We start from the raw sequence: 57,671 nt of genomic DNA, 5'->3' as shown, positions 1-57,671 counted from the left end.
CATTTCTGAGGAAGGACAAATTTCGTCTTCAGTTCCGGACATTAGCAAAATGGGAGCCTTGATATTTTCAACTTTTATAAGTGATTTCTGTTCGGATGTTTTATCCTGCAACATAGCTTCAAATGCTTTTCTTATCTGTCCTTTCATCATAAAAGGAACGGCCTCTTCATTCACAGGAACAAAAGGAAGTTCCCCACCTTCATAAGTCCAGCTGGATGTTGAGAAATGATCTGTATTTCCCGGAAAAACAGCATGGCTTGGAGAAAGACCAATAATGCACGAAACATCAGAATAATAACTTCCTAGCAGAAGGGCAAGATCAGCACCTCTCGATCCACCAATAATAGCTATTTTAGAGACTGGAAGCATATTCTTCACCTTGCTTATCATAGTATAAACATTCTGAATTTCAATTTTATTAAGCTGTTTAGGAGAATGTCGGGACCCAAAATAGGCCAGTGCCAGAAAAGCATATCCCCTATCTAAAAGTTGATTTCTTACGTTTTGCCAGCGTTTTGATGCCCATGCATTTCCTCCTTCTGAACCTCCAAGCCCAACCACAAGGCCGCGGATATTTTTTGAAGGCTTATATAAAATAGCATCGGTATTTTTTGATTGGATCGTATCCTGGGCTTTCAATTGTGAATATGAGAAAGCCATGAGAAAGAAAATTTTAAAAAGTAGTTTCATTGTTTTTTTTTACAAAAATATCCCGGACATTCTGAATTATTTTTGCTCTAGATCAAAAACTACTTTCCAGCTCTTAATCTGCTGAGTGTGGATTGAGTAATTCCCAAATAGGATGCAACCATACCTAGTGGGATTCTGTGATAAACTCCTTTATAGGTTGTAAGAAAATGTTCATATTTTTCTTTAGCAGTAGTAAATCTTTGAGAGGTAATTCTCTCCATCAGGTGTCCAAACACACTTCCCATGGATAATCTTGCATACCGTTCCATTTCAGGAAAATGGTCAAATAAATAGCCCAGATCATTTATTTTCAGGCAAAAGGTGTGAGTTTTTTCGAGGCAATCAATATAATAAATATCTTTTGTGCGCTCTATAAAGCTTTTAGGAGAATTGATCCATTCATTTTCACAGGAAAAATACTCGCTGATCTCCATTCCATCTTTAAGGTAATAGGTTCTGGTCAAACCATTCAGAATAAAATGACTTTCTGTACAGATCTTATCAGCATCCTGTAGCAGATCACCTTTCTCGAAAGTCTTATAGGAAATTCTCTCCAAAAGTTCTTTCTTAAAGGCATCACTTACTTTAATATATTGACTGAAATGATTGAGAATACTATCAAATTCGGAATCCATGTTTTTCTCTTTTCATGTGGCTACACAACTGATGACATGATCATGGACATGTAATAATTAGCACAATGCAATGAATTGATCAGCAATAATTCTTTATTGGAAAGCGTATCAAAGGCTGGAGATGTAGTGATCTGATATTCATAATTCATTGTACTCCATCTCAGATCCGGCTTCATCACTAAAAACTCAATTCCTTCCTCATCAGCTAATACAAACGATTCTTTAAAAATACCTCTATGCTTAAAAACATAGCTTTTCTTTAAACTATTAAAGTAGGTCTGCACAACAATTTCGCCATTCCAGTTCATTCGAAATTTTAGCAAAACTCTTTCGTGATCTTTTACTTCAATGGTTGTTCCCCAAAAACCTTTCGGCTCAATCTGGTATGTTAGATTATCCACAATTTCTACTTCAGCATTAAACTTAAACCAACTTTTGTAGACAAGTCTACCAATTAACTGATCACCTCTTGTTATCTCAAAAGATAAAGAATTGCTTGATTTTGCGTGATATTCTGCCATGGTTACTTTTTAATTTGGTGAAATTTCCAACTGTTCTTTCTTAATATTATTAACAGCTTGAATTTTAACGCTCTAATTTATAAATAAATCAGCAGATATTATTTATTTTTAAAATGATCTCATAAAAACTTGATAGAATTAATATTTAATCACATCGATTTTATTCACTCAACAATAATATTTTCAAATATTGTTATTTTGTTTTAAGTGGTCAAAAATCAATTTATCAACGTCTGAGATCTTGTCTTTGTCAGAATATGTAAGCCATCTTATTTCTTCAATTTCAGAACTTGCTTTTAACTCTCCTAGATAGTTACCCGAATAACAAGTCATTCTTACTTTTACTCCCTCGGGATGCCCGTGTGCCTGTGCCTCAAAAGTTCCAATATAATTCAATGAATTATGATCAATTGTAACACTTAGTTCTTCATAAATTTCTCGAATTAGTGCTTGTTCATCTGTTTCTCCAGCTTCTCTTTTACCACCTGGAATATAATACTTCTCCTTTCCATAACTTTTCGTAGAGAGAATTGATTTGTCTTTTATTTCTATCCAGGCAAGTTTGTCAATTGTTTTCATTTTTAATAATAATTTTTAAGATTACTCTCTTTGCTAGATTCTTCTCACATTATCTGGAATGCACTTCTGTAGAGCAGCACAATTATTCTTCCAGTTTTGTTCTAAAATATCCATTCCCATAAATCAATATTTTTTTCGGGGGAAAATCCTCACTTTCCATTATAAAGTCTATTTTACCATATATGCTATCTCCTACTTTATAATAAAATTTGTCTACAGTTACATCTTGTTTTAATATTTTATATTTTGGTTCTTTAATGTTATCCGGAACTACATCAGTAAAAGAATATGGCTTCAATTTAAATCTTCCCAATACATAATCTATAGCATAGCCACCACCACTAAATCCTGAACTAAATCCAATTCTAATTCTGGTTTTTCCCTGCCACTTTATTGCTCTGCAATTATTGAAATTAGCCATTTCTAACTCTTCCTTTGTCTCAGGTCTTTTATCTGCATAAAATATAACGCTTGAACTTTTCTTTCCTGGGATTGAATCATTAATCTCGGTTCCATTAATAATTTCCTTTTGCATATCCATTACCCGAAATATCTTTTCGCTTCGAATGTTCGAATCAACTGTCGCTGGAGTAAGCTTTGAATAAACAGTAATATAGAAATAAAGAATTATCCCTAATAAAATAAGAAAAACAAACAGTAAAAAATATTTTAAAAATTTCATTTTTATAAAAGTGTTTGAAAATAGTTTTTAGTTACCTCCTTTATGAATGTATTTCCAACTTTTTGCTTCTGTCTAAATTATGCAAATAATTCAATTTTCATTAAAAAACCTCGCAAGTTTCCTTACGAGGTTTTGAAGTATATTTATTCTTTAAGAATTACATCGCATCCATTTTAAAAGTCATGCTTTCGATTACTTTCAAAATAGCTTCCACAGTATCCATTGAAGTTAAACATGGTACTCCATTTTCAACACTCATTCTTCTGATCTGGAAACCATCTCTTTCAACTTGTTTTCCTTTCGTCATAGTGTTTACTACATACTGTACTTTTCCTTTTTGGATCAGGTCGATAAGGTTGACACTTTCTTCTCCGATTTTGTATCCTATTTTACAAGGAATTCCTTTTTCTTCAAAGAATTTAGCTGTTCCCTCTGTTGCCCAGATTCTGAATCCAACTTCATGGAATCTTGCAGCCAGATCAGCAGCTTCTTCTTTATGCTTATCGGCTACTGTGAAAAGGATAGATCCGTGCATCGGAACTTTTCTTCCTGCAGCAATCAGTCCTTTATAAAGAGCTTTCTCTAAAGTGGTATCTTTCCCCATAACCTCTCCTGTTGATTTCATTTCTGGTCCCAGAGAGATATCTACTTTTGTTAGTTTTGAGAAAGAGAACACAGGAACTTTTACAAATACTCCTTCTTTGTTTGGAACCAGTCCGTTTTGATATCCTAGATCTTTCAGCTTTTGACCTAAAATAGCTTTTGTTGCAAGGTTAGCCATCGGTACATCTGTAATTTTTGAAAGGAAAGGAACCGTTCTTGATGAACGTGGATTCACTTCGATTACAAATACATTTCCTTCGAAAAGAACATATTGGATATTCATTAGTCCGATCACATTCAGGCCTTTTGCCAGTCTTTGTGTATAATCAACCAATGTATCAATTTCTTTTTGAGAAACATTCTGCGGTGGATACACTGCGATAGAGTCTCCGGAGTGAACCCCTGCTCTTTCGATGTGTTCCATAATTCCCGGGATAACTACCGTTTCTCCGTCGCAGATAGCATCTACTTCCACTTCTTTTCCGGTGATGTAGCGGTCAACCAATACCGGGTGTTCCGGGCTCGCATCTACCGCAAATTCCATATAGTGTGCTAATTCTGCTTCTGTGTATACAATTTCCATTGCTCTCCCTCCTAATACGTAGCTAGGACGTACTAAAACAGGATAACCAATTTCGTTGGCAATTTTTATCGCTTCTTCTTTTGATGTTGAAGTTTTTCCTAAAGGTTGAGGAATTCCCATTTCCTGAAGTGCTTTTTCAAACTTATCTCTGTTTTCCGCTCGGTCAAGATCTTCTAATGAAGTTCCTAAAATCTTCACTCCATGGCTTGCTAATTTATCAGCAAGGTTGATAGCAGTCTGTCCTCCAAACTGTACCACTACTCCTGTTGGTTTTTCCAGCTCGATGATGTTCATTACATCTTCTTCTGTTAAAGGCTCAAAGTAAAGCTTATCTGAGATCGAGAAGTCTGTAGATACAGTCTCCGGGTTATTGTTGATAATAATCGCTTCATAACCCATTTCTTTGATCGCCCAAACTGAGTGTACTGTTGCATAATCAAATTCAACTCCCTGTCCGATTCTGATAGGTCCTGAACCCAGAACGATGATCTTTTCTTTATCAGTAACTACACTTTCATTTTCCTCTTCATAAGTTCCATAGAAATATGGAGTTTCACTTTCGAATTCTGCAGCACAGGTATCTACCATTTTGTATACCGGCATCACTCCGTTTTCTTTTCTGAAATTGAAAACCTCACGTTGTGTTACCTCCCAAAGGTGAGCGATATTTAGGTCTGCAAATCCTAGTTTTTTAGCTTGGATAAGAATTTCTTTATCGAATTTATTATTTGCGATTACTTTTTCGAAATCAATTAGTTTTTTGATTTTCCAGATAAAGAATTTATCAATCTTACTCCATTCTACGATTTGCTCCCAGTCATATCCTCTTCTTAAAGCATCTCCAATGATAAATAATCTTTCATCATCACAAACTCTGATTCTTCTTTCGATTTCCTCTTCTGTAAGCGCTTCAGCCTGCTTTTTCTTTAATCCTAAATGTCTGATCCCTGTTTCTAAAGAGCGGATAGCCTTTTGTAAAGACTCTTCGAAGTTTCTTCCAATTGCCATTACCTCTCCGGTTGCTTTCATTTGTGTAGAAAGTCTTCTGTCCGCTGTTTCGAATTTATCGAATGGGAATCTTGGGAATTTCGTTACCACATAATCCAAAGCAGGTTCGAAACATGCGTATGTTTTTCCTGTAACCGGATTCATGATCTCATCCAGTGTAAGTCCTACTGCGATTTTAGCAGCAATCTTAGCAATAGGATACCCTGTTGCCTTACTTGCTAAAGCTGATGATCTGGAAACTCTTGGGTTTACCTCGATGATATAGTAATCGAATGAGTGTGGATCCAAAGCTAACTGTACGTTACATCCTCCTTCAATTCCTAATGCTCTGATGATTTTCAGCGATGCATTTCTCAATAGCTGGTATTCTCTGTCTGAAAGCGTCTGCGAAGGAGCGACCACGATAGAATCCCCGGTATGAACTCCTACCGGATCTATATTTTCCATGTTACAAACCACAATTGCATTGTCGTTTGCATCACGCATTACTTCGTATTCGATCTCTTTGAAACCTGCAATCGATTTTTCGATAAGACACTGAGTAACCGGGCTGTATTTCAATCCTAATTCAGCGATCTCTTTCAATTCAATTTCATTGGAAGCGATCCCACCTCCCGTACCACCCATGGTAAAGGCAGGACGAACAATTACAGGATATCCGATCTCTTCTGCAAAATTAAGCGCTCCTTCAACTGTATTTACAATATCAGATTCCGGAACCGGCTCATTCAATTCTCTCATCAACTCACGGAATAAGTCTCTGTCTTCCGCTCTGTTGATCGCTGATAACTTCGTTCCAAGCACCTCAACTTTACACTCTTCAAGAATCCCTGATTTCTCAAGTTCTACCGCCATATTCAATCCAGTCTGACCTCCTAGTGTAGGAAGTAAAGCATCCGGACGTTCTTTTCTGATGATATGACTTACAAACTGAAGTGATATCGGCTCGATATACACTTTATCAGCGATCTCAACATCCGTCATAATCGTCGCAGGATTTGAGTTGATCAAAATTACCTTGTAGCCTTCCTCTCTCAAAGACAAACAAGCCTGCGTTCCTGCGTAATCAAATTCTGCTGCCTGTCCAATGATAATAGGACCAGAACCGATTACTAAAATTGTTTTTATATCTGTACGTTTTGCCATTTTCTTTTTAATACTTTTAAAATGTAACAATTTATCAGTTTAACAGTGTAACAATATTTATTCACCATTCTCCTTTGATAAACTAGTACTTAAAATTTTATAAATAATTTTTCCAATTTCTACAATCTGTGTTTCCAAATTCTCATTAAAGGGATAATTTTTGGAGTGTTTACACAGGTATAACCAATATTTTGTTTCTTCAAGTTCCTTAGCTGCGATCTTTATTTTATTCACAAAATCCTTTTTACTGTATGGATTCTGAGCTTCAAATGAATTGGCACCTATACTTGTTCCAGATCTTAATAGTTGTTTAGCAATAACAAATTTCTTATGACTCTCCAATAATTCACAAAATTCAATAACGTCTAAGGAAAACTGTACTGTTTTTTCTATTAAAGAATTGTTTTCGAAATTGATCATTTGATTATTGTTAAACTGTTACATTTTTAAATTGGTACATTAATTCAATGAACTCATCAAACAAGTAGTTTGCATCTTCAGGACCTGGGCTTGCTTCCGGGTGATACTGAACGGAGAAGCAAGGGTGGATTTTGTGTCTCAATCCTTCGTTGGTTCTGTCGTTTAGGGCGATGTGAGTTTCGATAAGATCGGTTCCTTTAAGGCTTTCCTGATCTACCGCATAACCGTGGTTTTGAGAAGTGATTGAAACTTTGTTTTTCTCTAAATCTAAAACCGGGTGGTTTCCTCCTCTATGTCCGAACTTCAATTTGAATGTTTTTGCTCCACAAGCTAATCCTATTAATTGGTGTCCTAAGCATATTCCAAAGATGGGAACTTTTCCTAAAAGACCTTGGATCATTTCTAAAGCCTTAGGGTTGTCTTCAGGGTCACCAGGACCATTTGAAAGCATGATTCCGTCCGGATTCATTAATAGAATCTCCTCAGCTGTTGTATCATGTGACACTACTATGATGTCGCAGTTTCTTTGAGAAAGTTCTCTGATGATCCCTAATTTAGAACCGAAATCCACAAGTACTACTTTAAAGCCTCTTCCTGGGTTGGCGTAAGGTGTTTTTGTAGAAACCGTCTCAACCTGATTGGTAGGGAAAGTCGTTGATTTTAATTCAGCTACAGTTGTATTTTCATCTGCATCTGCATTCACAATCTTACCTTTCACAACTCCGGAGTTACGAAGAATTCTTGTCAGTCTTCTTGTGTCAATTCCTGAAATTCCTGAAAGATTTTTCTTTTTGAATAATTCATCTAAAGTAATCTGAGTACGGAAATTGGATGGCAGATCGCAAATTTCTTTTACGATAAGACCTTTAATAGCCGGCTCAATACTTTCATAATCATCACGGTTGATTCCATAATTTCCGATCAGCGGATAAGTCATACATACAATCTGACCACAATAAGATGGGTCGGAAATCAATTCCTGATATCCCGTCATTCCGGTATTGAAAACTACTTCCCCTGCTGTTTCCAATTCTGCTCCGAAACCTTCTCCGTAAAAAACCTCTCCGGATTCTAATATTAATTTCTTTTTCATTTTTATTTTTGTTGTATTGTGTATTCATGTGTTAACGTACTAACGATTTTCATGAATACCTTTTACATTAATACTTTTTACAATAATTATTTAAATTTAAATCCTTTTTCTTCCAATGCATTTTTCAGTATCGCCATTCTTGCGAAAACTCCGTTTTGCATTTGCTTGAATATTCTTGAGCGTTCGCACTCTACAAGATCAGTATCTATCTCCACTCCTCTATTGATAGGTGCCGGATGCATAATGATGGCTCCTTTTTTCATCGCCTGCTCTCTTTCTTTCGTCAAACCATATTTTCTATGGTAATCTGAAGCAGAGAAACTCATTTTAGCATCGTGTCTTTCATGCTGAATTCTCAGTAGCATTAAAACATCTACATCATTGATCAGTTGGTCTACTGACTGGTAAGTTCCATTAATTAATGCTCCTTCATCAAACCAATCTTCAGGACCTGAGAAATAAACTTTAGCTCCCAGCCTTCTTAATGCTTCTGCATTTGAGTTAGCTACTCTGCTGTGTTTTACATCTCCTACGATTCCAACTTTTAATCCTTCAAATTTTCCAAATTCCTGATAGATCGTCATCAGATCCAGCATACATTGTGACGGGTGATTTCCTTTTCCGTCTCCTCCATTGATCACCGGAATAGTAATATTTTTTAATTCTTCAAAGAACCCATCTTTTTTATCTCTAATTACGACTAAGTTCACTCCTATACTTTCAATAGTTTTTACGGTATCGTATAAACTTTCTCCTTTATTTACTGAGCTATGTGAAGCATCAAAAGGAACGACCTGTAAACCCAATTTTCTTTCCGCTACATCGAAGCTTGTTTTTGTTCTTGTACTGTCTTCAAAAAACAGATTTGAACAAAAAACTTCGCCTTCAATTTTCGCAGTTTTTCCATTAGCAAAAGCCAGTGCTTCTGTCAGTATACTGTTGATTTTCTCGGTACTTAGTTCTGTAATCGTAAACATAATATCTTAATTTTTGTACATAAAAAAAGCGAAGACAAAATCTTCGCTTAATAACAATAAATATCGTAAAGGGCGCTTTCGCCCGGTAAATCTAATGATATAAATACTCTTTTATTCATTAGGTGCAAAGATATAACAATTAACCGAATTGACAAAACTAAAGTTCTAAAAAAATTAAAAAACTTCAATCACACCTTATTCTCATTTTTTCTTAATATTTTTGTTAAAATTCAAATTGCTCATATGGACGCCAAAGACAAAATGATTCTCAGTATTATTCAGGAAGACTCTACTTTATCTGTAAAGGAAATCTCTGAGAAGATTGGTCTTACCTTCACTCCGACCTATGAACGAATCAAGCAATTGGAGAAACAGGGAGTCATTGAAAAATATGTGGGTCTCTTAAATCGTGAAAAATTAGGACTCAATATTGTTGTTTACTGCAACGTTCGTCTCAAAGAACAATCTAAAAAAGTACTGGAAACCTTTGAAAAGAATATTGGTAAATATGATGAAGTTCAGGAAATCATAAGCCTTTCCGGCGAATATGATTATATGCTGAAGATCATTGCCAAAGATATCAACTCTTATAACGACTTCGCAGTGAGCGTGATCTCAAACATCCCTAATATTGGACAATACCATAGTTCCATCGTCTTACACGAGGTGAAAAAATCAACCAAGTTTAAGATTGACCTTGATTAGTTTTTTGGGCAAAAAGGCATAATGGCGAAAAAGCGAAATCGCAAACTGCTAATTTGTCAAACTGCTAAATTCCACACTTGTCATTTCGACGAAGGAGAAATCTTTTCTCATCTCTAGATTAGGGCAAAATAGCATAATGGCCTAATAGCAAATTAGCTATTTTACGATTTAGCGATTCAGCAATTTTGCCTTTTCGCCTTTTTGCCAGATCAGAAATCCAATATACTGCTGTCATTTCAACAAACGAGAAATCTATCTACCCTAATATTTTACTCTTCAATTTATTAAACTGATAACTTACTTTATCCAGACAAAGATTCCCTATGCTGCCCTGATGGGTCTGACTTAGATTTCCAATTTCGAACTCAAACTCATCATTCTCTATTTCTCTTCCTACTTTGATATAAGCATCACGGAAAGAACTTCCTTTTTTAATCTCTTCATTAATTTTCTCTACACTGAAAAGGTATTTATATTTTCCTTCTTCCAAAATACCGTTTCTTACCTTAATATTAGGCACAGTATAATTTAAGATCTCAAGACATTCCTTTAAAGAATCAATACCTGGAAAAAGAATTTCTTTAGTCAGTTGCACATCTCTGTGATAGCCGGAAGGAAGATTGTTGGTCAACAAAATAAGTTCATTCGGTAAAGCTTGAATTCTGTTACATCTCGCTCGTACCAACTCGAAAATATCTGGATTCTTCTTATGAGGCATGATACTGCTTCCCGTTGTAAATTCCTTTGGAAAGCTTATAAAATCAAAATTCTGACTCAAATATAAACATACATCATAAGCGAATTTCCCAAGGGTTCCTGCTAAAGTAGCCATTGCCATCGCCAGCATTTTTTCAGATTTACCTCGAGTCATCTGAGCATACACTGCATTATAATTCATTGTTTGAAACCCAAGATTATAGGTCGTACTTTCACGATCGATCGGAAAGGAAGAACCATATCCGGCTGCAGATCCCAAAGGATTTTTATTAATGATATTTTTGACTGAAAACAGCATTTCGACATCATCCAATAATGCTTCTGCATATGCTCCAAACCACAATCCGAAAGATGATGGCATTGCAATCTGCAAATGGGTATATCCTGGAAGCAATACATTTTTATGCTGCTCTGCCAATCCTATCAACAATTGGAAAAATTCATCGGTAAGACTTGCAATTTCACGGATCTCATCCAGCAGATATAATTTAATATCCAGTAAAACCTGATCATTTCTTGATCTCGCTGTGTGAATCTTTTTTCCGGTATCTCCTAGTTTTTCAATAAGGATCGCTTCAATCTGAGAATGGATATCTTCGGCTTCTTTATCAATTTCAAAGCTTCCATTTTCAATATCTTCTAATATCATCGACAAAACAGAAGTCATCTGTACTGATTCTTCATTGGAAATAATTCCAACCTCTGCAAGCATTTTACAGTGCGCCATTGAACCTTTAACATCATATTTCGCTAATCGCTCATCGAAATCAAGGTCCTTGCCTACTGTAAACTGATTGACTAATATATTGGTGGCAAGATCATCTTTCTGCCATATCTTTTTCATAATTGTTTATTTAAAATATTATTGTGTAATTCGATTTTGGATAAGGTTCGTACTATTTTGTTTTGTCCTCAGCATGATATCTCCTACTTGTTGAAAAAACTATAACATCTTCCACATTCAATCAAGTTTTTCATTTTTAATTTTCTTTTTGCATAAATCTTATTAAAAACTGCTACTTCATTATTACCATGCTGGGTCAAAACATTTTTGATTAGGCTGGAAGCTTTGAAGCTCGATGCTGAAAGTTAATAACAAACCTCTACAACTTCGTTCTTCCATCTTCTATCTTCCCTTCTTATAAAACCTTTTCCAGAATCCGGATATAAATATCTATACCCTCTTTTATTTCATTGATCTCTATAAATTCATCCGCCGTGTGAGAGCGCCTACTGTCCCCTGGACCCATTTTAACAGATGTACAGGGAATGATTGCCTGATCTGAAGACGTTGGAGATCCATACGTTGTCCTTCCCATTGCTATACCAGCCTGTACGAAAGGATGATCCAATTCTATTTTTGAAGAATTCAGCCTGAAAGACCTTGCCGTAAGGTTTGATTTCATCTGTGACTGAATAATTTCAAAAGCTTCCTCATTCGTATATTCATCCGTAACCCTTACATCCAAAGTGAAATTGCATGCCTCCGGAACTACATTATGCTGAACTCCGGCGTGAATCCCTGATAGTGTAATTTTAACTTCTCCCAAATAGTCTGAAACCTTTGGGAATTTAAAATTTGTAATATGCTGAAGATCCTGCATACATTTTATAATAGCATTATCATCATTAGGATGAGCAGCATGAGAAGGAGTTCCCTTCATTTCTCCATCAATGACTAAAAGTCCTTTTTCTGCAATGGCAAGATTCATCTGCGTAGGCTCTCCTACAATAGCCAATTCTACATTGGGTAACTGTGAAAATAAAGCTTCAATTCCATCAAACCCTGAAATCTCCTCCTCTGCTGTCAGGGCGATAATTAAATTATATTTTAAATCTTCTCTTTCATAAAAATGTAAAAAAGTCTGTGCTAAAGAAACCAATGAAGCTCCTGCATCATTACTCCCTAATCCATACAACTTCCCATCTTTTTCAATAGCCACAAATGGATCCAAAGTATAGGCCTTATTAGGCTTTACCGTATCATGATGGGTATTCAGTAAAACAGAAGGTTTAGCTTCATCGAAATGTTTATTTACAGCCCAGATATTATTTTTAAACCGTTTTGCAGGAATTTGGTGCTTTTTGAAAAAACTTTCAATTTCTACAGAGGTATTATATTCATCTTTACTGAATGATGGAATTTCAATCAGTTTTTTTAACAATTCAATTGCGTTATTGAATAGTTCTTCCTGGCTATAAACGGATTTCAGTTCCTGCATGATGATTTTCTATATGGTTTTTCAGTTGGGTCTCTTTAATCAAGAATACCTTATTTACATTATTATTAATAGCTCCGAATGCATTTTCAAGCTTGGGTAAAATACCTTTATGCAACTTTCCAGCTTCATTTAAAGATGAAAAATCTTCCTGAGATACACTTTTAATAACTGAATCAGGATCATTTACATCTTCCAACACCCCTTCTTTATCAAAACAGTACAATAGCTCTACATCATATTTCTCTGATAAAGCCTGCGCGATCACTGATGCGATCGTATCTGCATTGGTATTGAATAGATTTCCTTTTTTATCGTGGGTAATCGCAGAAAATACAGGAACCAGTTCGAGTTTAATTAATTTTGATATCAACTTATTATTGACACTTTTCTTCTCGATATCTCCCACAAATCCGAAATCAATTTCTGCGTGTTCTCTTTTTTTAGCTTTAATTAAGTTCGCATCAGCCCCGGAAAATCCGATAGCCTTACACTTCTTCTGTTGAAGTTTCGCTACGATATTTTTGTTAATTCCACCTGCATAAACCATCGCCACAATATCCAGGGTATCCTTATCTGTGATTCTTCTTCCGTTAATTAATTTTTGCTCAATTCCCAATTTATCAGCTAGTGTCGTTGCCAATTTCCCTCCTCCATGCACAAGAATCTTCTTTTCTTTAATTTCAGAAAACTGCTCCAAAAAATGACTTAACAATTCTTCATCATCAATTAAAGCACCTCCTATTTTTATAACAAAAAGTTTCTCTTTCATGGCCAATTATTTATCCGAATTGATTTCATCTAAAATTTCACTAAACACAGCCTGCGCAGAGAAAATACGGTTTTTAGCCTGCTGATAAATAATAGAATTTTCACTATCCATTACTTCATCACTTAATTCCACATTACGACGAACCGGAAGACAGTGCATTACTTTTCCATTATTTGTTTTGGCTAATTTCTCACCAGTCAGCATCCAATTGTCCTGTACTTCTGGCATCGTAGCATACTCATCAAAAGATGACCAGTTTTTTACATAAATAAAATCAGCATCTTTTAACGCTTCATCCTGGTTATGAATAACCGGTGTATCTTTTGTAAAGTTGATATCTAAATCGTATCCTTCCGGATTCGTGATCACAAAATCTACATCCATTTCCTGCATCCATTCTGTAAAAGAATTTCCTACAGCTTGAGCAATGGGCTTGATATGTGGCGCCCAGGTTAGAACAACCTTTGGTTTTCTTTCTTCTTTCCAGTTTTCCGTGATGGTAATACAGTCCGCCAAACTCTGTAATGGGTGACGTGTTGCCGACTCTAAGGAAATAACCGGAACTTTTGCATGTTTCTCAAACTGGCTCAAAATACTTTCATTAACATCATCTTCTTTACTTTTCATCCCAGCAAAGCAACGAACTGCAATGATATCACAATATTGATTTAGCACCTCTATCGCATCTTTAATATGCTCTACCGTATCACCGTTCATTACAGCACCATCGGCAAATTCCAGATTCCATGCTTCTTGAGCTGCATTCAGCGTTAAAACATTTAACCCTAAATTTTGGGCTGCAATCTGACTGCTTAAACGTGTTCTTAAACTTGAATTCAAAAATACAAGTCCTATAGTTTTTCCCTTTCCTTTTTCATTTTCCCCAAGGGGATTCTCTTTTATATATAAAGCTTTTTTTATGATTTCCTGTAAGCTTTCAATATCACTTACAGCGGTAAAATTTTTCATTTGATTAATTTATTTGATGGTCTATTGACTCCTATTTTTATTTCTCAACCACAAAAGGCACAAAAGTTCTATTTAAACACTTTAGAACATTTAAGTGCTCATATTAAGCACTCAGTTGTAACTTAAAATCACTAAAGTGTTAAAAACTTTTGTGACTTTTGTGGTTTAAACATCCTAACTAAGACACTAACATAATTGTTTAGATTCCTACGGAATGACAATCCTTATGTTATAGCCTAAATTTGTGTTTACTGTAGTTTAGCAATTTTGCCTTTTTACAATTTTACGATTCTGCAATTTTGCCTTTTTGCCCTTTCGCCTTTTCGCCTTTTCGCAATTTTACAGTTTCACTCTCTCACAGCTTCCCCAACACTTCCCTCAAAGCACTGATGAAAAGATCAGTCTCCACTTTCCTGATATTAAGTGCCGGAAGAATCCTCAGCACCGCTTTATCATTAGAATTTCCTGTAAAAATATAATGATCGTATAGCAGACTCTTCCTCACCTCAGCACAATCCCTATCCAGCTCTATTCCAATCATCAACCCCTTCCTTCGGATAGATTTAATATGTGGAAAATCTTTAATTTCACTTTCGATATAATTCCCCATGCTCTCAGCATTTTCTATAAGATTTTCATCTTTCATTACATCCAAAACAGCAATTGCAGCAGCACATGCTAAATGATTTCCACCAAAAGTAGTTCCCAGCAAACCATTGCTTGCCTCAAATTTAGGATGGATTAAAACTCCACCAACCGGAAAGCCATTTCCCATTCCTTTTGCTGTTGTAATGATATCCGGCTGAATGCCAAATTCCTGATGTGCAAAGAAATAACCAGATCTCCCATATCCTGATTGCACTTCATCCAAAATCAAAACGGCATCATACTGATCGCACAATTCTTTTATTTTAGATAAAAACCCTGTTGTAGGAATCATAATTCCGCCTACACCCTGAATTCCTTCAATAATAACAGAAGAAATGGCATCTCCCTGAGTTTTAAAAACTTCTTCTAATTGTTCAATATTGTTCCATTCCGATTTAATGAATCGTTCAGAATAGTTAACAGGTGCTACAATCTTTGGATTATCTGTTACTGAAACAGCAGCAGAAGTTCTTCCGTGGAATGATCCTGAAAAATAAAGCACTTTGCTTTTCCCATTATGGAAAGAAGCAAGTTTTAAAGCATTCTCATTAGCTTCTGCTCCTGAGTTACACAGGAAAAGATTATAATCCTCATATCCTGATAATACTCCTAATTTCTCCGCAAGCTCAGTTTGCAGCTCATTTTGTACAGAATTAGAATAGAAAGATATTTTCTCCAGCTGTTCTTTAAGCTTCGTTTGATAATGGGGATGATTATGACCAATAGAGATCACAGCATGTCCCCCATAAAAGTCAAGATATTTTTCTCCCTTATCATCCCAAAGAAATGATCCCTGAGCTTTTACAGGATTTATATTGAATAATTGATATACGTTGAATAAATTCATGTTTTTAAAGTTGAAAGTTGATAATTGAAAGTTGAAAATTTTTGGTTACGAGTTTCGGGTTACGAGATCTAGGTTCACATTTTAAATTCGGTTAAGAAATGGAGATTGTTAATTTTAACTGCCACAAAAGCGATTTCGCGATTCTGCAGTTTTGCGATTTTGCTATTCTGCAATTTCACATTCCCCCTAAAATCCCACTGCCTTCAAATTCAGTCCCAAATTCTCTTCCCATCCCATCGCTATGTTCATATTCTGAACCGCCTGCCCGGAAGCTCCTTTTAATAAATTGTCAATCGCTGAATGAATAACAACTACATTTTCATTCTTTTCTATATGAATCACACAGCGATTCGTATTGACAACCTGTTTTAAATCAATCGCTTTTTCACTGACCTTTACAAAAGGTGCCTCTTCATAAAATTCCCTATACAATTGTTCAATATCTGAAAGCTCTAAATCTGATTTAACTGTTGAGCTGGTAAAAATCCCTCTGGTAAAATCTCCACGCCATGGAACAAAATTCAAGCTAACTTCTTTTTCATTAAAAGAATTCAATTGTTGTAAAACTTCATCCACATGCTGATGTGTTAAAGTTTTATAAGCTGAAATATTATCATTACGCCAGGTAAAATGTGTCGTAGCTTGTAATGACTGTCCCGCTCCTGTCGATCCTGTGATTCCTGTAGTGTAAACCTCATTAAGCAATCCTCTTTCCGCCAATGGAAGTAAAGCCAGCTGAATAGCTGTTGCAAAACATCCTGGATTCGCAATACTTTTAGCTCCTGAAAGATTTTTTTTATTGATTTCCGGAAGTCCATAAATAAAATTTCTATTATTAAACTCCCCATTTAAACGAAAATCATTTCCAAGATCAATAATCAGCACATCATCTCCAACCGCATTTTGGCTCAGCCAATTCTGACTTTCTTTATGAGGAAGGCATAGAAAAAGAATATCCACCTCTACGGGCTTATCAGTCAACACCATTTCACAAACCGTCGCTAAATCCGGGTAGAGATCTGAAATCCTGATACCCGAATTAGAACGACTATATAAAAAACTCAATTCGATATTGGGATGAAAAGCTAACAAACGCACCAATTCACTACCGGTATATCCGTTAGCCCCTACAATTCCTACCTTCTTCATATCTTCACTCCATTAATCTGATGATAAATATTCAGCGAATTGCTTACGATTTTAGTGTATCCTTTTACATCATCTCCACTCCATGCTCTGTTGGCTTCTCCATAACTTCCGAATTTATCATACATAAGATCATGTTCGGATTCAATACCATTTAAAACAAACCGGTATGGATAAAGTGTTACAAAAACTTTTCCTGTTACCGTTTCTTGGGAATCAGATAAGAAAGATTCTATATTTCTCATCACCGGATCCAAAAATAATGCTTCATGAAGCCAGTTTCCATACCAATCGGATAACTGAGACTTCATCATTTGTTGGTATTTAGATAAAGTATGTTTTTCTAATAAATGATGCGCCTTTATAATAACAGATGCAGCAGCAGCTTCAAATCCTACTCTTCCTTTGATCCCAACGATTGTATCTCCCACATGAATATCACGACCTATACCATATGCAGAAGCCAATTGTTCAATCTTTTGAATAGCATAAACAGAATGTTCAAAATATTCCCCATTCACTGCTACGACTTCTCCATTCTTAAATTCTATCTCCAATTCCGAAGGTTGACTTTCTTTAATTTGAGAAGGAAAAGCTTCTTCAGGCAAATAATTTCTTGATGTCAATGTTTCTTTCCCTCCAACAGAAGTTCCCCACAATCCTTTATTAACAGAGTACTGAGCTTTATGAAATTCCATATCATAACCATGGCTTTTCAAAAATTCTATTTCTTCCTCTCTTGAAAGCGCCATATCCCGGATGGGCGTAATGATTTCAACATTCGGAGCCATTACCTGAAAGATCAGATCAAAACGAACCTGGTCATTACCCGCTCCTGTACTTCCATGAGCAATAGCATCAGCCTCTATTTCCAAAGCACATTTGGCAATTTCCTGCGCCTGAATTGTACGTTCAGCACTTACGGAAAGTGGATAGGTATTATTTTTTAATACATTTCCGAAGATCAGATATTTTACACATGAATTATAATAATCTTCCTGAGCGTCAATACACCTGTACTCTTTCACCCCAAGATTCAGGGCCTTCTTTTCCAGTTCTTTTTCTTCATTCTTAGAAAAACCTCCTGTATTTACAGTTACTGCATACACATCATACCCTAGTGTTTCACTAAGATATTTGGCACAGTAAGAGGTATCCAAACCACCACTAAACGCTAAGATTACTTTCTTTTTCATCTGTCTTCTTTTTCGTATTGTTACTTACTAAATGTAGTTCACCAGCAGCAATTTGTTCTGAGGACAAAAAGCTTTCCTGGTTTACTTCATTCTTATATTCTTTTTCAGGTTGATTATTCTCAACCTTATTAATAGTATTGTTTTGAGGAACAAAAAGCATCGCTGTACATAAACAGTTCTTACGTTCCTTCTTCATCAAAATTTCGTAATTCACACAATTCTTACAACCATTCCAAAATTCTTCATCCTGTGTCAATTCAGAATAGATAACCGGTTTATAACCTAAATCACTATTGATTTTCATAACCGCCAACCCTGTTGTCAATCCAAATACTTTTGCCGTAGGATATTTATCCCTCGACAATTGGAAAACTTTATTTTTTATTAATGTAGCAACACCTCCGTTCCTATATTTCGGTGAAACAATAAGTCCCGAATTAGCCACAAACTGACCATGTGACCAGGTTTCTATATAACAGAATCCTACCCATTCCCCGTTTTCAGTAGCAACCACAGCATTGCCATCTGAAATCTTTTTACTTAAATATTCTATGGAACGTTTTGCGATCCCCGTTCCTCTCCGCTGTGCAGAATCATACATTTCCTGCTGTATTTCACTCACATACACTAAATGTTCGCATGAGGAAATTTCTATTTCCATTTATTTATCTGAATTTTTTGGCAAATTTAAAGCATAATAACTTTAATAACCAAATAAAAAAGATATTTTTTTTGTTTAAATAGATATTACAAGATAATATATCTTATTTGAAATATATAATTTTGCTAAATTGTTATATATTTGCTAAAATACTATATATGGAAAACAAATGTCCTAAATGCAACAGTACAAATCTTGTAAAAAGTGGAGTCATTAATGAAAAACAAAGGTTCCACTGCAAAGACTGCAATTATTATTTTACCGTAAAAAAAATAGGGAAACAAATTGATGATTACTACGTCACTAAAGCACTTCAACTCTATCTTGAAGGCCTAAGTTTCCGTGAAATAGAAAGAATTATCGGCGTATCTCATGTAACGATCAGTTCATGGATTAAAAAGTATAACATTACCAGACCCCCACACTCCGAATTCCATCCAGTATATAAGATCTTAAAACAAACCGAACTCATTGAATACATGTCTAATGAAGACAATATCAAAAACTCAGGGCTTATTATCACCCAATTTGCAGATAAATATATGTTGATTAAGTGGGAGAGGTTTAAGAAGTAGATGGGCGAAAAGGCTTTTATTGGTTGTAAAATTGCAAAATCGCAGAAAGGCAAAATCGCTTTATATTAGGCAATAATTAAAACCTTTCATCTTTTAAACTAAACTTACAACCCAAACCTAACACTTGAGAACTCGCAACTCGTAACAATTAACCCAAACCCTACATCCCGAACCTTGTAACTCGTAACTCGAATCCTCTCAATTTTCAATTTTCAACTTTCAACTCTCAACTCTCAACTAATAACCAACAACTTATAAATTAACTATACACTTACCAATAATATATATTAAATTTTCACAACTAAATTATTAATTACAATTTGGCTTTCACAAAATTAACGCCAAAAAATTGATAATTTATGAAGAAAATACTCACTTTTATTGGATTAGCTATAATGAGCAGTTCTCTATATTCCCAAGGATCACCAGATTACGGAAGTGGACTGAAGGTAAACCTTAATTCTGAAGGAGATAAATTCATTAGATTTATTTTATGGGATCAGTTCTGGTTGAGAAACTCCCAGATGAATCCCGGAAGTATGGTTGGAGGTGAGCCTACAGACAATACGTGGAGTCTTGGGAACCGAAGACTTCGGGCATTAACTTATGCTCAGATTTCCAAAAGATATATGATCTTACTCCATTTTGGAATCAATAATCAAACCTTTGTCAACGGTGGTGCACCGGGAACGACAGGAACTGGAGGAAATGGAAATGGAAAGAAAACTCAGTTATTTTTTCATGATGCTTGGAATGAATATGCCGTGCTTTTACCTGGTGAAGCCGGAAAATTCAGTTTAACATTAGGGGCCGGATTGCATTATTATATGGGATTATCAAGAATGACAATGGGTTCTACATTGAACTTTCTTACTGTTGACTCCCCTATTTTTTCCTGGCCATTAATCGATAATTCTGATCAGTTCGCAAGACAGCTGGGAATGTTTGCCAAAGGAAAATACGGTAAGTTCGAATACCGTTTAAGTTTAAATAAACCTTTCGCTACCGATATGGTTCCTGTAAACGTTACAGATCCCTCAAGAGCTGTAGCAGTCGACAACAACGGAAACCCTAGTTTCTCAAAAGCAGGATATTTTGAATATCAATTCCTTGATGAGGAATCCAATGCACTTCCTTTCAAGGTTGGATCTTATCTGGGTACCAAAAAAGTATTTAATATAGGAGCTGGTTTTTATCACCAGGCTGACGGAACAAGAACTTCAGTGAATTCCAATGTTGAGAAACATGATATTACCCTCTTGGCAGTTGATGCTTTTGCTGATATTCCATTGGGAAATGCAAAAAATAAAATGGCCGTTTCTGCATATGCAGGATATTATAATTACCAATTTGGCCCTAATTATATTAGAAATTTAGGGACAATGAACATTGCTGCTACCGATCCCAATTTCACGGGTCAAAAAGCGATTGCAGGCCCAGGAAACCTACAGCCAATGATTGGAACAGGGAATGTAATATACGCACAAGCGGGTCTATTATTACCTAATCAGGCAGAAAAACCTAAAGTCAGAATCCAACCGTTTGCTGCCTATACCCGCAAAAGTTTTGAAGCATTTGACAAATCCTCTTCTCAATTTGATGTTGGAGCCAACTGGTTCATAGATGGTCATCACGCAAAAATCACAACACAATACTCTACAAGACCTGTTTATTATAGTCCTACCGACAGCCCAAAATCAAAAGGAGAATTTATTGTTCAGTTTCAAATCTATCTATAATAGGCGAAAAGGCTAAATCGCTGATTTGTTAAACCGTAAAATCGCAGAATTGTAAAATTATAAAATAGCTTAATAAGGGGAAATTTTTCCTACCATCGAAATGACAATGACGTACTAAGTCAAACGATTTCACAATTTAGCGATTAAGCAAATTTGCCTTTTTGCCAAAAAAAATAATTAACATCAAAAATCAAACACTATGAGCGAAAACCATCACGAAAGTTACGAGAATATGACTGATAAGCAGAAAAATCGCACCATATGGAGTGTTATTACTGCATCATCACTTGGAACACTTATAGAATGGTATGATTTCTATATCTTCGGAAGTCTGGCAGTCGTATTGGCGACTAAATTCTTCCCATCAGACAATCCCACAGCAGCATTTTTATCTACCTTAGCTACTTTTGCAGCAGGATTTGTTGTAAGACCTTTCGGAGCCCTATTTTTCGGGAGGCTAGGAGATATTATCGGAAGAAAATACACTTTTCTTGTTACCCTTTTAATTATGGGATTTTCTACATTCCTTATCGGATGTATTCCAAGTTATGAAACGATTGGATTCATGGCTCCTGTTTTGGTTTTAATTTTAAGATTACTACAGGGATTAGCACTGGGTGGAGAATACGGCGGTGCAGCTACCTATGTTGCGGAATACGCACAACCTCATCGAAGAGGATACTGGACCTCATGGATCCAAACCACAGCGACTGCAGGACTTTTTATTTCATTGATCGTTATTCTGGTGACTAAGAATACACTTTCTGCGGAAGCATTTGATGGCTGGGGATGGAGAGTTCCTTTCTGGATTTCTATCTTAATGGTAGGTGTTTCTTATGTTATCAGAAAAAATATGAAGGAATCTCCTCTCTTTGCGAAAGCTAAAAGCGAGGGCAAGACTTCAAAAAATCCATTAAAGGAAAGCTTCGGAAACAGATATAATTTCAAATTCGTCCTATTGGCATTATTCGGTGCAGCAATGGGACAAGGAGTTATCTGGTACACTGGCCAATTTTACGCAATGAGTTTCCTGCAAAAAGTAATGAATGTAGAATCCGCTCAGGTAGATTCACTGATGGCTACCGCTCTACTTCTAGGCACACCTTTCTTTGTATTTTTTGGATGGCTTTCTGATAAGGTGGGACGAAAGGCTATTATGATGACCGGAATGCTGGTTGCTATTTTGGCTTACCGACCTATTTATGACAGCATGTATAAAAGCGTCAATCTGGAGAATAAAACCATTGCAACTAATGGCATCACAGAAAAAAGAACAGCAAAGATCCATAAGGACATCGCAAGCGACAGCCTGATCACATTTCATAAGGAAACCCAATATACAGACGGAACTTTAATGAAAAAAGATAGTATTGTTCATTGGTCAGCTAGTGGTCCGGTCATAAAAGACGGAAAAGCTGAGGAACCAAAAGTTTCGCTATCCCTAAAATTGAGTGATGATACGAAATGGTATCTGGTTTTCCTGGTATTTATTCAGGTGATATTTGTAACCATGGTGTATGGTCCGATCGCAGCATTCCTTGTTGAAATGTTCCCGGTCAGAATCCGTTATACTTCAATGTCATTGCCTTATCACATTGGTAATGGAGTGTTTGGAGGGCTTTTACCAGCAGTAGCCACTTATCTGGTAACCGTAGGAAAAGATGCAGGACATCCAACCTGGTATTTACAGGGGCTATGGTATCCAATCGGTGTCGCAGCAGTCTGTTTATTGATCGGATTATTTTATCTTAAAAATAAGAACAATAATATCCACGACTAGACACTGAATCACTCAAATTTTTATTAATTTTAAAACTACTAAAATGAACGGAGTAAAAAAAATATTAGGCATTCTTTGGATTTTAATCGCTTTGGTTGTAGGATATTTTGGAATTACTGTATTAGGTATTCCAAAAATCACCTCAGGAAAGCAGGAAGATCTGGTTTTTGGTATTATCATTCTTTTTGTTTTAATGCCAATTATTTCAGGAGGAATGGCCATTTTCGGATATTACGCCTTAACAGGAGAGTATTCTGACGACAAAATATAATTATAAGAGATCAATGATAATTGATGAATGATCAACCCGGCATCTGTTCATCAATTATCGTTTTATCAATCATCATTTATGAAGAAGCGACACGAACAAAAACTGATCATTCTTAGCATTGGACTAGTCATTGCTTTCAGCATCCCGATTTCATTGTTATTCAACAGTGAAAAAGATACTTTTGGTTATCCGATGATCCTGATATATATATTCGCTGTCTGGATGGTTTCTATCATCATATCTTTTATAATCGTAAAAAAATATGATGAGTAGTTTCGCTTTATTTATCGTTGTTCTACTTTATCTGGCTCTTCTTTTCCTGGTTGCCCATCTGGCAGAAAAGAAAAAAAGTAAGTTATGGATCAACAATCCTTATATCTATGCCCTATCGCTAGCTGTTTACTGTACCGCCTGGACGTACTATGGAAGTATTGGTGTAGCCGCAACAAGTGGCCTCAACTACTTACCCATCTATGTGGGACCTATCATCGTTATTCCAGCATGGATTTTCATTAATACCCGAATAGTAAGAATCTCAAGAATCAATAAGATCAGCAGTCTGGCCGATTTCATCTCCCTGAGATACGGCAATAGCAGAAGCTTTAGTGCTGTTATTACGATTGTCTGCCTTTTCGCTATCATCCCTTACATCGGCTTGCAAATCAAGGCTATTTCGGAAACTTTTCATTTGGTAACGGAAACTTCAATGTCTAAAAACATATTGACGGACAATGCTACATTTGTAGTTGTATTAATCGCTCTGTTTTCATCCTATTATGGAACCAAATATGTAGACGCCTCAGAAAAACGCCTCGGAATCATTTCCGCTATCGCTTTAGAAAGTTTTTTGAAATTATTTTTCATCATTATCCTTGGGTTATTTGTGATTTATTTTGCTTTTGATGGATTTTCGGATATTTATGAAAAAGCCAGTAAGTTCAAAGATTTTAAAGAGAAAAATACATTCAATGGAATTGAAGGAGCAATGAACTGGATGATCTTGTGCATGATCTCAGGAACAGCCATTTGCATCCTACCACGACAGTTTCATACTGCTATTGTCGAAAACAGACAGGAAAAGCATATCAAAACAGCGATCTGGTTTTTCCCGCTCTATCTTCTCATTTTTACCATTTTCATTTTCCCGATAGCCTGGGGCGGAAGACTTATTTTTGATGGACAGAATGTAAATCCGGAATTCTATTCCATATTGATTCCACAACATTTCAACAATACATTAATTACTGTTTTGGTTTTTCTGGGTGGCTTGAGCTCCTGCATTTCAATGATCATTATTTCTGCAATCACCTTATCCATTATGCTTTCCAATAACCTCATTATTCCTTACGGTTTGCTTGGAAAGTTTAAATCTGAAAACGAAACCCAAAATACAAGAAGCATTACGAACGTAAGGAAAATAAGCATTTTCGCCCTGGTCATCATGGCTTTTGGTTTTTATAAATATTTTATTCTTAAAACCTCTTTAGATTCCGTCGGGCTGATTTCATTTGTTGTGATCGCTCAATTGGCTCCTGCTTTTTTTGGTGCTTTATTTTGGAGAAGAGGAACCTATAAAGGAGCAATGATCGGACTTGTTGCCGGATTGATAATTTGCTATTTTGGTTTAATTATCCCGCAATATTATTTTTCTTACAATCAGGAATTTAAGGGCGCTCTAAGAGATCTCTATACAATTTCAAACTTTTTCACCATACCCTATTTAAGTAGAATCCCGGAAATTTTCTTTTGGTCAATTTTAGTCAACACAGGTCTCTTTACAATCATTTCTGTTAGTGTGAAAGGCAATTACAGGGAAAGAAATTTCGCAGAGCTTTATGTAGATGTAGACAAATACATTCAAAACCATGAAAATGCATTTATCTGGCGCGGTACAGCCTACGTTTCGGATATCAAAAATATCCTGGAACGCTTCTTAGGAAAAAAGAAAACCGAGCAGGCACTCAGGATTTTCAATTTAAAATACAACATCGATTCGCAGACTGAAACAGCAGACTCCAGATTTATAAAATTTTCTGAAAACCTTTTGGCCGGAAGGATAGGAACCGCGTCTGCAAAAATCCTGATTGAAGGGGTTACAAAAGAGGATAAAATATCTTTAAAGGAAGTTTTAAATATCTTAGAAGAATCGAAAGAGAACATTACTTTAAATAAAAAGCTTACCGAAAAATCTGAAGAATTAAAACAACTTTCCGAAGAGCTTACTGTAGCCAATGAAAATTTAATTATTAAAGATCGCCAAAAAGATGATTTTCTCGATTCAGTAGCCCATGAATTGAGAACTCCGATTACAGCCATTCGTTCAGCAGGCGAAATATTAGCTGATGACGATGATATTCCTTTAGACATAAAAAAAGAGTTTCTAAACAATATCATCACCGAATCTGATCGATTAAGCGAGATCATTAATGACATCCTCTATCTTGACAAATTGGAACACGGCGAAATCACACTGAATATCAGGCAGAATAATATTATTGAAACCTATAAAAAAGCGCTCAACCCTCTTCTTCACTTGATACAACAAAAAGACATTCTCATCAATGAAGAAGATCTTCTGACGGATCATTTGTTTGAATATGATGAAGCAAGACTGATACAACTATTCCAGAATATTTTGGGAAATGCCTTGAAGTTTGCAGATGAACAAGGAACAATACAGGCTAAGTTTTTTACGAAAGAAGATACGCTGATTATCACTATTTTTAATACAGGAAAAACAATTCCAGAGGAAGATCTGGAAATGATTTTCAACAAATTCTACCAATCAAAAAATCAGAATATTATAAAACCAACAGGAAGTGGACTTGGGCTTGCTATTTCAAAACAGATTATTGAAGCACACCGGGGTATAATATATGCTGAAAATAGTATATCAGGAGTGACTTTTACAATAAGCCTACCGAAGAGTATAATTAAAAATGAAATTGAACAGCAACAATAACCATATGAGAAAGATAATCATTGCGGATGATGAACATAAGATTTTAATGTCGTTAGAATATAGTTTTAAAAAAAGTGGCTATGATGTTTTCATTGCCAGGGACGGTACAGAGGTATTGGAATTTTTGAAAACAATGATTCCCGATGTTATCCTGTTAGACATTATGATGCCAAATCTTGATGGATACAGTACTTTAGAAATGATCAAAGAACAAGAAAACCTGAAAAATACAAAAGTGATCTTCCTGAGTGCAAAGAACAACCCGAAAGACATTGAAAGGGGATTAGAAATGGGAGCAGACGCTTATGTTACTAAACCTTATTCGATTAAGAAATTGCAGCAGCAGATTGAGGAGATGTTTGAGAGATGAGATAAAAATGGAAAATTGAAAGTTGAAAATGGAGAGTTGAGAGATTCGAGTTACGAGGTTCGGGTTACGAGATTCGGGGTTCGGGATTCCAAGTGTTAGGATTGTAGGTTTAGATTAAAAGATGAAGAATCTTTATTATCGGCTAATGTAAAAAGCGATTTCGCCTTTCTGCGATTTTGCAATTTTACAAAACTAAGAGATGAAGGTTTTATACTATTGACTGATATAAAAGCGATTTTGCCTTTCATCGATTTTGCAATTTTACAATATTAAGAAATGAACGATTTATTCAAAAGAAGTATAGAAGACAAAGAAAATTTCTGGAGGGAACAAGCTCAGGAAATAAGCTGGTTTGAATTTCCTAACAAGATTCTTTCACAAAACGAGAATAATTACACAGAATGGTATTCTGATGGAAAACTCAATATGTGTTATTTATGCATAGACAAACACATTGTAGATGGTTTTGGAGATCAGATTGCAATTATTTATGATTCTCCTGTCACTGAGCAGAAAAAAACATATACATTCAGCCAGGCACAGCAAGAGATCTCAAAATTTGCAGGAGGTCTGGTTTCTTTAGGCTTAAAGAAAGGAGATACAGCAGTAATCTACATGCCCATGATTCCTCAGACACTTTTTGCGATGTTGGCTTGTGCAAGAATTGGAGTAATACACAATGTCGTTTTTGGAGGCTTTGCACCTCACGAACTTGTGGTAAGGATAGATGACTGTAAACCCAAAGCACTAATCACAGCAACTGCGGGAATAGAAATTGCTAAAAGAATCCCTTATTTACCATTGGTGGAAAAAGCAATTGAATTAGCTCAGGATAAGGTAGAACATATTATTGTTTATAACCGCAGGCTCGTTGATAATCAGCACGAAATGTTTGATGGATTAATAGACTATGAAGAACTTACTCAACGGTCCTCTCCCGCAGCATGTATTCCTGTAGAATCCACACACCCTCTCTATTTATTATACACTTCAGGAACGACAGGAAAGCCCAAAGGAATAACCCGGGATACCGGTGGATATGCGACTGCTTTGAAATTTTCGATGAAATACATCTACGGAATCGAACCTGATGAAACCTACTGGGCCGCATCTGATTTCGGATGGGCGGTAGGACATAGCTTTTCTGTTTATGGACCTTTACTGAATCGTAATATAACTATAATTTTTGAAGGAAAACCTATTATGACTCCAGATGCAGGAACTTTCTGGCGGATTATCTCAGAATATAAAGTTTCTGCTATGTTTACAGCTCCTACTGCTATCAGAGCCATAAAGAAAGAAGATCCTGATGGAGAGCTGGTCAAAAAATACGATCTCTCCCATTTCAAAAAACAGTTTTTGGCTGGTGAACGCTGTGACGTCGCTACTCTTGATTGGTTCAATGAACACATTGGAGTTCCCGCTATTGATCATTGGTGGCAGACAGAATCAGGCTGGCCAATGCTTGGATTGATGACTTTCAATAATGAATATACCATTAAAAGAGCTTCAGCCGGAAAACCAATCCCCGGATATGATATCAAAATCTTTGATGAAAATGGATTTGAGCTCAATCCTCATCAGGAAGGCTATCTGGTAATAAAACTTCCTCTTCCTCCCGGTTCTCTTTTAGGAATCTGGAAAGATAATGAACGTTTTGAAAACAGCTATTTATCACAATATAATGGTTATTATTTTTCCGGAGATGGAGCTATACAGGATGAAGATGGTTATTTCTTTATTACCGGAAGAGTGGATGATGTGATTAATGTGGCCGGACACAGGCTTTCTACTTCAGAAATGGAGGAAATTGTATCCTCCCATCCAGAAATCGCAGAATGTGCTGTCGTAGGAATTGATAACGAATTGAAAGGGCAAATTCCATTTGCAACTGTCGTTTTAAAAAACGGATCTGCAATTTCGGAAGAAGATCTTGAAAAAGATATTATCAAAATGGTTCGTGAGAAAATAGGAGCTGTTGCATTTTTAAAGAATGCCATGGTTGTCAAACGCTTACCCAAAACACGGTCCGGAAAGATTTTACGAAAACTGATCAGAACTCTTTTAGATGGTAAAGAATTTCAGGTTCCATCCACTATAGATGATGATCAGATTATTTCAGAAATACAAGAAAAAATCGTGGATTACAGGGCAAAATTCACAAATTAAATATAAATTTAAATATCAATAAAATTTCAAAAACAAAAGGGATATGAGAAATTACTTAATAGAAGATTTACCACATTATTTTGAGGAGTATAAAAAGTCTATTAAAAATCCTAAAAAATTCTGGGATAAAATAGCTGATCAAAATTTTGTGTGGTATCAAAGATGGAGCAAAGTGGTTAAGTATGACATGAACGAGGCAAAGATCACTTGGTTTAAGAATGCTAAATTAAATATTACAAAAAACTGCATCGACAGGCACCTGAATGAAAGAGGAGATAAAACAGCTATCATCTGGGAACCGAATGATCCAAAAGAAAAAGCAGAACACATTTCTTATAATGAACTCTATACCCGTGTCAATAAAACAGCGAATGTTTTAAAAGAAATGGGTGTCGAAAAGGGGGATCGTGTTTGTATTTATCTTCCGATGATCCCAGAATTAGCCATTACGATGCTTGCTTGTGCAAAATTAGGTGCTGTACATTCTGTCATTTTTGCAGGCTTCTCAGCGAATGCGGTTGCTTCAAGAGTAAATGACTGTGAAGCAAAATTAGTTATCACTTCCGATGGAAGCTATAGAGGAAGCAAAGTATTAGACCTGAAAACCATCGTGGATGAGGCACTTGAAAAAACACCTACTATCGAAAAAGTATTGGTCGTAAAAAGAACCCATAACGAAATAAAAATGAAGGAAGGCAGAGACTATTGGATGTCCGAGCTCTACGAAAAAGCTTCTCCTGATTTCGTTACCGTCATCATGGATGCAGAAGATCCTTTATTTATCCTTTACACTTCTGGATCTACAGGAAAACCAAAAGGAATGCTTCATACTTGTGCCGGATACATGGTATATACCGCCTATACCTTCAAAAATATTTTCAACTACCAGGAAAATGATATTTACTGGTGTACAGCAGATATTGGTTGGATCACAGGACACTCCTACATCCTCTATGGACCATTATTGAATGGAGCTACAACAGTGATCTTTGAAGGCGTGCCTACCTATCCTGAACCGGACAGATTCTGGGACGTTATTGAGAAGCATAAAATTACTCAGTTTTATACTGCTCCTACTGCTATCCGTTCTTTAGCAAAAGAAAGTGCTGAATGGGTGGATAAACATGATTTAAGTACCTTAAAAGTAATAGGATCTGTTGGAGAACCTATTAACGACGAAGCATGGCATTGGTTCAATGATCATGTCGGAAGAAAAAAATGTCCCATTGTAGATACATGGTGGCAGACAGAAACCGGAGGAATCATGATCTCACCACTTCCATTTATAACACCTACCAAGCCGACGTACGCGACCCTACCATTACCTGGTGTTCAGCCTGTCTTAATGGATGATAAACGCAATGAGATTACAGGAAATCAGGTAACGGGAAATCTTTGTATCCGTTTTCCATGGCCGGGAATTGCCAGAACGATCTGGGGTGATCACCAAAGATATAAGGAGACTTATTTTACGGCTTTTCCAGGGAAATATTTTACGGGTGATGGTGCTTTAAGGGATGAAGTGGGCTATTACAGAATTACAGGCCGTGTGGATGATGTAATTATTGTTTCCGGGCATAATTTAGGAACTGCTCCTATTGAGGACAGCATCAACCAGCATCCGGCCGTTGCAGAATCTGCTATCGTAGGATATCCTCATGATATTAAAGGAAATGCTTTGTATGGCTATGTTATGCTTAAAGAAACAGGAGAAAGCCGCGATAAAGAAAACCTTAAGAAAGAGATCAATCAATTAATTGCTGACCAAATTGGTCCAATTGCTAAACTGGATAAAATCCAATTTGTCTCAGGTCTTCCTAAAACACGTTCCGGGAAAATTATGCGTAGAATCTTAAGAAAGATTGCAGAAGGAGATTTCAGCAACTTTGGAGATATTTCAACCTTACTGAATCCGGAAATAGTAGAAGAAATTAAAAATGAAAGATTAGATTAGTCTTTTAATACTCATCAAAATACAAGAGGCGTAGAAAATTTCTACGCCTCTTGTATTTTTAGAATTTATTCCTTTATAATTTTTATAGCCTGCCTTCCAAGATTGGAATGTACATTGAGTAAATAGTTTCCTTTCGGATAATTAAAATCTAAGAAATATTTTTTCAATCCTTTCCCACTGATATCATCTTTCAGAATATTAGTGATGAACTTTCCGGATATGTCATACAACCCAATGATAATATGATCAGAATGCTCAAAATGAATATTCAGATTGAGTTTATCTTTAACAGGATTTGGAGCAACATCAATTTGAAGCTTTCTCTCCAAGTTATTATTTTCAGTTTCGTGCGTTCCTAAATTCCCGACAGTCATTTTATAAATACCTGTCCCCGCTGCATAGGCAACATTATTATTAACAAAAAATATTCTATTCAAAGTCCCTCCCACTCCGGTATTCGTCCATGTATCTCCACCATTAAAGGTCTCATAAAAACCTGTATTATGACCACCCATCCAACCATGAGTTGCTGAAGTAAAACCTACAGCCTGCACAAAAGTGTCAGGGAAGTCTTTGGTTTCCCAGGTCAATCCACCATTCAATGATTTCAATAATCTTCCCGTATTTGGAGATTCTGCTTCAATAGAACAAAATATCTTGTTATCCAAAAGCTGCAGTTTCCAGACATATTCAAATGGAATATTGCTGTTGTAAATTTTTGTCCAGCTTGTGCCTCCATCGGTCGTTTTAAGAACTACAGCTCCATCATCATCACTTCCTCCTGCAAAACCAATATTTTCATCGACAAATGTAACCTCAACCAATGCAGTCGCATAGGCTGACATATCAATATACTGCCACGTATTTCCACTATCCGTTGATTTTATAATATAGGCTGGATAAAACCACGCCCCACAACCATAGACTGTAGAAGTCCCAACACAGTCCAGACCACAGATACCCTGCGGATAAGGAGTTATATTATTAACTCTTTGCCATGAATTTCCGCCATCAGTCGTTTTATAAAAATTATTATTGAGTGTTCCCAGGAAACCAATATTTTCATTTAAAAATTCAATATTCCTGTAATATTCATTGGGGGTAGTACTTACCGTTTGCTGAATCCAGCTGTTCCCGGCGTCTGTTGTTTTAAAAACAGCTCCATTGCCTCCACGGGCAGCCCAACCCAGATTTTCATTAAGGAAGAATACATCATCATATCTTCCCGCCCCATTTCCAGGAGGATAAGAGAACGTTGTCCAGTTGTATACTTGTGCCTGCAACGACATTGATAATAAAGAAAAAACAAGTAAAATTTTCTTCATGGTATATTAATTTTGAAAACAAATTTGAGATTTTTAAAATAAGTACGCAATACACTTCGAGATAATTCATAATTCTGTCTATCAACTACAAACATCATATCAATTCAAACAATTGATTGATAGAAATCATCAAATATCCCCATATTACATTATAGATAAAACAATATATATTGAATTTTGTTGAATTTTATTCAAATAATTTAAAATTTAATTGCTACCTTTAAGTACAAATTTAAAACACACGATCATGACAAAAATATTAGCCGGATTATTTCAATCTCACAGTGATTATAAGAAACTCGAAACGGACCTGGAAAGTTCTGGTTTTGGAAACTCAGATTATATCGTATATCTTGACGATCATCATCACAGCTCCCAATATTTAGCCAGCGTTGCTGTAAACGATCCTGATCAGACAGATAATGCCCGAAATATTTTTAATCAAAATGCTGTTGTAAAGACCTATCTATTCGAAAATATGGGAATTGAACAGGCAGAATATCATAATTTAAAAAAATATATTGATGCCCGAAATAGGGCTGAAATTCATAATAGCCCGGATGTCAAGATCAAAGGTTCAAGCCATGGCATCGACTCCGAGGTAAAATTCTAATAAAACTAAAATCTAATAACCGGAAATCCGTAGACTATTCTACGGATTTTTTGTAATTTGAAAACTGGGAAAATTTTCGTATTTTCGTTTAATTATAGGCATTTACACAAATGAGTTACGACTTAGAACAGGAGAATAAAGAAATACTTGCAAGATATAAGGATCTGATTTCTAATACCTACAGGACTTTGGATGAGGAAAATAACAAACTCATTCGTAGAGCATTTGATATTGCTTTAGATGCACACAAGGATCAAAGGAGAAAATCTGGGGAACCTTACATTTACCACCCCATTGCCGTAGCCAAAATTGTGGCGACAGAAATCGGTTTGGGAGCAACTTCCATCGCCTGTGCACTACTACATGACGTTATTGAAGATTCTGACTATACCTACGAAGACATTAAAAAAATCTTTGGAGAAAAGATAGCCAATATCGTGAATGGATTGACCAAAATCTCCATCATGAACCATCAGAATATTTCTGTACAATCTGAAAATTACAGAAAGTTATTATTAACACTTTCCGAAGATTTCAGGGTTATTCTTATCAAAATTGCAGACCGTCTTCATAATATGCGGACCTTAGAAAGTATGACTCCGGATAAGCAAAAGAAAATTGCTTCGGAGACTGTGTATATCTATGCTCCGATGGCCCACCGTCTGGGATTATATAACATCAAATCCGAACTTGAAGATCTTTCTTTAAAATATAACAATCCCGAAATTTTCAATGAGATCACTGAAAAGCTTGAACTTGCTAAGGAAAACAGGGAAAAATATATTGAGGAATTCAAAAAAGAAGTTTCTGAAAGATTAAAAGAAGAAGGATTAAACTTTAGTATAAAAGGACGCGCAAAAGCAGTGTCTTCAATTTACAGGAAAATGCTTAAACAAGGCGTTTCTTTTGAAGAGGTTTTTGATAACTATGCTATCAGGATTATTTATAAATCGGATGCAAAGAATGAGAAATTTCTTGCCTGGAAAATCTATTCTATCGTAACAGATGTATACCACAGCAATCCTTCAAGAATGCGTGACTGGATCACCCAACCCCGCTCTACCGGATACGAAAGTTTACATCTTACGGTATTAGGACCTGATAAAAAGTGGATCGAGGTGCAGATTCGTTCAGAAAGAATGGACGAGATTGCAGAAAAAGGGGTGGCTGCTCATTATAAATATAAAGAAGGTTATAAGCAAAGTACTGATGACCGGAATTTTGAAAGATGGGTTACTGAAATCCGTGATGTTCTGGAACAGCAACAGAATCTTTCTACCTCTGAGCTTTTAGATAATATCAAACTTAATTTATATTCTAAAGAAGTTTTTGTATTCACTCCAAAAGGTGAAATTAAAATTCTTCCAACCAATGCTACCGCACTGGATTTTGCTTTTTCTGTACACTCTGATTTGGGAATGAAATGTCTAGGGGCAAAGATCAATGGTAAATTGGTGCCTATCTCCTATGTCCTTCAGAATGGAGATCAGGTAGATATTTTATCTTCACAAAATCAAAAACCAAAATCGGACTGGCTTGAATTTGTTGTAACCTCGAAGGCGAAATCTAAGATTAAAAGTTATCTGAATTCGCAGAAAAATCAGTTGGTAGAGGAAGGAAAAGAAATTTTACAACGAAAACTTCGTCATGCAAAAATTAATTTTAATGATGAAGAAGTCAATAAACTTCAAAAGTTCTTTAATTTAAAAACATCTCAGGAGCTATTCTTAAAATTCCAAAGCAATGAACTGGATGTAAGCAGTTTAAGAAAATATATCGAAAGTAAAAACGTATTCAACAACTTACTTTCAAGATTCAGGAAGTCCCCTACTAAAAATGTCCATTACGAAGAACCGAAGGAACAAAACCTGGATATGATCGTCTTTGGAAAAGATGAGGAAAAACTGAACTACAGCTACGCAAAATGTTGTACCGTAATTCCGGGAGATAAAATTTTCGGATTTATTACCATTTCTGATGGAATAAAGGTACACAGCGATAATTGTCCGAATGCTATCAATCTGAGAGCTCAATATGACTACCGTGTCATTCCTGCAAAATGGGTGAATGCAGAAAGCTTCAAAAACAGAGTGAAAATTGAAATTGAAGGTTTGGACAGAATGGGAATGATCAATGACATTACAGCTGTGATCAGTGGCACCATGGGAATGGATATGAAAAGTCTATCTATCGAATCCAATAATGGAGTGTTCATGGGTAATATCATTCTAGAGGTTAAAAATAAAGGACAGCTTGAAGAGACCTTTAAAAAACTTAAAAATATTAACGGAGTTTCGAGGGTGAGACGATTACAATCTTAGACATGAATTTATCTATTTATTTTAAAAAATTTTTTAATAGCAGTCAATCTTCAGGAATTATCCTTATTTTTTGTGTCATTCTCTCCTTACTGATCGCTAATTCAGGATTAGGAAGTGGTTTTCAAAACTGGCTGGACCAGGAAACGGGTACTGATCTTTTTGATCTGAAATATCCCATACATATCTGGATCAATGATGGACTGATGGCTGTTTTCTTTCTTCTTGTAGGTTTAGAAATAAAAAGGGAACTTGTAGAGGGCGAACTTTCATCTTTTAAAAATGCATCGCTTCCCATATTCGCCGCTATTGGCGGAATGCTTGTTCCGGCAACAATCTATACAATGTTTAACTCAGGTACAGAGTATGGGAACGGATGGGGAATCCCAATGGCTACGGATATTGCTTTCTCATTAGCTTTGATTTCCATGCTGGGAAGTAAAATCCCTAATTCCATTAAGATTTTTCTTGCGGCATTAGCTATCGTTGATGATCTTGGCGCCATATTAGTTATTGCTATTTTTTATACTGATCAGATCCATTGGCTGTACCTTCTTCTTTCTTTAGGGGTTACCATCTTATTGTTTCTTTTAAACTTTTTAAAAGTTACCAAACTTATATTTTACATTATTCCGGGGTTATTTTTATGGTATTTCTTACACCATTCTGGAATTCATGCGACTATTGCGGGAGTTCTGTTAGCATTATCAATTCCAACAAATGCATCAAATGTCCAGATCTCACCTTTAGAAAAGTTAGAACATACATTGCACATTCCTGTAAGCTTCGTTATCATGCCTATTTTTGCTCTTACAAATACCAATATTACATTTCATAATGGAATGGTTGAAGGCTTGACAAGTACTTTGGGCTTAGGAATTATTGTTGGTTTAGTAATAGGAAAGCTCATTGGTATCAATCTATTTTCTTTCATTGCTATCAAACTCAGATTAAGTTCTTTACCACACAACAGCACCTGGTCGCATATGCTGGGAGTAGGTTTATTGGCTGGAATTGGTTTTACAATGTCGATTTTTATTGCCTTGCTTTCATTTAAAGATCAAATTGAGATTCAGGATGAAGCTAAATTTGCGATTCTGATTGCTTCGTTTTTATCAGCAGTTTTAGGAGTTGTTATATTAAGCATAAGCTCCAAGAAAAACAGATTTATTGATGAAGACAATGAAGAGTAAGATTTCAAATAATATTATAAAAAAAACAGAGCCTTTAATGCTCTGTTTTTTTTATTATGGACAAACATATGTTATAAGTCTGCAAAGTCCGTTACAACAATAGGTGTTTGTTCCCGGACAATAATCATCGCCTGTTCTGCAAGCAAGTCCTCCTTTTACAATTTTAAGATCGTTTCTCGATAGTTTTTTAATGTTTTTCATAGTAATTTGATTTAGTTGATTTTCCTACTCTTTAGCTTTTCGGATTCCGCTATGTTGAAAACTAAGTTAATATTTTTCTGAAATAACCTATTATTTATTTCTTCCTCATATGCTCCTCATTAATTTCTAAATTAGGATCGGTGTCCTTCATACTGTAAGAGGATGTTTCTTTTTTCAGTTCATCCGATAATAATTTCTCGATTCTAAGCTTTCTGATTGCCATATTAAGCTCATTTCCAAATAAAAGAAGATATACGTTCACATTTACCCATACCATCAAAAGGATCATACTTCCAATAGAGCCATATAAAACATTATATCGGGCAATATCTTTAACATAAATCGCAAAAATATAGGTGGTAACAACGAAAAGAACAGTTGTTAAAATAGCTCCCGGAATTGCTTGTCTGAATCTCGCTATTTTAACGGTTCCTAACCAGTAAAACATCGTTAATAATATAAAATAGAACAAAGGGAAAGATACAAATCCAATAATCTTGGAGAGGTTATTAACCAGCCATGACACATTATGGGTAGGAGTAAATAATTTGAGCACAACCTCTACGTAATACACTCCAAAGAGTGCAAGAAATACAATGGTTATAAAACCAATTGTGATAAAGAAAGAGAGTATAAACTCTTTGACATCTGTAAGCTTTTCATCTGAATTTTCATTAAATCCATTGATGAGGGAAAAAGTCCCGTTCGTGGCAAAGACCAATGCCAGGACGATCGTCAAATTACTGATTCCTCTCATATTGGGAATAATGCTTTTCTCAATATAGCCTCTTACATCCGTTTCCATATCAGATGGAAAGACGTTATGGATCAGTACTTCAAAAATGTAAAAATGAAGTTTATCATAGTGAGGCATATAAGGTAAAATAGAAAGCAGGAAAAGAAGAAATGGAAATAAACTAATGGTAAAACTCCATGAAATAGCTGCTGCTTTCCTTCCTATCTTATCTTTAAAAATACCAGAGATATAGATTTGAAACATTTGCCAAAGGGATATTCCTAAAACAGGGATATGTATGTCATCTAAGAATTCTTGAATTTTCAAGATAAAATTAGGAACTTTTATATTCATAACTATTTTAGGATATTATCTTTTTATTACAATTATTCCCGATCAATTTTGGTACAGATAGAGCATGACGACCCCAATTCTTATCACTCGCAAAAGAGATACTGTAAAAAGAAGCATTAAGTTTCAGTCTGGAGACTTCTTTATCAGAATTAAGCACAAAAAAATTATTAAAATAATTCCCACAATTGACCTTAGAAATTTTGCAATTAATTTCTTCACACTTATCACCATAACCAGTAACAACCTGATTATAAGAAGTTAATAGAAAACACAAAAACAGATAAGAAATAAATTTCAGCTTCATCATGTGATGTTGGTTACGTAAAAATACAGTTTTTTTTAGACTTCCTTTTTCACCTAAATAATAAGTCTTCAAATAATAACACTAGAAAAGCAATAAAAAAATACGAAATAATTCTTTAATTTATGAATATCTTTGCCTTCATTAAATTTGATTACATCCCATGCGAATCAGCTTACTTTGTATTGGAAAGACAGACGATAAAGAAATTACTTCTCTGATCAGCTATTATCTTACCCGTCTTCCAAAACATTGGAATTTTGAAATAACAGAAATTCCGGATATTAAAAATGCTAAAAATCTTTCTTCTGATCTTTTAAAAAAAGAAGAAGCTAAGCTTTTCATGAACAATATCGACAAAAATGATCTGGTGGTAATTCTCGACGAAAAGGGAAAGCAATTTACAAGCAGAGAATTTGCACAAAAAATAGATACATGGATGAATTTGTCTGTCAAAAAAATCCATATCCTGATTGGTGGAGCCTATGGTTTTTCTGAAGAAATATACAGCAGGGCAAACGAAAAAATGTCATTATCTAAAATGACATTTACACACCAGATGATCCGGTTATTTATCGTTGAACAATTGTATCGTGCAGATCAGATTTTACAGGGAAAACCTTATCATAATGATTAATCTATTTGGTAGGACATTTAGCAAAATTTTCAGCTAAAAGAGCCTTTTCATATCCAGTCGCAACAGCTTTCTCCAGATTAGCACAAGCTTCTTTAGGTTTTGCTCCATCAAAAAGAATTAAAGCTTTAGTAACATAAGACTGAGCAAATTTCGGATCAATAGAAATTGCTTTATTAATATCTGTCAAAGCTTCTTTAGGCTTTTTCATTTTTAAATATAAATCTGCACGTCCATTGTATAATAAAGACTCGGGTTTTTCAGAAAGAAGCTGATTATAATCCTTCAAAGCACCTTCTAGGTCACCATTATTCTTTTTTAAATTGGCTAATCCAGTTCTACCAAAAATATTATCTGGTGCAAAACTTAAGATCTGATTTAAATCTTTAATAGCTAATTCTTTCTTGCCTTGAGCATCATAAATTTTTGATCTCGTTAAATACATATCTACATTTTCAGGATCAATCTGTAGTCCTTTATCTATATATTCAAGAGCTTTTTGCTTGGCTCCTTTTTGACTATTTACTGAAGCCAGATTGGCATAAACAGAAGCTGACATAGGATTTGCTCTCAGTGCAGCTTCATAGGATTTCAAGGCTAAGCTTGTTTTTCCCAGCCTTCTTTGAGCTGTTCCTAAATTGTTATAATATTCCGATTGGTATTTCTGGATCTGCTCCTTTTCAGCCAGTTTCAAATATTGCTCTTCTGCACATTTGTAATCAGCTTTTTTAAAGCATTCTTCAGCTGTTTTTGCATCCTGGGAATAGAGATTAGCAAACGAAAATGCTAATAATACAAGTAATAAATGTTTTTTCATGAGGTTATAGTTTGTTTGTTGATCACTTTTTTTGCGAGTGCACCAAATATCACTCCCAATAAAAGTCCAACAAACGCCCCCACCAAAATATCTATCGGGAAATGCACTCCTAAATATATACGGCTGTAAGAAACGACTGCAGCCCATACAAATATAAAATAAGGAAACCACTTAAGGTTCTTTTTTAATAAAACACTTAAATAAGTGGCTAAAAAGAAGGTATTGGAAGCATGGGCAGAATAGAATCCGAATTGCCCACCGCACTTCACAATTCTCATATAATGTTCCAGAGAAGGATCGTGACATGGTCTTAGCCTTTCCACACCATGTTTGAATATACCAGCTACCTGATCAGAAACCGTAGTTCCTATCAATACAAATAAGAGAATGTATACCAGGGATTTTAGTTTATAATTCTTATATAAAAAATAAAGAAATATAATGTAAAGCGGAACCCAGATCCAGGTACTGGAAATAAGCATCCAAAATTGATCGAATGACGAGTTCCCCAAATTATTGAGAAACAAAAAGACTTTCTTATCTTCCTGAATGATTTCCTCCATCAATTATCTGCTTACAGGTCCTTCATAGGTTTCATCTTCAGAAGGCTTCGGTTTTGCAGGTTCAGAAGAAGGTTCAGTAAGAATATCTTTTTCAATATTCTTCATTGGATTAAAGTCTTTTGCAGCGTCTTTTACTTTCTCGATCTCACGCTTAATCTCTGAAACAGGATTATCAGTTTCTTTCATGATCTCGGTTTTGATATCTTCTACCGCACCACGCATCTTTCTTACGCCTGCTCCTAAGTCACGCGCTATCTGAGGGAGTTTATCCGGTCCGAATAATACAACGATTGCCACTGCAATCAATGCCATTTCTCCAATGCTTAATTCCATGAGGTAAAATTACAAAAGATTATACATATATAATGAAGAAACCTAAAATTTAAACAAATTTTAAGATTTTTCATTTCAACACCTTATCTATTTCAAATTATTGGTTAAAAATCCTATTCACACAAAGCATTTCTAAACTTAATTAATAATTAATTCTCCGTTAAAAGAATTATAATATAATTTTCATTATATTTATTTTTCACACAATTAAAATATTGACTTATGAAAAAATTAGTAACTACTTTTAAAATCTTTGCCCTGGCAATGGTTTTATCTTTGAACAGTTGTCAAAATGACAGCAATGAAGTGCTTAAAGAAAACACAGCAAAACAAGAATCTGTCTCTGATCTTAAAAAAGAGCTAGGTTCTTCATCTCAAACAATTCCCAACACTGTTCAGGTACAATTACAGGATTCCAAAAAGAATCTGGAACAATACCTGAAAGGAGATCTCCAAATTACAGGAATTACTGTTTTAGGAAAACTTTCAACTGAAAAAGCCATTTCTATTTCTAAGAATCTACTTTCTACAAAGGAATCTTTTATTGCTTCTGGTAATATTATGGATCCTGGCTCTGTAAAAATTGGCAAGATGGAAAGCTTCAATTCAGGGGAAGACCTATCTGTTGCAAAACAAAGCTTAAGTGATGTGGTTGCACAGGAAGTAAAAGTAAACAGCGATGTTCTGGAAATCACATGGAATCATAAGGGAGAACAATTTACCTCATTGTGTTTCTATACCAAAGATGGAATTATCTGGGATAATATCCTTGGTGGATTGGTGATAATGGAAAGAGGTAGCCAGGTAGAAACCTCAAATGATAATCAGGCTAAAGTACTTTCTAAATGGTTTAAAGAATGGTGGACCGCAAAATGGTTATGGGGATCTAAGAGAGGTGAGGCAGGATATAAGATCACTATATATTACAATGGATCTACTGTATCCAATGCTGATGTAAGCGATTGGGGTAATATCAGCTTAGGAAAAGCAAAAAGTGAAAGTAAAATACTTAAGAAAACCGGAGCTTACGGACAATGCAGATATGCACTTGGTCTATGTACTCCTACAGGTTCATTAAGCTTTAATTCAAATAACTTTACCGTATCATTTTCAGGACTGGGAAGTAATATTGTAAGCAATGGAACCAAGTCTCTTTATCCTTAGTATATTGTTTTAACTATATTATATTTCAACCGAAAGCAGGGAATCAAATTGATTCCCTGCTTCTTTTATGTAAAAAAATTATTTTTTAATTACCTTATCTTTATGAAAGGCGTAGTATGCAAAAACAACACTTACCGCCATTAATATAAATGCTAAAAAGAAAGGGGCTCCGGAAAATTTAAATGGTGCTTCATCATGTGTAAAATAATAGAACAGATTTGTCATCATTGGAGGTCCTATAATGGCGGTTGCACTCATCAAACTGGTCAATGCACCCTGAAGTTCTCCCTGTTCATTAGAAGGAACACTTTTCGTAATAACAGACTGAAGAGCTGGTCCACAAATTCCGCCCAAACAATAAGGAACAAGAAATGCAAACATCATCCACCCTTCTGTAGCAAAAGCAAATAATAACATTCCAACGGCATATAAAGCCAATCCATAATAAATACTTTTTTGTTCTCCTAAACGGGGTGTTGTCCATCGTATCAGGCCTCCCTGAACTAAACCTACTAATAACCCTACTGCACCGAGTGATAATCCTACCATCCTTTCTGTCCAGTTGAATTTATACATCGTATAGAAACTCCAGTTACTCTGTACAGCGTGACCTGCAATATAAATTAAAATTAATGCTACGATCAATCCGGAAATCTCAGGATGTTTTCCAAGAAATTTAAATGATCCTACAGGATTAGCACGTTTCCAGCTAAATTCTCTCCTTTTGTCTTTATCCAGACTTTCAGGAAGAATAAAATACCCATATAGAAAATTAAGAAGACATAATCCCGCAGCAGCATAAAATGGTACTCTGGAACCATAATGTCCAAGAACACCACCCAAAACAGGTCCTATAATAAAACCTAAACCAAAGGCAGCACCTATAAGACCAAAGTTCTTTGCTCTGTCTGCGTCGGTAGAAATATCAGCGATATAGGCACTCGCTGTAGTAACACTTGCTCCTGTAATTCCAGCTATGATCCTACCCACAAAGAGCCACCAGATACTTGGAGCCAATGCAAGCAAAACATAATCAATAGAAAATCCAAAAAGCGAGATCAAAATAATAGGTCTTCGCCCAAACTTATCACTTAGGTTTCCTACAACAGGGGAAAATATAAACTGGGTAAATGCATAAGCAAAACCAAGCCATCCACCATACTTTGCTGCTTCACTGATATCTGCATGAATAAGTTCCTCAATTAACTTGGGAACAACAGGAATAATGATCCCCCATCCGGTGATATCAATCAATAACGTTATAAAAATAAAGCTCATCGCAGCCTTTTTCCTCGAATTTTCCATAATTCTGCAAAAATAACGAAATATATACAAGCGATGACTTTAAATTATAAATAATTAATAAACCAAAAATTTTGGGATTCGGGGGTATGTGGTTCGGGATTCGAGTTGCGGGGTGCGAGGTGCCCGGTTCGGGTTATTAGTTCTATGATACGAGGTGTGAGGTACGAGATTCGAGGTTCGAGGTTCGGGTTATAGAGTTAGATGTCTAGTTTATGAAATGAAGATTTTTATTATTGGCTGATAAAAAAGCAATTTTACCTTTCGCGATTTCACAATTTCACCCATTAAAAAACGAAAGGTCCGTATTATTGACTTACCTAAAATCGATTTCACAATTTAGCACTTTTGCAATTTTACAATATTAAGAGATGAAGTATTTTCACTATTGCATAATACCAAAGCGATTTTGCCCTTCTGCGATTTCGCAATTTTACAATTTTACAACTTACAATTGCCCCAACACCCAGTAAATAAAAAGAGCCTTTCGTTTGAAAGGCTCTTTTTATTTATTGTAGTATTATAATTTATTTTGAAGCAAGAACTTCTTTATTTGAAGTTGTTTTTCCATGTACTCCTTCTTCTTTTCCTGACTTAAGGAAGTCATAGGCAATAGCCGAAGCAACGAATATGGATGAGTAGGTACCGAAACCAATACCAATCAACATAGCAAACATAAATCCTCTTAGGTTATCTCCACCAAAGATAAAGATCGCCAAAATTACGAGGATCGTTGTAAATGAAGTGTTGAATGTTCTACCTAGTGTACTTGAAATTGAATCATCAAATAATCCAGCTAAGGTTAAAGATTTCTTCTCTCTTAAATACTCTCTAATTCTATCGAAGATAATTACGGTATCGTTAATCGAGTATCCTAATACAGTTAAGATTGCTGCAATGAAATCCTGATTAATTTCCATATTGAATGGCATATATTTATGAAGCAATGAATAAGCTCCTAAAATAATAACCGCATCATGGAATAGGGCCGCAACCGCACCAAGAGAGAACTGCCATTTTCTAAATCTGATCAAGATATAGATAAAGATTCCCGCTAAAGCTGCAACAACTGCAAGAATACCATGAGTCTTAATGTCATCTGCAACCGTAGGTCCTACTTTCTCGGAAGAAATAATTCCAGCATGGTCTTTATCAGCAGCCTTGAAATCATGTAATGAAATATTAGTTGGCAGGTTTGTTTTTAACCCTTCGTATAATTTTTGTTCAACTGTCTGGTCAGCTTTTAGAGACTCATCATCAATCAGGTAATCTGTAGAGATCTTTAATTGTTTAGAGTTACCAAAAGTTTTAGCCTCAACAGAAGAATTCTTTCCATCTTCAGTTTTGAACATCTTAATCAAATTCTGTTCAACATCTTCAGCGTTTACATCTTTATCGAATCTTACAATATAATTTCTACCACCCGTAAAGTCGATTCCATACTTAAATCCATGAATGAAGATAGATCCGATGCAGACTACAGTTAATACTGTAGAAATAATATAAGCGTATTTTCTTTTTCCAATAAAGTCAATCCAGGTATTTCTGAATAAGTTTTTCGTTGGAGCAGTCCATACAGAAAGGTGTTTTCCTTTGTTCAATCTACTGAAGATCATTACTCTTGAAAGTAATACAGAAGTAAACAAAGTCATTGCAATACCAATCATTAAGGTTAAAGCAAATCCTTTAATAGGTCCTGTTCCGAAGAAGAATAACACAACCGCTGTTAAGAAAGTAGTTGAGTGACCATCAATAATAGCGTTCAAAGCATGTTTGAAACCATCTTTATAAGCTTCTAAAATGTTCTTTCCAGCAAATAATTCTTCCTTGGTTCTTTCGTAGATAATTACGTTCGTATCCACAGCCATCGCCATCGTAAGAACGATACCTGCGATACCAGGAAGTGTCAACGTGAAGTCTCCGGAATCCATAATTCCGAAAATATAGAATAAGTTGATAACCATTGCAATTACAGCGTACACACCTGCACCACCATAATAGAAAATGATATAAACAATGATAATTAAAAATGCAATAGCAAAAGAGATCATCCCTGCATTAATAGACTCCTGTCCTAAAGATGGTCCTACCTGTGTAGCCTGAACCACTTTAGCTCCCGCTGGCAATTTACCAGCTCCCAGAACGTCAACCAATTCTTTAGCTTCTTCCTGAGAGAAGTTACCAGAGATCTGAGTTCTACCGTTAGGAATAGCATTTACTACATTGGGTGCAGTGTATACTCTGTTATCAAGAGTTACAGCAACTGGTTTATTAACGTTTTTCTCTGTTAAAGTCTTCCATTCTTTAGCACCTTTAGAGTCCATCTGCATATCAACCACTACTCTTCCCAGTTCATCATAGCTGATGCTAGCTGTTTCAACAGCACCATCTACCGGAGCTTTTTGAGTGATATTTCCTCTGATAGCATATAATACCAAGCTTTCAGGATCTGTAGCTTCTGGCTTATATCCCCACATAAATTGGGTATATTTAATGTTAGCCGGACGTAATGCCTGTCCTACTTTGCTGTTTAAAATTTTATTTACAACAGCTGTATCAGACAGTTTTATGTTGGCAACACCATTTGTTCTTAGTTTATCTAAGTGCAAAAGATTCATGAAGTTTACATTCTTAGCAACTCCCATAGAATCGCCTTTTGCAGCAATAACACTTGTTAAAGTCTGGAAGTAAGGTCCAATTTCAGGCACCTGTTGTACTTCCCAGAACTGAAGTTTTGCTGAAGTCTGTAGCATTTTCTTCACCTTGTCAATATCCTTCATACCGGGCATTTCAACAGAAATTCTTGCCGTCCCAGGTACTCTCTGAACATTCGGTTGCACAGCTCCCATTTTATCAATTCTCGTTCTGATTACTTCAAAAGCAGTACCTACAGAAGCATCAATTCTTCTTTTTACAATGCTTTTTACTTGATCATCACTCGTGTTATACTTAATCTCTGTAAGATTAGCGTTTCCGAATAATTCCGGATCTGCAAGTTTAAGATTCGTTCCCTTTGCTTTGTTAACTATATCGAATTGATCGAAAAAGTTATCAATATAAGCTTTTGTAGAATTCTTCTGAACCTCGTCAGTTTTGTTTAAAGCTTCGATTAGAACAGGATTAGATGAATAATTTGTCAGATCACTCACTAAGTCTCTTTGGTTGATCTCCAAAAGAACGTTGATCCCTCCTTTCAAGTCAAGACCAAGTTTCATTTCTTTGTCTTTCGCTTTAGAATAGTAAAGCTTTGTATAACCAAGATTAAGAGTATCTTCTTTTATTCGCTTGATCTCTTTCTCGTTTCCGTTCGCAGCTTCAATCTGCGATTCAATTTTGCTGGCGTACCAGGTTGGTATAAGCTCATTTAGGCAAATCAACCCCAGTACAATAGCAACAATTGTAATAAGTCCTTTTCCTTGCATTTTGTTATAAACTACGTTAAATTAAGTCGGCAAATATAATGAATTTCTTTATATTTTATGAACTTTTAGCAACAGAAATGGTTTATTTTCAGATATATCGACAACCCCACTTCTATTTAAGATTTATCAATTTTAACAGTATATTTTAATGAAGTTTGCAAATTTCAATTGGTATGAAATTTTCATTCGTATTACAATACACTAAATATCACAATATTATGAAAATTTTACTTTTTATGGTAGGGATTCTTTCTTCCCTATTTCTTAATTCCCAGACAATTAATCTGGTAGAATTTGCCACGGGGCTTACAAGTCCCGTCGAAATTACAAACGCCAATGACAGCAGATTGTTTGCAGTACAACAGAATGGAATCATTAAAATTATTCAGCCCACAGGAACCATCAATGCCGCTAATTTTTTAAATATTAGCAGCAAGGTTCTCTATGGAGGAGAAAGGGGACTTTTAGGCCTTGCTTTTCATCCACAGTATACTACGAATGGATATTTCTTCGTGTATTATAATAATATTACAAACGGAAATATTACGGTTGCAAGGTATACCGTAAGCAGTTCAGATCCAAATGTAGCCGATCCGGGTTCTGAAAAAATAATATTAAGTATTCCAAAACCTTTCGATAATCACAATGGAGGAAGTATTCATTTTGCGCCTGATGGAAAATTATGGATCGTAACCGGAGACGGTGGTAGCGGAGGAGATCCAAATAACAATGCACAGAACAAAAATTCCCTTCTTGGAAAAATGCTACGTATTGATATCAATTCAACAAATGCGTACAATATTCCACCAGACAATCCTTTTGTAGGTGTTGATGGAGCTGATGAAATCTGGGCTTATGGTCTTAGAAATGCTTGGAAATTTTCTTTTGACCTTACTACTGGTAATGCAATGATCGCTGATGTAGGACAGGGCCAGATTGAAGAAATAAATAGAAATCCAATTTCCCAGGCAGGAATTAATTATGGATGGAGATGCTATGAAGGAAATACAGCGTACAACACCAATGGCTGTGCAAGCTCTTCAACAATGACTTTCCCTATCGCTGTCTACAATCATTCTGGTGGAAAATGTTCCATAACCGGTGGTTACGTGTACAGAGGAAGTCTTTATCCTACACTACAAGGGAAATATTTTTTCGCTGATTATTGTTCTGATCAAATTGGTATCTTAAGTTCCGATAACTCCATCACCTGGACTACAGCATATCCTGGCAATGGATTCTCAAGCTTCGGACAGGATAATCAGAATGGATTATACGTAGCCGCTGTTGATAGTGGAAAAATTTACAAAATTACAAGTGGAACACTTTCTACTCAGAATAACAATAATTTAAGTGAAATTAAAATATATCCTAACCCCGCATCTAAAAGGGTATTTATTGAAGGATTAAAAGGAACAAAAGTTTCAGCAGAAATCATAAGCTCTGAAGGCAGGGTTCTGGATCATATCAACATCAATAATGATAACAGTATTGATATATCGAATATTCCAGCAGGTGTTTATTATATCAATTTAAAATCAGGAGAATTAAAATCTTACAGCCAGAAGTTGATTATCCAATAAAAACAATTAAGAGCCTCAATATCCTTTTATTGGGGCTTTTTTAAAATAATAAATTCCTAAAATTATAAGAGGTATTAGAATCATTACTCTTTGTATTGTCGAAAAACGTTCAACCTCATTATCCATTAAATAGCTTGGGACCAGTGATATTAATAAAAATGAAACTATAGCAAAACTTACCTCTATCATTGACATTTTATTATCGGTCGTGGATTTTGCTTTTACTTTAGAATTTAAAATCCAAAAACCTAAGAATAGAATTATGAATGGAAATGACCATATTCTATAGTTATCATAGGCTATTGCGTGGAGACACAAAGGAATTAGAATAATGACAGCAAGAAGCAATAAGAGACATCTGTTTACCCTTTCAAATTGTTTATAAACCAGATACATCATAAAAAGAATGGGAATTCCAAAGAATACAGAGCATTTGGAAGCAAAAATTCTTTGAAAAAAACGCGGACTCTCTTCATTAAAATATACTGTAAATTTTATAGTATAAGCAGATGCAACAGACTTAGCTACATTTCTATCAATAAATTTTAGATGATCCAGATAATTAAATATTTGGTTGTAATTATTTCTTCCCAAAACTTCCTGATATATAGATACCCCACAAGTAATAGCTAAGGGCAATACCAAGAACATGATCATCTTTTTTATCAACCCTGAGCTTAGGATATTTTTAGGTGAGAGCTTAGTCTGATCAATTTCATTAACAACCAATGCAAAACAGCAAATAGGAAGCATTAAGAAAAATGAAACTTCATGGATTAAAATACTAATTGAAACTAACAGAGATGATAGTATAATCATTCTTTTTCTAAGGAGCCAAATAACTAAAATAGTTAGTAAAAAAATAAGATGATCAAGATAACCAATAAGATGTGCTGAAAATATAATGTATTGGGATAGGAAAAACAGTAAATATAACAAAACTGTATAGATATTTCCTCTATTCCTAAGGGTCTCCCGATAAGCAATACTTATCAATAATCCATATAATGTAAGTAATATAACAGAAGACAGAAAAAGTATGCTCTGCTCATTCCGTTCAAAAAAGAAACCGAAAAAAGCTCCTGCAAGTCCTCTTTTAATAAAACCTAATCTATAATCCATCATCCAATGGGCCTCAGACCAGCCATTGGGAAACCGAATCGTTTTTAAGACACTAAAAACCAGTGCATATAAATAGAGAATAATGAAAAGAAGCTTCTTATTCATCTATTATTATATGGTCATCGAGAAAATTCTGGTTTCAGGTTTATTCCGCATCATTCTAAGATCAAACACCATGGCTACATTTCTTGTAAAAGCCCTTCCCTTCTCTGTAATCTTTATCTGATTATCATGTATTTCAACCAATTCATCTCTTTCCATCTCTTTCAGCATCTCTAAAGCATTTTCCAATTCCGGGAAAGAATTCTGAACATCCCAGGTGGTTTCAAGCTGACACATTAAATTCAGAATATGTCTTCTCACAATCAAATCCTCAGTATCTAAAATATGTCCTTTTACGACAGGAATTTGTCCTTCTTCAACAATCTTTTGATATTCTTCGACTGTTTTTACATTTTGAGCGAAAGCATACCACGAATCTGAAATCGAAGACATTCCAAGCCCTACCATCAATTGGGTTTTGCTTGAAGTGTATCCCATAAAATTTCGATGTAATTTCTTTTGAATTAAAGACTGATACAAGTCGTCATGCTCTAATGAAAAATGATCCATTCCAACTTCAATATATCCTAATTCCTCCAACAGACTTTTACCATCTTCATACAATCTTCTTTTTTCCTCGCCACTCGGTAGGTCATTTTCATCAAAACCTCTTTGCCCTACTCCTTTCACCCATGGAACATGAGCATAAGAATAGAAAGCAAGTCTATCAGGTTTTAATTCCAATGTTTTACGAATTGTATATTCCATTGCATCCCAGTGTTGGTGTGGAAGACCAAAGACCAAATCATGACTTATTCCGCTATAACCAATTTCTCTGGCCAGCTCTGTTACTTCTTTTACTTTTTCGAAAGGCTGAATTCTATTGATTGCTTTCTGAACTTTAGGATCGTAATCCTGTACTCCGAAACTCACTCTTCTAAAGCCAAGATCATACAATGTCTGAAGATGCTCTCTTGTGGTATTATTAGGATGCCCTTCAAAAGAAAATTCAGGATGCTCAGCTACTTCTACTGTTGCAAATATACCTTCCAATAAAGCTTTTAGATTCTTAGGAGAAAAAAAAGTGGGTGTTCCACCTCCCAGGTGAAGCTCCTTTAATTTAGGCTTCTCATCAAAAAGCGCAAGATACAATTGCCATTCTTTTAAAACACTCTCCAAATAAGGTGTTTCTACACTATGCTGTTTTGTAATACGCTTATGGCATGCACAAAAAGTACATAAAGCCTCACAAAAAGGCAAATGGATATAAATAGAAATTCCTTCTGCCGAATTACTTTCATGGAAAGATCTTATCACACTCTCCTTCCATTTTTCGGGAGAAAAGGTACTTTCATCCCAATATGGAACAGTTGGATAAGATGTATAGCGAGGTCCCGGAATATTATATTTATCAATTAAAGAATTCATTTAAAAATTTTAAATTTTTATAGATCGAATAAAATCCTATAAAGAATTTCATTCTGCAAAATTAACTATAACTTATGAATTTTAAATCATGAATTATATTAGGGTTTATTTTCGAAATTTATAATGAATCTAAATACGTCCATCAAAGGTTTTCCAGACCGTAAAAATATAACTCATGAAAACCTAAAACTTTCATAGTACAACCATCTTCATTTCAAAATCTCCCCAAAGGTAAATCGAAGAAGAGAATAAATAATATTAATGCTACAGATATCCTCTATACTGAAAATTTAAAATTTTAATTTTGCTAATGCAATTTTATCTTTTCCTGCGAAAATAACAGAATCACGATCAACCCATTCGCAAACATAAAGATTTTTTTCATCGGAAATTTTCTTCCATGTTTTTCCAAAATCTGCAGAGTAGCTAATATGCTGATCACCTACCGCTATCATCTCTTTCCCATTTGACCCTGGTCTTATCTTCACACATGTCATGTATCCCGCATTAGCACCAGACGCCTGAATTTGCCAGGTCTTTCCACCATTCTTGGTAATAGCAATATTATTGATATTATCAGCCTGCTTAGTGTAATCTCCTCCTACTGCTACACCAAAACGGTCGTCATAGAAATCTATAGAATACATTCCTTGCGAGGCCTCTCCCTGAGTAAAAGGAGTATTAAAAATTTCAATTTTTCCAGTCTTAAAATCCATTCTTATCACTCTAGAAGCTTTCCCTCCGGTAGCAATCCATAAATATTTTTTAGTAGAAGCAATATTGGTATTACTGGCAGCAAATGCAGCTTCTCCTTTATTTAAGATAACTTCATTTTTAAATAAACCCCATTTACCATTTTTTAAAACTGCTAATTTTAGATTGTCATTGGTATCAGAATCACTAAAACTATAAGCCAAATCATCATTTACAAAATGCAAGGCATCATAAAACGCAGTTTTCACCGTATCTTTAAAAACAATATTGGACTTTAGATCCTTTTTATCGATTTCAAAAAAGTAAGCAGGACTCAGCACATTAATGGCATAGAAATAATTCTTATTCTGTGCCAGGGTTCTGAATTCTAATTTTCCTTCTGATAATTGAATCTGTTTCTGGTTTTTAAAATCTTTCAGATCAACAAACCCAAATTTGGAATCCGTACCGGCATACCAAACTTTATGATCCCAAATCTGAACCGCTCTAATACTTATTTTATCATTAAAAATAGTTTCCAGACTTATCTGTTGGGAAAATGATAGTAGTCCAACAAAAGCAAATAATAATGAGAGTATTTTTTTCATAGTATGCAAAAATAAAAACCCGCCGAAGCGGGTTATACATTAATTATTATTTTGATATTTTTCAGGATTGTTTAATTTACTATTTGTTCTTCCATAAAAGAAATAAACCAAACCTCCAAAGAATAACCAAATAGCAGAAAGCTCTAACGCATGTGTGCTTAGGTTCAGAATCAAATAAAGATTTATAAGAACTCCTAAACCAACAATTATTTTATAAGCCGGCACTTTGAATGGTCTGATAATATTCGGTTCTTTTTTTCTCATGATCCAAACTGCAATACAAACCAACGTAAACGCAAACAAAGTTCCAAAACTTGTCATATCAGCCAACGTAGAAATAGGAGTAAGCGCAGCAATAAATGCAACTACTATTCCTAGTAAAATTATACCCTTATACGGTGTTTTTGTTTTCGGATGAAGGTCACCAAAAAATCTAGGAATCAACCCATCTTTTGCCATTCCTATAAAAATTCTTGATTGTCCCATCATCATTACCATAACTACAGAAATTAATCCTACAGTAGCTGCAATTGTTACAACGTTACTCGCCCAGTGTTTTCCAGCAATTTCAAAAGCATAGGCTACAGGAGCTTTAATTGCATCTGGATACTTCCCTTCCGGGTTGAAATCCGAATAATGTATCATCCCTGTTAAAACAAGAGATACACATATGTATAATGCTGTACACACTAATAATGAAGTAATAATAGCAAAAGGTACATCCTTTTTAGGATTAATAGCTTCTCCAGCCTGAGTAGATACAGCATCAAAGCCAATATAAGCAAAAAATATAGCTGCAGCCCCTGAAATGATCCCTTTTAGACCATATGCAGAAACCATTTGTCCTTCCGGATTTTTAATCACTGTCTGATCTGGGATAAAAGGTTTCCAGTTCTTAACACCGTCAGCAGCATTGTAAAGTTCAGGACTTGAGAAAATGATATAAGCACCTGCTATAATTACAAAAATAACAGCAGAAGTTTTCATTACAACAATCAAATTATTTGCACTGGCAGCTTCTTTTGTTCCCTTTACCAACAATGCAGTAATCAATAAAACAAGAATAAATGCAGGCAAGTTCATAGAGAACCCTTCTCCTGCATAACTTGCAGGATCAGATGTCAAATATGATGGTAAATGAATTCCGAAAATTTTCAAAAATTTGGTAAAATATCCTGACCAACTTACCGAAACTGCCATACTCGCCATGGCATATTCCAAGATAAGACACCACCCCATTGCCCAAGCAAAAATTTCACCTACAGTTCCATATGCATAAGCATATGCAGAACCTTCAACAGGAATAATGGAAGCAAATTCCGCGTAACATAATGCAGCAAAAATACAAGCAACACCAGCTACTATAAAAGAAATTGCGAGTGCAGGACCTGCATGAAAATAAGCACCGGTTCCAGTAAGAACGAAGATTCCACCTCCAATAATAGCACCAACTCCTATTGCCGTCAAGCTCCATTTACCAAGAACTTTTTTCAACTCGCTTTTTTTAATATCAGCTTCATAAGCGCTCATTGGTTTTTTAACCCAAATTTTTGACATATTTTATTGTTTATTTAAGATTTACGAAAGTATAAAAAATTTACAAATACTCATCATTATTGATAAACTTTCATTATTAAATTTATATTTAAGAAGATAAAAAACTGATTAACATACTATTCAACTCATTTTTCATGCATATTGAATTTTTGCTTATTTTTGAACACATGAATCTATATGACCTTTTTGTAAAACCGTATGAAGACTATACTGCTTTGCAAATTATGCTGGAAACGACAGGTACTTTTTTTGGCATTCTCAGCGTCTATTTCTCCATTAAAAAAAACATTTGGGTATACCCAACAGGAATTATTTCTACATTAATTTATGTTTACATACTTTTCAACTTCGGATTACTGGGTGATTGTATGATTAATATATATTATACAGCCATGAGTATTTATGGCTGGATCTTATGGGCTAAAAATTCTGAAGACAATATCCACGTAGAAGTGTCTTGGGCTACAAAAAAAGAATGGATATTTGCCTCCCTCCTTTTTATTATAAGCTTACTATTGGTTACCGTTATTTATTACTACAAACCTTATATAGATAACCATTTTTCAATGACAGGTACCAATCTTGGATTATATCATCTGGATTGGGCCAATTGGTTGGATGTTTTCACAACATCTATATTTTTAGTTGGCATGTGGTTTATGGCCAAACAGCGCATTGAGAACTGGGTTTTCTGGATTATTGGAGATTTTATTTGTATGCCTATGATGATTTTTAAGGGTCTTGGAATCACTTCGGTTCAATATTTGGTATTTACTATTATGGCGATCATGGGATACGTCAATTGGAAAAAAAGTTTTAAAGAAAAAAAGAGAATAAAGTCATGAAAAATTTATTAACAATAGCGTTTAGTATTTTCACTTTAATGAGCTTAACATCCTGTTTAGCTTATGCTGATGGATACGCTAATAACGGTTATGGAGACCCATATTATAACAATGGTTATTATTATGCACCATCAGGATATTATGGAAGTGGTGGATACTATGGTAATGATGGATATTATTATAGAAATGATGTCAATTATTATTATGACAACGGTGCTCCTTATTATTACTATGGAAACAATAACAACAGAAGAAGAGTATATGTAGAAAGAAGAGGCTCAACAATTGTTTCTCAGAGACCAACCAATGGTCTTCAAAATACACGTACTGATAACAGTAACTATAACAATAGTAATTATAATAACAACAACGGATATAATAACAGAGGTAATAGTAACAGCGGTTTCAGGAATTCAAACTCAAATAATCAGAGCAATCAGGGAAGTGGTTACAGAAATGTTCCACAGCAAAATACCGAGAGACCTCAAAACAACAGTGGGTTTAGAAACAATAGCTCCTCAAACACTAATAGTAATGTAAATACCAATAGTGGTAGTGGGTTTAGAAGCAATAGCCAAAACAATTCGCCACAACAAGATAACTCTAATCGATCAGGCGGAAGCGGATTCAGAAGATAATCATTCTAAATAACAAAAACGAGCAGATAACACTGCTCGTTTTTTATTTTAATATACTAATTTTGCTTGTTTATTTTTTAGAAAAAAAGGTATGGAATTTTATAAATATCAAGGCACTGGGAACGATTTTGTAATGGTAGATAATAGAGATTTACAGTTTCCAAAAAACAAAGCAATTATAGAAAAGCTTTGTGACAGACGGTTCGGAATTGGTGCAGATGGTCTCATCCTGCTGGAAAATGATGAAAAATATGACTTCAAGATGGTATATTATAATTCCGATGGAGGAGAAAGTACTATGTGTGGAAACGGCGGCAGATGTCTGGTTGCTTTTGCTTTTTTCCTTGATATTTTTGAAGACAAATGTAAATTTATTGCCATAGACGGGGAACATGATGCTGAAATAAACAATGGAATCATCAAATTAAAAATGATCGATGTGAAAAACATTTCCAATGATGGAAAAGACACTGTGATGGATACCGGATCACCACACTACGTAAAGTATGTTGAAGACCTGGTAACGTATAATGTTTTTGCAGAAGGAAATGGCATCAGAAATTCAGAAAATTATAAAGAAAAAGGAATCAATGTCAATTTTGTTGAAAAAATTACTGATGATGAAATTTTCGTAAGAACCTATGAACGAGGCGTTGAAGATGAAACCTTCAGCTGCGGAACAGGAGTTACAGCATCCGCTTTAACTTTTCTTCAAAAGAACAATCTAATCTCTGTAAAAGTTAAAACTTTAGGTGGAAATTTAAAAGTTTACGCCGAAAAAGACGGAAATTCTTTCCATAATATCTGGTTGGAAGGTCCGGCAAAGCAAGTTTTTAGAGGTAAGGTCGACTTAGTTTAAAAACATAAAACTTTTAATCAATTATTTAATAATGAAAAAAACTATTCTCATTATCGTTCTACTTGTTGTGGTAGCTGCAGGATTTTTTGGGTTAAGATTTTATAATACATATTACGGAAATAACGTAGAAAAAGAAGGTTATGTTTTAATTCCTCATGGGGCCAGTTTTAAACAGGTTTTGGATTCTATTGCTCCCTATTTACAAAACAAGGAGTCTTTTGAAACTGTAGCTAAAAGTAAAGGATTAGCTGAAAACCTTAAACCAGGGCGCTATCACATTCAAAATGGAGCTGGAAATACCAATATGGTGAATATGATTAAGGCAGGGAATCAAACTGAGAATACATTTAGAATAGGAGATTTTGGGGATGTGTATCAAATGATTGGTAAAGTAACCAAGAAAACCGAACTAGACTCATTGCGATTTGTAAAGGATCTAAATGCAATTGCTACAGAAAAAGGATATAGTAATGCCGAGGATTTAAAAAAATACTTTTTTATTGATTCATATAATTTCTTCTGGACGGTAAGTCCAAAAGATTTTTTCACAAGGTTTAATGATCAATACAATGCGTTCTGGACCAATGAAAGAAAAAATAAAGAGCAACAATCAGGATTGACAAGAGATCAGATCTATGCTTTAGCCTCAATTGTATATAAAGAATCCGGAGGAAAAAAAGATGAAATGAAAACCATTGCAGGATTATATTTAAACAGATATAGAAAGGGAATGAAATTACAATCTGATCCTACAGTAATTTATGCGATAAATAAGCAAACCAATTTTAAAGAACCCATAAAAAGAGTTTTATATAAACATCTTTCGACTCCATCACCTTATAACACATATGCTAATGCGGGTATTCCTCCTGGTCCAATATGTGTGGTTGATAAGAATTCTGTAGATGCAGTACTTAATGCGGAAAACAATAACTATATATTCATGTGTGCTGATCCTGCAAGGTTTGGTTACCATAAATTTACGGCTAGTGCTGAAGAGCATGCTATTAATGCAAAAGCGTATCAGGACTGGCTTAATTCAAAAAATATAAAATAAAAAACAAGTTTAACTTTATTTTAACAATTTCATAATTAACATTTAGTCTCCAAAAGCGACATATCCATTACAAACAATAAATTAATTGTAGTATTTTGAAATTAAGCAAATTAATAATTTCTCAATATTATGAGTTATACTTTCACGATTTTACACAAACAAATACCTTATGAACAAGACGGAAATCATTAACATTTTCACAAAAAAAACCTTAGGGCTTACTTTTGTACTTTCGGCGGCAGCTTTTGCTTTTGGCCAGGAGAAGGTAGGTATTTCCGGGACGGTTGTAAGCAAAAGCAATCAGCCCGTTCCTTATGCTTCAGTTACTTTTAGCAATAAACAAAATAAATTATTAAGCGATGCTGCTCTTACTGATGAAAAAGGACAGTATAAACTTGACCTTGCTCCGGGGAATTACGACATCACCGTTGAAGCAATTGATTATAAAAAAAGTATAATCAACAAGCAAATCGCAACCGCAGGCAACATCGGGGCTTTATCTATTGATCCTGAAAAAAGCGCTACTAATCTTAAAACCGGAGATATACAGGGAGTTACGATTACGGTGCAGGCTAAACCTTATAAAGTAGAATTAGATAAAAGAACTTATGACCCTTCCCAAGACATTGTCAGTAAAGGAGGAAATCTTCAGGATGTATTATCAAATGTACCTTCTGTTTCTGTAGAAACTGATGGTACCGTTTCTATGAGAGGAAGCTCGAATGTAAAATTCTTAATTAATGGTAAACCCTCTGCGTTATTAGGTATTGATGATGGTGCAAATGCTTTACAAAGTATTCCAGCTGATCAGATTGATAGAATTGAAGTGATTACAAACCCATCCTCAAAGTTTGAAGCTAGTGGGACAGCAGGTATCCTTAATATTATTTTGAAGAAAAATAAAAAAATGGGATTCAATGGTAGTGTTATAGGAAATCTGGGATATCTTCCCCAAACCTCACTTAATACAAATTTAAGCTGGAGAAAGGGAAAGTTTAATTGGTTTTTAAATGGTGGCGGTGGATACCGTGAATCTAAAAACACTAACCGAAACAATTCATTCTTTAGTAGTGGAACTACCAATCAAATTGATAATGAATCCATTACAAAAAGTAAAAATGATAACTATAATGCTTCTGCAGGAGTAATATATGATATCACCGATAAGACTTCAATTAATGCTTCTGGTACAGTAAGAACTTTTGATAATCAAAGCAATGGTAATGTTACATACAATGATTATTTCTCCAATAATACAACAGGTTTCAGACAAAGGTTGAATACAGGAAATGGTAATAATTTAGCTTTTCAAGGAGATTTTGGGTT

General features: G+C 35.1%; 50 protein-coding genes (2 of these 50 only partly in view). 21 read left to right on the top strand and 29 right to left on the bottom strand.

Going from position 1 to position 57,671, the window contains the following annotated elements; translation table 11 throughout:
- The 9 genes from JHL15_RS09550 to JHL15_RS09510 all read right to left on the bottom strand — a co-directional run.
- Positions 1-690, bottom strand: the 5' portion of a protein-coding gene (locus tag JHL15_RS09550; RefSeq protein WP_200245342.1) for an alpha/beta fold hydrolase. It extends 138 nt beyond the left edge of the window; 690 of the gene's 828 nt are visible here — the first part of the coding sequence; it begins with the start codon at positions 688-690; the stop codon falls past the left edge of the window.
- A gap of 59 nt (positions 691-749) precedes the next feature.
- The gene (locus JHL15_RS09545; protein WP_200245340.1) at positions 750-1,325 is read right to left on the bottom strand and encodes a Crp/Fnr family transcriptional regulator; all 576 of its coding nucleotides are present in this window, start codon (positions 1,323-1,325) and stop codon (positions 750-752) included.
- Positions 1,326-1,345: 20 nt separating this feature from the next.
- Positions 1,346-1,846, bottom strand: a complete 501-nt coding sequence (locus JHL15_RS09540) for a hypothetical protein (protein ID WP_200245338.1) — start codon at positions 1,844-1,846, stop codon at positions 1,346-1,348.
- Between the two features lie 183 nt (positions 1,847-2,029).
- Entirely contained in the window at positions 2,030-2,425 is a 396-nt protein-coding gene (locus tag JHL15_RS09535) for an NUDIX hydrolase (RefSeq protein ID WP_200245337.1), read from the bottom strand.
- An 82-nt stretch (positions 2,426-2,507) separates the two neighbouring features.
- Complete coding sequence (locus tag JHL15_RS09530; protein ID WP_234047728.1) at positions 2,508-2,966, bottom strand: hypothetical protein; 459 nt, start codon at positions 2,964-2,966, stop codon at positions 2,508-2,510.
- Positions 2,967-3,264: 298 nt separating this feature from the next.
- On the bottom strand, positions 3,265-6,447 hold the full coding sequence (gene carB / locus JHL15_RS09525) for a carbamoyl-phosphate synthase large subunit (RefSeq protein ID WP_200245334.1): 3,183 nt from the start codon (positions 6,445-6,447) through the stop codon (positions 3,265-3,267).
- 57 nt (positions 6,448-6,504) lie between these two features.
- Entirely contained in the window at positions 6,505-6,867 is a 363-nt protein-coding gene (locus JHL15_RS09520) for a four helix bundle protein (protein ID WP_200245329.1), read from the bottom strand.
- A 10-nt stretch (positions 6,868-6,877) separates the two neighbouring features.
- The gene (locus tag JHL15_RS09515; RefSeq protein WP_200245327.1) at positions 6,878-7,960 is read right to left on the bottom strand and encodes a carbamoyl phosphate synthase small subunit; all 1,083 of its coding nucleotides are present in this window, start codon (positions 7,958-7,960) and stop codon (positions 6,878-6,880) included.
- A gap of 86 nt (positions 7,961-8,046) precedes the next feature.
- Positions 8,047-8,937 carry an aspartate carbamoyltransferase catalytic subunit gene (locus JHL15_RS09510; RefSeq protein WP_200245323.1) on the bottom strand — a complete coding sequence of 297 codons (891 nt, stop codon included), beginning with the start codon at positions 8,935-8,937 and terminating at the stop codon, positions 8,047-8,049.
- A 243-nt stretch (positions 8,938-9,180) separates the two neighbouring features.
- On the opposite strand from JHL15_RS09510, the gene JHL15_RS09505 reads away from it, so the two are divergent.
- The gene (locus JHL15_RS09505) at positions 9,181-9,642 is read left to right on the top strand and encodes an Lrp/AsnC family transcriptional regulator (protein ID WP_200245322.1); all 462 of its coding nucleotides are present in this window, start codon (positions 9,181-9,183) and stop codon (positions 9,640-9,642) included.
- 256 nt (positions 9,643-9,898) lie between these two features.
- Here the strand turns inward: JHL15_RS09505 and argH are convergent, their stop codons facing one another.
- From argH to JHL15_RS09465, 8 genes are all read right to left on the bottom strand, one after another.
- Positions 9,899-11,203: an argininosuccinate lyase gene (gene argH / locus JHL15_RS09500; RefSeq protein ID WP_200245320.1), complete on the bottom strand. Its 1,305-nt coding sequence runs from the start codon at positions 11,201-11,203 to the stop codon at positions 9,899-9,901.
- A gap of 295 nt (positions 11,204-11,498) precedes the next feature.
- A complete protein-coding gene (locus JHL15_RS09495) occupies positions 11,499-12,581 on the bottom strand; it encodes a M20 family metallo-hydrolase (RefSeq protein WP_200245319.1) in 1,083 nt (360 codons plus the stop codon).
- Entirely contained in the window at positions 12,556-13,350 is a 795-nt protein-coding gene (gene argB, locus JHL15_RS09490) for an acetylglutamate kinase (protein WP_200245318.1), read from the bottom strand. Before argB ends, JHL15_RS09495 begins: the two co-directional genes overlap by 26 nt.
- 6 nt (positions 13,351-13,356) lie before the next feature.
- The gene (locus JHL15_RS09485; RefSeq protein ID WP_200245317.1) at positions 13,357-14,319 is read right to left on the bottom strand and encodes an N-acetylornithine carbamoyltransferase; all 963 of its coding nucleotides are present in this window, start codon (positions 14,317-14,319) and stop codon (positions 13,357-13,359) included.
- 355 nt (positions 14,320-14,674) lie between these two features.
- The gene (locus tag JHL15_RS09480; RefSeq protein WP_200245316.1) at positions 14,675-15,814 is read right to left on the bottom strand and encodes an aspartate aminotransferase family protein; all 1,140 of its coding nucleotides are present in this window, start codon (positions 15,812-15,814) and stop codon (positions 14,675-14,677) included.
- Positions 15,815-16,000: 186 nt separating this feature from the next.
- Complete coding sequence (argC, locus tag JHL15_RS09475; protein ID WP_200245315.1) at positions 16,001-16,963, bottom strand: N-acetyl-gamma-glutamyl-phosphate reductase; 963 nt, start codon at positions 16,961-16,963, stop codon at positions 16,001-16,003.
- Positions 16,960-18,156 (bottom strand): argininosuccinate synthase, encoded by a 1,197-nt coding sequence (gene argG / locus JHL15_RS09470; RefSeq protein WP_200245314.1) that lies wholly within the window; start codon positions 18,154-18,156, stop codon positions 16,960-16,962. Before argG ends, argC begins: the two co-directional genes overlap by 4 nt.
- Positions 18,128-18,817, bottom strand: a complete 690-nt coding sequence (locus JHL15_RS09465) for a GNAT family N-acetyltransferase (protein ID WP_200245312.1) — start codon at positions 18,815-18,817, stop codon at positions 18,128-18,130. The genes argG and JHL15_RS09465 overlap by 29 nt, the downstream gene beginning before the upstream one ends.
- A gap of 158 nt (positions 18,818-18,975) precedes the next feature.
- Between JHL15_RS09465 and JHL15_RS09460 the strand changes: the two genes are divergently transcribed.
- From JHL15_RS09460 to acs, 9 genes are all read left to right on the top strand, one after another.
- Complete coding sequence (locus JHL15_RS09460; RefSeq protein ID WP_200245310.1) at positions 18,976-19,392, top strand: IS1/IS1595 family N-terminal zinc-binding domain-containing protein; 417 nt, start codon at positions 18,976-18,978, stop codon at positions 19,390-19,392.
- Between the two features lie 359 nt (positions 19,393-19,751).
- Positions 19,752-21,131, top strand: a complete 1,380-nt coding sequence (locus JHL15_RS09455) for a porin (RefSeq protein ID WP_200245308.1) — start codon at positions 19,752-19,754, stop codon at positions 21,129-21,131.
- A 199-nt stretch (positions 21,132-21,330) separates the two neighbouring features.
- A complete protein-coding gene (locus JHL15_RS09450) occupies positions 21,331-22,911 on the top strand; it encodes an MFS transporter (RefSeq protein ID WP_200245306.1) in 1,581 nt (526 codons plus the stop codon).
- Positions 22,912-22,954: 43 nt separating this feature from the next.
- Positions 22,955-23,182, top strand: a complete 228-nt coding sequence (locus JHL15_RS09445; RefSeq protein WP_200245304.1) for a DUF6814 family protein — start codon at positions 22,955-22,957, stop codon at positions 23,180-23,182.
- A 78-nt stretch (positions 23,183-23,260) separates the two neighbouring features.
- Positions 23,261-23,455 (top strand): hypothetical protein, encoded by a 195-nt coding sequence (locus JHL15_RS09440; RefSeq protein WP_200245302.1) that lies wholly within the window; start codon positions 23,261-23,263, stop codon positions 23,453-23,455.
- Positions 23,448-26,144: an ATP-binding protein gene (locus tag JHL15_RS09435; RefSeq protein ID WP_200245438.1), complete on the top strand. Its 2,697-nt coding sequence runs from the start codon at positions 23,448-23,450 to the stop codon at positions 26,142-26,144. The genes JHL15_RS09440 and JHL15_RS09435 overlap by 8 nt, the downstream gene beginning before the upstream one ends.
- 4 nt (positions 26,145-26,148) lie before the next feature.
- Positions 26,149-26,514, top strand: coding sequence for a response regulator transcription factor (locus JHL15_RS09430; RefSeq protein ID WP_200245300.1), 366 nt, complete (start codon positions 26,149-26,151; stop codon positions 26,512-26,514).
- 276 nt (positions 26,515-26,790) lie between these two features.
- Positions 26,791-28,683: an AMP-binding protein gene (locus tag JHL15_RS09425; protein WP_200245298.1), complete on the top strand. Its 1,893-nt coding sequence runs from the start codon at positions 26,791-26,793 to the stop codon at positions 28,681-28,683.
- A gap of 43 nt (positions 28,684-28,726) precedes the next feature.
- A complete protein-coding gene (acs, locus tag JHL15_RS09420; protein ID WP_200245296.1) occupies positions 28,727-30,637 on the top strand; it encodes an acetate--CoA ligase in 1,911 nt (636 codons plus the stop codon).
- Between the two features lie 65 nt (positions 30,638-30,702).
- Here acs and JHL15_RS09415 read toward each other — a convergent pair whose 3' ends face one another.
- Positions 30,703-31,962, bottom strand: a complete 1,260-nt coding sequence (locus tag JHL15_RS09415) for a T9SS type A sorting domain-containing protein (protein WP_200245295.1) — start codon at positions 31,960-31,962, stop codon at positions 30,703-30,705.
- 247 nt (positions 31,963-32,209) lie between these two features.
- Between JHL15_RS09415 and JHL15_RS09410 the strand changes: the two genes are divergently transcribed.
- The 3 genes from JHL15_RS09410 to nhaA all read left to right on the top strand — a co-directional run bounded on the left by JHL15_RS09410 (position 32,210) and on the right by nhaA (position 36,086).
- Positions 32,210-32,575 (top strand): hypothetical protein, encoded by a 366-nt coding sequence (locus JHL15_RS09410; RefSeq protein WP_200245294.1) that lies wholly within the window; start codon positions 32,210-32,212, stop codon positions 32,573-32,575.
- A gap of 110 nt (positions 32,576-32,685) precedes the next feature.
- A complete protein-coding gene (locus JHL15_RS09405) occupies positions 32,686-34,896 on the top strand; it encodes a RelA/SpoT family protein (protein ID WP_200245293.1) in 2,211 nt (736 codons plus the stop codon).
- A gap of 2 nt (positions 34,897-34,898) precedes the next feature.
- Entirely contained in the window at positions 34,899-36,086 is a 1,188-nt protein-coding gene (nhaA, locus tag JHL15_RS09400; RefSeq protein ID WP_200245292.1) for a Na+/H+ antiporter NhaA, read from the top strand.
- 54 nt (positions 36,087-36,140) lie between these two features.
- Here the strand turns inward: nhaA and JHL15_RS09395 are convergent, their stop codons facing one another.
- Together JHL15_RS09395 and JHL15_RS09390 are read right to left on the bottom strand one after the other, a co-directional pair.
- Positions 36,141-36,287, bottom strand: coding sequence for a bacteriocin-like protein (locus JHL15_RS09395; protein WP_200245291.1), 147 nt, complete (start codon positions 36,285-36,287; stop codon positions 36,141-36,143).
- Positions 36,288-36,381: 94 nt separating this feature from the next.
- Positions 36,382-37,377 (bottom strand): YihY/virulence factor BrkB family protein, encoded by a 996-nt coding sequence (locus JHL15_RS09390; protein ID WP_200245290.1) that lies wholly within the window; start codon positions 37,375-37,377, stop codon positions 36,382-36,384.
- A 464-nt stretch (positions 37,378-37,841) separates the two neighbouring features.
- Here JHL15_RS09390 and JHL15_RS09385 point away from each other — a divergent pair, with 464 nt between their 5' ends.
- A complete protein-coding gene (locus tag JHL15_RS09385) occupies positions 37,842-38,315 on the top strand; it encodes a 23S rRNA (pseudouridine(1915)-N(3))-methyltransferase RlmH (RefSeq protein ID WP_200245289.1) in 474 nt (157 codons plus the stop codon).
- Between the two features lies 1 nt (position 38,316).
- On the opposite strand, the gene JHL15_RS09380 is transcribed toward JHL15_RS09385, so the two are convergent.
- Genes JHL15_RS09380 through JHL15_RS09370 form a run of 3 tightly spaced genes read right to left on the bottom strand, consistent with a single transcriptional unit; the run spans position 38,317 to position 40,025 of the window.
- Positions 38,317-39,129 (bottom strand): tetratricopeptide repeat protein, encoded by an 813-nt coding sequence (locus JHL15_RS09380; RefSeq protein WP_200245288.1) that lies wholly within the window; start codon positions 39,127-39,129, stop codon positions 38,317-38,319.
- On the bottom strand, positions 39,126-39,692 hold the full coding sequence (locus JHL15_RS09375; RefSeq protein WP_200245286.1) for a phosphatase PAP2 family protein: 567 nt from the start codon (positions 39,690-39,692) through the stop codon (positions 39,126-39,128). The genes JHL15_RS09380 and JHL15_RS09375 overlap by 4 nt, the downstream gene beginning before the upstream one ends.
- A 3-nt stretch (positions 39,693-39,695) precedes the next feature.
- Positions 39,696-40,025, bottom strand: a complete 330-nt coding sequence (locus JHL15_RS09370) for a Sec-independent protein translocase subunit TatA/TatB (protein ID WP_172277843.1) — start codon at positions 40,023-40,025, stop codon at positions 39,696-39,698.
- Positions 40,026-40,247: 222 nt separating this feature from the next.
- On the opposite strand from JHL15_RS09370, the gene JHL15_RS09365 reads away from it, so the two are divergent.
- Positions 40,248-41,189, top strand: coding sequence for a hypothetical protein (locus tag JHL15_RS09365; RefSeq protein ID WP_200245284.1), 942 nt, complete (start codon positions 40,248-40,250; stop codon positions 41,187-41,189).
- Positions 41,190-41,267: 78 nt separating this feature from the next.
- On the opposite strand, the gene JHL15_RS09360 is transcribed toward JHL15_RS09365, so the two are convergent.
- Together JHL15_RS09360 and secD are read right to left on the bottom strand one after the other, a co-directional pair.
- The gene (locus JHL15_RS09360; protein WP_200245282.1) at positions 41,268-42,494 is read right to left on the bottom strand and encodes a TCR/Tet family MFS transporter; all 1,227 of its coding nucleotides are present in this window, start codon (positions 42,492-42,494) and stop codon (positions 41,268-41,270) included.
- Between the two features lie 524 nt (positions 42,495-43,018).
- Positions 43,019-45,913: a protein translocase subunit SecD gene (gene secD, locus JHL15_RS09355; protein WP_200245280.1), complete on the bottom strand. Its 2,895-nt coding sequence runs from the start codon at positions 45,911-45,913 to the stop codon at positions 43,019-43,021.
- Positions 45,914-46,131: 218 nt separating this feature from the next.
- Between secD and JHL15_RS09350 the strand changes: the two genes are divergently transcribed.
- Positions 46,132-47,496 (top strand): PQQ-dependent sugar dehydrogenase, encoded by a 1,365-nt coding sequence (locus JHL15_RS09350; protein WP_200245278.1) that lies wholly within the window; start codon positions 46,132-46,134, stop codon positions 47,494-47,496.
- Between the two features lie 15 nt (positions 47,497-47,511).
- Here the strand turns inward: JHL15_RS09350 and JHL15_RS09345 are convergent, their stop codons facing one another.
- From JHL15_RS09345 to JHL15_RS09330, 4 genes are all read right to left on the bottom strand, one after another.
- Complete coding sequence (locus tag JHL15_RS09345; protein ID WP_200245276.1) at positions 47,512-48,723, bottom strand: hypothetical protein; 1,212 nt, start codon at positions 48,721-48,723, stop codon at positions 47,512-47,514.
- A gap of 6 nt (positions 48,724-48,729) precedes the next feature.
- Positions 48,730-50,088: an oxygen-independent coproporphyrinogen III oxidase gene (gene hemN / locus JHL15_RS09340; RefSeq protein ID WP_200245275.1), complete on the bottom strand. Its 1,359-nt coding sequence runs from the start codon at positions 50,086-50,088 to the stop codon at positions 48,730-48,732.
- A 290-nt stretch (positions 50,089-50,378) separates the two neighbouring features.
- Complete coding sequence (locus JHL15_RS09335; RefSeq protein WP_200245274.1) at positions 50,379-51,389, bottom strand: WD40/YVTN/BNR-like repeat-containing protein; 1,011 nt, start codon at positions 51,387-51,389, stop codon at positions 50,379-50,381.
- A gap of 39 nt (positions 51,390-51,428) precedes the next feature.
- The gene (locus JHL15_RS09330; protein ID WP_200245273.1) at positions 51,429-52,946 is read right to left on the bottom strand and encodes an amino acid permease; all 1,518 of its coding nucleotides are present in this window, start codon (positions 52,944-52,946) and stop codon (positions 51,429-51,431) included.
- Between the two features lie 167 nt (positions 52,947-53,113).
- On the opposite strand from JHL15_RS09330, the gene pnuC reads away from it, so the two are divergent.
- The 5 genes from pnuC to JHL15_RS09305 all read left to right on the top strand — a co-directional run.
- Positions 53,114-53,791, top strand: coding sequence for a nicotinamide riboside transporter PnuC (gene pnuC, locus JHL15_RS09325; protein WP_200245437.1), 678 nt, complete (start codon positions 53,114-53,116; stop codon positions 53,789-53,791).
- The gene (locus tag JHL15_RS09320) at positions 53,788-54,429 is read left to right on the top strand and encodes a hypothetical protein (RefSeq protein WP_200245272.1); all 642 of its coding nucleotides are present in this window, start codon (positions 53,788-53,790) and stop codon (positions 54,427-54,429) included. The genes pnuC and JHL15_RS09320 overlap by 4 nt, the downstream gene beginning before the upstream one ends.
- 91 nt (positions 54,430-54,520) lie before the next feature.
- Positions 54,521-55,288 (top strand): diaminopimelate epimerase, encoded by a 768-nt coding sequence (dapF, locus tag JHL15_RS09315; protein WP_200245271.1) that lies wholly within the window; start codon positions 54,521-54,523, stop codon positions 55,286-55,288.
- 31 nt (positions 55,289-55,319) lie between these two features.
- On the top strand, positions 55,320-56,345 hold the full coding sequence (gene mltG, locus JHL15_RS09310; RefSeq protein WP_200245270.1) for an endolytic transglycosylase MltG: 1,026 nt from the start codon (positions 55,320-55,322) through the stop codon (positions 56,343-56,345).
- Between the two features lie 169 nt (positions 56,346-56,514).
- Positions 56,515-57,671, top strand: partial view of a TonB-dependent receptor gene (locus JHL15_RS09305; protein WP_200245268.1) — the 5' portion only. The gene runs 1,348 nt beyond the window's last position; only the first 1,157 of its 2,505 coding nucleotides appear in the window; its start codon is at positions 56,515-56,517; its stop codon lies off the right edge, out of view.

It is taken from the genome of Chryseobacterium paridis, from assembly GCF_016595215.1.
Taxonomy (GTDB): Bacteria; Bacteroidota; Bacteroidia; order Flavobacteriales; family Weeksellaceae; genus Chryseobacterium; species Chryseobacterium paridis.
This window is presented reverse-complemented; position numbering and strand designations above follow the sequence as displayed.

Bases quoted from the DNA above. Each gene is read 5' to 3' on its own strand.
- JHL15_RS09545 (WP_200245340.1), bottom strand. From the start codon at position 1,325: ATGGATTCCGAATTTGATAGTATTCTCAATCATTTCAGTCAATATATT.
- JHL15_RS09540 (WP_200245338.1), bottom strand. From the start codon at position 1,846: ATGGCAGAATATCACGCAAAATCAAGCAATTCTTTATCTTTTGAGATA.
- JHL15_RS09535 (WP_200245337.1), bottom strand. From the start codon at position 2,425: ATGAAAACAATTGACAAACTTGCCTGGATAGAAATAAAAGACAAATCA.
- JHL15_RS09530 (WP_234047728.1), bottom strand. From the start codon at position 2,966: ATGGATATGCAAAAGGAAATTATTAATGGAACCGAGATTAATGATTCA.
- carB (WP_200245334.1), bottom strand. From the start codon at position 6,447: ATGGCAAAACGTACAGATATAAAAACAATTTTAGTAATCGGTTCTGGT.
- JHL15_RS09520 (WP_200245329.1), bottom strand. From the start codon at position 6,867: ATGATCAATTTCGAAAACAATTCTTTAATAGAAAAAACAGTACAGTTT.
- JHL15_RS09515 (WP_200245327.1), bottom strand. From the start codon at position 7,960: ATGAAAAAGAAATTAATATTAGAATCCGGAGAGGTTTTTTACGGAGAA.
- JHL15_RS09510 (WP_200245323.1), bottom strand. From the start codon at position 8,937: ATGTTTACGATTACAGAACTAAGTACCGAGAAAATCAACAGTATACTG.
- JHL15_RS09505 (WP_200245322.1), top strand. From the start codon at position 9,181: ATGGACGCCAAAGACAAAATGATTCTCAGTATTATTCAGGAAGACTCT.
- argH (WP_200245320.1), bottom strand. From the start codon at position 11,203: ATGAAAAAGATATGGCAGAAAGATGATCTTGCCACCAATATATTAGTC.
- JHL15_RS09495 (WP_200245319.1), bottom strand. From the start codon at position 12,581: ATGCAGGAACTGAAATCCGTTTATAGCCAGGAAGAACTATTCAATAAC.
- argB (WP_200245318.1), bottom strand. From the start codon at position 13,350: ATGAAAGAGAAACTTTTTGTTATAAAAATAGGAGGTGCTTTAATTGAT.
- JHL15_RS09485 (WP_200245317.1), bottom strand. From the start codon at position 14,319: ATGAAAAATTTTACCGCTGTAAGTGATATTGAAAGCTTACAGGAAATC.
- JHL15_RS09480 (WP_200245316.1), bottom strand. From the start codon at position 15,814: ATGAATTTATTCAACGTATATCAATTATTCAATATAAATCCTGTAAAA.
- argC (WP_200245315.1), bottom strand. From the start codon at position 16,963: ATGAAGAAGGTAGGAATTGTAGGGGCTAACGGATATACCGGTAGTGAA.
- argG (WP_200245314.1), bottom strand. From the start codon at position 18,156: ATGAAAAAGAAAGTAATCTTAGCGTTTAGTGGTGGTTTGGATACCTCT.
- JHL15_RS09465 (WP_200245312.1), bottom strand. From the start codon at position 18,817: ATGGAAATAGAAATTTCCTCATGCGAACATTTAGTGTATGTGAGTGAA.
- JHL15_RS09460 (WP_200245310.1), top strand. From the start codon at position 18,976: ATGGAAAACAAATGTCCTAAATGCAACAGTACAAATCTTGTAAAAAGT.
- JHL15_RS09455 (WP_200245308.1), top strand. From the start codon at position 19,752: ATGAAGAAAATACTCACTTTTATTGGATTAGCTATAATGAGCAGTTCT.
- JHL15_RS09450 (WP_200245306.1), top strand. From the start codon at position 21,331: ATGAGCGAAAACCATCACGAAAGTTACGAGAATATGACTGATAAGCAG.
- JHL15_RS09445 (WP_200245304.1), top strand. From the start codon at position 22,955: ATGAACGGAGTAAAAAAAATATTAGGCATTCTTTGGATTTTAATCGCT.
- JHL15_RS09440 (WP_200245302.1), top strand. From the start codon at position 23,261: ATGAAGAAGCGACACGAACAAAAACTGATCATTCTTAGCATTGGACTA.
- JHL15_RS09435 (WP_200245438.1), top strand. From the start codon at position 23,448: ATGAGTAGTTTCGCTTTATTTATCGTTGTTCTACTTTATCTGGCTCTT.
- JHL15_RS09430 (WP_200245300.1), top strand. From the start codon at position 26,149: ATGAGAAAGATAATCATTGCGGATGATGAACATAAGATTTTAATGTCG.
- JHL15_RS09425 (WP_200245298.1), top strand. From the start codon at position 26,791: ATGAACGATTTATTCAAAAGAAGTATAGAAGACAAAGAAAATTTCTGG.
- acs (WP_200245296.1), top strand. From the start codon at position 28,727: ATGAGAAATTACTTAATAGAAGATTTACCACATTATTTTGAGGAGTAT.
- JHL15_RS09415 (WP_200245295.1), bottom strand. From the start codon at position 31,962: ATGAAGAAAATTTTACTTGTTTTTTCTTTATTATCAATGTCGTTGCAG.
- JHL15_RS09410 (WP_200245294.1), top strand. From the start codon at position 32,210: ATGACAAAAATATTAGCCGGATTATTTCAATCTCACAGTGATTATAAG.
- JHL15_RS09405 (WP_200245293.1), top strand. From the start codon at position 32,686: ATGAGTTACGACTTAGAACAGGAGAATAAAGAAATACTTGCAAGATAT.
- nhaA (WP_200245292.1), top strand. From the start codon at position 34,899: ATGAATTTATCTATTTATTTTAAAAAATTTTTTAATAGCAGTCAATCT.
- JHL15_RS09395 (WP_200245291.1), bottom strand. From the start codon at position 36,287: ATGAAAAACATTAAAAAACTATCGAGAAACGATCTTAAAATTGTAAAA.
- JHL15_RS09390 (WP_200245290.1), bottom strand. From the start codon at position 37,377: ATGAATATAAAAGTTCCTAATTTTATCTTGAAAATTCAAGAATTCTTA.
- JHL15_RS09385 (WP_200245289.1), top strand. From the start codon at position 37,842: ATGCGAATCAGCTTACTTTGTATTGGAAAGACAGACGATAAAGAAATT.
- JHL15_RS09380 (WP_200245288.1), bottom strand. From the start codon at position 39,129: ATGAAAAAACATTTATTACTTGTATTATTAGCATTTTCGTTTGCTAAT.
- JHL15_RS09375 (WP_200245286.1), bottom strand. From the start codon at position 39,692: ATGGAGGAAATCATTCAGGAAGATAAGAAAGTCTTTTTGTTTCTCAAT.
- JHL15_RS09370 (WP_172277843.1), bottom strand. From the start codon at position 40,025: ATGGAATTAAGCATTGGAGAAATGGCATTGATTGCAGTGGCAATCGTT.
- JHL15_RS09365 (WP_200245284.1), top strand. From the start codon at position 40,248: ATGAAAAAATTAGTAACTACTTTTAAAATCTTTGCCCTGGCAATGGTT.
- JHL15_RS09360 (WP_200245282.1), bottom strand. From the start codon at position 42,494: ATGGAAAATTCGAGGAAAAAGGCTGCGATGAGCTTTATTTTTATAACG.
- secD (WP_200245280.1), bottom strand. From the start codon at position 45,913: ATGCAAGGAAAAGGACTTATTACAATTGTTGCTATTGTACTGGGGTTG.
- JHL15_RS09350 (WP_200245278.1), top strand. From the start codon at position 46,132: ATGAAAATTTTACTTTTTATGGTAGGGATTCTTTCTTCCCTATTTCTT.
- JHL15_RS09345 (WP_200245276.1), bottom strand. From the start codon at position 48,723: ATGAATAAGAAGCTTCTTTTCATTATTCTCTATTTATATGCACTGGTT.
- hemN (WP_200245275.1), bottom strand. From the start codon at position 50,088: ATGAATTCTTTAATTGATAAATATAATATTCCGGGACCTCGCTATACA.
- JHL15_RS09335 (WP_200245274.1), bottom strand. From the start codon at position 51,389: ATGAAAAAAATACTCTCATTATTATTTGCTTTTGTTGGACTACTATCA.
- JHL15_RS09330 (WP_200245273.1), bottom strand. From the start codon at position 52,946: ATGTCAAAAATTTGGGTTAAAAAACCAATGAGCGCTTATGAAGCTGAT.
- pnuC (WP_200245437.1), top strand. From the start codon at position 53,114: ATGAATCTATATGACCTTTTTGTAAAACCGTATGAAGACTATACTGCT.
- JHL15_RS09320 (WP_200245272.1), top strand. From the start codon at position 53,788: ATGAAAAATTTATTAACAATAGCGTTTAGTATTTTCACTTTAATGAGC.
- dapF (WP_200245271.1), top strand. From the start codon at position 54,521: ATGGAATTTTATAAATATCAAGGCACTGGGAACGATTTTGTAATGGTA.
- mltG (WP_200245270.1), top strand. From the start codon at position 55,320: ATGAAAAAAACTATTCTCATTATCGTTCTACTTGTTGTGGTAGCTGCA.